Origin of the sequence: Bacteroides sp. 41_26 (assembly GCF_949740115.1) — a bacterium.
GTDB lineage: Bacteria > Bacteroidota > Bacteroidia > Bacteroidales > Bacteroidaceae > Bacteroides > Bacteroides nordii.
The window spans coordinates 1-57,671 of record NZ_CATJGZ010000084.1 but is presented as its reverse complement, the minus strand read 5'-3'; the positions used below and the strand labels follow the sequence as shown (position 1 = coordinate 57,671).

Sequence of the window (57,671 nt, the reverse complement as noted above, 5' to 3'; positions counted from 1 at the left end):
CAAGAACGTAATTACGACACCAAATATCAATACCGAACCAGAAACCAGCAACATCACTTCAGGAGTTATCACACGAATCAGTTCCGGTTCATAAGATACCAACCAATAGGCAGTTCCCATCAGGATAGCATCGGCCATGATACCTGCCAACACACCACTCCATATATTCCGTCGTAAAAACGGACGACGGATAAAGCCCCAACTGGCTCCCACTAACTTCATGGTATGAATGAGGAAGCGCTTGGAATAGATAGCCAAACGTATGGTATTATTAATCAATGCGAAAGAAATAAGAGCCAGTACCACTGCCAGAGCAAGCAGTACAAGACTGATATTCCGTATATTATCGTTCACCAAATCAATTAATTCGCGCTGATAGAGTACGTCTTGTATATTGGTGTTCTTCTTTATCATTTTCTCTATCTTGGCAATACTATCGGAATTAGCATAATCAGAGTGTAGTTTGATTTCAATAGAAGCAGTAAAAGGGTTATAACCCAGGAACTCTTCCGGATCAGTACCCATGGCTTCACTCTGCTCTTTCAAAGCTTGTTTCTTTGATATGTATTCTGTCTGCTTCACAAAAGGTTCTTTATCCAGCTTCTTCTGCAACTTCAGAATATCAGCCTCTTTCATATCATCACTGATGAGAACTGAAAAATTAATATTTTCGCGGACATAAATAGAAAGATTATGCGCCCCCAGAACAAAAAACACAACGAGTCCTAACAACAACAATACCAACGTAGTACTGATACTGGACGTTATGAATTGCATGTCGAAATAAGACACCGAATTATTTTTGTTTTTATTCTTCATCAGCGTTTTTTTCTAAATACGTAAATCATAGAACTACTTCTCTCTTTCTTCGTTAAGGTACCAAGCCATGCCATTGCTCCTACCCACATACCCTTCATAAAAGGGAAAGAACTACCCCGGTGCTTTTCACTCAACATTGATACATAAAATGCATCAAACGGCATCGGATGGCGTGCTGCCATAATAAACCCATGTTTGGAAGCAAATTGCTGTATTGTAACCGGAGTGAAATGCCATAAGTGGCGGGGTACATCATACGCCGCCCAATATTTGCCATACTTACCGGCATCATACGAAGAGCAGTTGGGTACAGCCACAATAAGAACACCTCTGTCTGATAAAAGCTCCCGGAGACGTTCCCAGGTTTCATCAAGATGCTCCAGATGTTCCATCACATGCCACAAAGTAATCACGTCAAATGAACCCGCTTCGAACTCCTGCAATTCTTCTTCCGCCTTCACATCCAGTCCGAAATGCTCTTTGGCAAACATACGTGCCTGAACATTCTTTTCGATAGCTTCCACTTTCCAGCCACGTTGCTCCATTGTCGAAGCAAAATAGCCTGTTCCTGTACCGATGTCAAGTAAACGCCCCGATTTGCGATGAGACTCTTTGGCCACAAGACGTGCTTTCTTACCCAACATGTACTTACGTACCTGATGGTAAATAGCATTCATCACTCCTTTTTTTGTATCAGAATGGGAAATATAATCGGGAGTTTCATAATAGCGTTCTATTTCTGCTTCTACAGGCACACCCTGTGTGAAAGTAAATCCGCAGTCCTCACAGGAAAGCACATCAAACTGTTCACCCGATGCATAGAAATCCGTACAAGTCATGACACGCTTCAAGTGCGTGCCACCGCATAGCGGACAAGCATTTATAGAGAGTTTATTCATTGATTATTGCCATAAATTAAGTGCGGCATTGAGTCACAAGACCGCACTTCACCCGAATTTGGTGCAAAGAAACAAATAAAAAGTGATGTAAGGTAGTTTCTTTGAGGTCTTTTAACAGATAATGCAATCCAAATGCAATATGCTTATAAAAAGTTTATTCCTCTGATACACTACACACAGGTAAAATCAGTATCAGCATGACGAATATTAGATTTTTTATTTAACTTCGTAGCCATATTCAACCAGAATACCTTAATAAGTTTAGACATGGAAAAGATAAACAAAGAAATAGTTTTATTACTTATCAACGGTAGTCATTCGGCCTTCTCCAAAATATACGTAAAGTGTCACCGGCAATTTTTCCTGCTGGCATTACGCTATCTGAAATCAAAAGAAATGGCAGAAGATGCGGTGCAATACTCATTTATGAGACTGTGGGAAACCCGCACGCAGATCGATGTAGAACAAGGAGTGGAACCTTACCTATACGGTATCCTTAAAAATCACCTGTTAAATACATATAAGTTTCATCAGCTGACTCTTGAAAAAAAAGAGGAAATCATACTGGGAATGCCGCTTTTTGAAGAAGAGAATATTACACAAACCCTGTACAGAAAACAGCGTGACGAAGCTATACAAAAAGCCTTAGCCCAGTTACCACCTCAAAAACGCCGTATTTGCCAAATGAAAATCTTCGAAGGCTTATCCAATGCCGAAATAGCCGAACAACTTAATATTACCGTCAACACCGTAAAAGTATCTTATTATAAAGCTATATTGTCATTGCGTGAAAGCCTGAACGAAAAAGATTTCATCTGTATTTGCATGGTATTGCTTAGTGCCTCCTTTTCCTAAACTATAACCACACCCTGATTTGTTTATAAACGTTAAATATCAAAAATCGGGTAATACTTTTCTTCACTACGATTTTACTCTATATACAAGGCGAAAGTAAAGAGTATTTTCTCATTACAACCTAAAACTAATAAAATGACAACAGAAAACCACTACCCAATCACGGACGAAGATATCCGGCTTTATTTATGTGATGCTTTGTCACCGGAGCGACGGGCTGAAATACGTCGCTGGTTCGGTACTGAAGAAGGACAACTTTATTTATCTGAAGTAATTGATGAAGATGTTGCCCGTATTCTGATGGGCGAGGAACTGCAAAGCTCAGAAACCATAAAAATACAGCCACTTTGTATACCAGACCCGGTAGAAAAAAACAAAAAACATCTTCCAACAACCATCGGAAGATGGTTACGCCATGTCGCAATATGGATCCCTGCTATTTTATTATTAGCCGCCGGAGGATACGTATATTACAATCAAACACAATCACCCCGATTTGCCGAAATATACGTTCCTAAAGGAGATATGCAGACAATTATCTTTCAGGACGGAACTAAAATTATCCTGAATGCCGACTCCCGCCTAAAGTATACCCCCGGTTTCAAATTATTTAGCCGGGAAGTGGAGCTGGAAGGAGAAGCCTACTTTGAAGTAGCCAAAAATAAAATCCGCCCATTTACAGTACACACCTCAGGAATTGACATAAAAGTACTGGGAACAAAATTCAATGTAAAAGCATACACCGATGAATCGGATATTACTACCACTCTAAATCAGGGTCATGTCCGGGTAAGCGATATCCGGGGAAAAAGCCTGGAACTGTTTCCGGGAGAACAAATTATCTATGAAAAGAAAAACGGGACAATGCATAAGCATTCTCTTGAAAATGTGTCGGACTATTCAGGCTGGAAGACAAACAGCCTATACTTCACAGACACTCGCCTTGATGATATATCCAAAGAATTATCCCGCAAATTCAACAAAGAAATTGTGCTGATGGATCAGTCTCTGGAGAATTCAATATACACAATATCATTTAATAACATGCCTCTGGATTCAATTCTGGAAGATTTAACACGCATTTCTCCGATTAGATATGAAAAGATCAACGACAAGATATTAATATACAAGAGAAAATAAAAAAAGGTAGCCAATAAAGGAATAGGGCCCTTCCATTGACTACCAATTTTATTCATATGTAAAATTCAAAACAAAAGTATGAAAATTTTGCCAGTTTTTATCAGAAAACGAATGATAAAGATTCGATTTTTTAATATTCTTAAAAAAGAATCACATTCATTCGTTCTAAAAGTCACAGTAGCGATACTATTCCTCTTCAACACTGGAATACTTTGCGCTCAAAAGGTTTCGGTACGGTACAAAGACGTACCCTTAAAAACCGTACTAAATGATGTTGCCAAACAATCTAAACTCCGCCTGGCATACAGCGGCAGTTTTACGGATTTGTCAGTGAAGGTTTCGGTACAGGCATCTGCAAAAGATGTAAAAGAAGTACTTTCCGAGTTAACTCAAAAAACAAATGTAAATTTTGAAATACGGAACGGAAGTATCTACATTTTTTTGAAAGAACCTCCCCAAAAAGAAAAAAAAGAGAAAGCAAACTTCTCGTTATCCGGAACCGTTTATGACGAAAATAATCTCCCTTTGATAGGTGTCAACGTCCTGATCAAGGGTTCCACCAAAGGAACAAGCTCCAACATGGACGGAGAATTCACCATTACAGCGGAGAAAGGGGATATTCTCGTATTGTCATATCTGGGGTACACTTCGAAAGAGTTAATAGTAAAAGGGAAAGAACCGATACGGGTAGTCATGTCGGAAGATACCAAAGTTCTTTCAGAAGTAGTAGTAATCGGATACGGCGCAGTCCGCAAAACAGATGTGACAGGAGCTATCTCCAGTATTAAAATGGATGAATTAAGTGTCACTACACCAACACTCGAGCAAGCATTGGTAGGGCATGCTGCCGGTGTTGAAATTAAACAGACATCCGGAAGCCCGGGTGAAGGTTTATCACTGCGTGTTCGTGGAGTAGGTTCTATCAATGCCGGTTCAGAACCACTGTATGTAGTTGACGGATTCCCCACATCAAAAGATGTATATATCAACCCGAACGATGTGGCTTCCATCGAAGTTCTGAAAGATGCAGCATCAGCAGCTATCTATGGTTCACGTGCAGCCGGAGGCGTTGTTTTAATAACAACCAAAAGAGGTACAAACAGCGGACGGGCAAAAGTAGAATATGATTTTCAATACGGTTTTCAACAGGTAGATCACAAAATAAAAATGCTGGACGCTTACGGCATGCGCGATTTTTCAATAGAAAGTGCTAATAATGCTTATCGTGACTGGTGTACCAAAAACGGGAAGGAATACAGTCCGCTACATAATAACGAGTACCGTATGTCTGTTGCCGGAGCAACCAGTGGAAAGATTTTCCAGATACCGGATATCTTTTTCAATTTCGAAACAGGACAACCCATTGAACCGGCTTATAATACAGACTGGCAGGATGCCATATTCTCCACAGCTCCCATTATGAAGCACAATCTGAATATTACCGGTGGCAATGACCGGGTAAAGTATATGGCCAGTGCCGGATATCTGGAACAAGACGGTATTATCGCACCATCTTATCATCACCGGTTTACGACGCGCTTCAACATTGACGGTAAACTGACCGACCGTTTGAGTATAGGAGTCAACACCGCAGCCTCCTATACCAAAAACCGAATCGTACAGGCAGAAGGACGTCATTACAATGACGGTATCATTATGAGTGCCCTCGTGATGTTCCCGCAATTCCCGGTATATAACACAGATGGTTCATACGCTGTCGATCAGCAGATGCAATATGCAAAAAAATATTCCATAGCACCGGCTGAAAATCCGGTTGCCCTGGCACATGAGATTGAAGATTTCCAAAAAAGATATATGTCATCCGTCTCGGGATATCTGGACTTGGAAATCGTAAAAGGCCTAAAAGCAAAGATCTATTCCGGAATGCAATATATATCCCAGACAGAAAGTTATTATCGCCCCTCAACAGTAGGAGGTACCATTATGAATACTGACGGCACAACGGCCGGTAGCGGATATGTGGGTGATCAGCGGCTTTCAAGGGCTTCTTACAGTACACAAACCAATCTTGACTGGATATTGGAAGCAACCCTTAATTACAACCGTACCTTCGGAGATCATGGGATAAACATTTTAGGAGGTTACTCTATGCAGGAAAAAGTATATGATAACTCTTCCATTGGTGCCCGCAACTTTGTAGATGATACGATTCGGGAATTAAGTGCCCATGGAACTGCTCCCGGAGACAGTTGGGGAGATACTGATAAATTCGATTGGGCCATGATGTCTGTATTCGGGCGTGTAGTGTACTCATGGAAGGACCGTTATACATTTACCGGCTCTCTGCGTGGTGACGGTTCATCCCGCTTTGGAAAAGACAATCGATGGGGAATGTTCCCATCCGTTGCTTTAGGTTGGAATATATCCAATGAGGATTTCTGGACGAATCACATCGGAGAAAATTTCGGAGCAAAATTAAGAGTAAGCTGGGGTATCAGCGGAAACAATAACATCGGAAATTACGAGCATGTAGGGTATATGAGTGATTTAGGCGGTTACGTATTAGGCGGCCAAATAGTTCCCACACGTTATCCAAGCGCTTTTGTCGACAACTTACTGGGGTGGGAAAAAACAGATCAGTATAATGTAGGAATGGACTTGAGTTTCCTTAGAAACCGCATCACCCTGTCCGCCAACTATTACAACAGTACCTCGAATGACTTATTGTTCAATAAACCGGTATCGGCCATTGCCGGAGCAACTCAATATAAATCAAACCTGTCCAATGCCAAAATACGCAACACCGGCTTCGATATTCAAGTTGACGGACGCATCCTCACCGGGGTTGTAAACTGGAATATAGGAGCCAATCTTTCCCTGAACCGGAATAAAGTACTTTCGTTACCCGACTCTCAATCCATTGTCAGCATTGGAGAAAGAAGTGCTATCAGCCACATAACAATGGTTGGAAAACCCATCGGTTCTTTTTACGGGCTGAACAGTCTCGGAGTAATTTCAGAAGAAGAGTATCAACGGATACTGGTAGATAAACAACACATAGGTGAAGAAGGTTATCAGCTCACCGGCCCGGCCGTATGGAACTACGAAAATGTACAACCAGGCGATGCCAAATGGAAAGATGTCAATAATGATGGTAAAATCACAGATGATGACCGGGAGATATTAGGAGATAATTATCCGGATTTTACTTATGGGTTCAGCACCAATATCAGCTACAAAGGATTAAGCTTAAGCGCTTCCTTTTCGGGAGTACAGGGAGCACAGGTTATCAGTTTCCAGAATTACTACCTGCTGAATATGGAAGGTACCTGCAATCAATTTGCATTGGCAGCCGACCGTTACAATGCCGTCACTAATCCCAATCCGGCTATGTATCGTGCCAATATTGCCACCACTAACAAAAACACCTATGGGGTGTCATCCTATATGGTGAACGATGCATCATACTTTCGTTGTACTAACATCACTTTAAACTATAATCTGCCTCAAAAATGGGTAGAAAAAATAAAATTAAGAGGTATCTCACTTTTTGCCTCCGTTGACAATGCATTTACGATAACCGATTACATAGGCTATAACCCGGATGTAAATTACAAGTCGGGCAATCTGATGCCGGGTTTCGACTGGGGAACTTATCCACTGGCACGAGCCTATAATTTTGGTTGTAAACTATCATTCTAAAAAACAGGATCGCATTATGAAAAAGATAAAATTAATAAAGAACATAATTCTCTTTAGTTGTTTGATTACGGGATTTACCGCCTGTGACTTCTTAGAACGTTCCGACCCTGATAAACTCAATAAGAAAGACTTCTATAAAACTGAGGATGATATGTATCAGGCGTTAAACGCCGCCTATGACGGATTAAAAACAAATTATTACAATAACATGTATTATTGGACTGAAATCAGATCCGACAATACCACATTAGCATCCAAAACAGCCAATTCGGGTATATACAATGATTTTGACGTATACAATCTGACATCGAGCAATGCAGAGGTACAACGGGCCTGGTACGGAATGTTCACTTGTATCTATCGCAGTAACGTAGTGCTCGACTACATCGATGCCGTACCGATGAGTGATGAGAAGAAGAGCCAATACAAAGCAGAAGCCCGTTTTTTGCGTGCTTTATCCTACTATAACCTGTCACAACTGTTTGGTGATGTTCCTATTGTAGACAAACAATTAAACAGTGAAGCGGAAGTCCTCAAATACGGTCGCCGCCCGATAGCAGAAGTTTATGACTTTATTGTAAAAGACCTGGAATTTGTAACTCAAAGCCAACTGCCGGACAATTGGGGATTTGACGGAAACAATCCCAATTTCGGACGTGCTTCAAAAACAGCCGGATATGCTTTATTAGGAAAAGTATACCTTACAATGGCCAAACGGTTAAATGATGGGGCCACTCAAGACTATCTTCAATTGGCTAAAGAAGCCCTCGAAGCCGCTTACAACGTTCGCCCGTTCGGAAAACTGGAAGATATCGCCTATGGCAAAGTATTCGGTGTCGCCAATATTGCCTGCAATGAAATCATATTTCAGGTAATGTACTTACAGGGAACCGACGAAGGCTCTTACTTTGCGAAAAATTTTCAGCCACTCAATGCCACAGGAATCATTTCACAATCACAAGGTTTGGGAGACAATATTCCGGAAAATGACCTGACTAAAGAATACGAAACCGGCGATATGCGCAAAGTGGTTTCGTACAAGACCTATGGAACAACTCCCTATGTCAACAAATATGTAGATTTGGGAGATTCTCAAGGGCGCGGTGGTTCTTGCTGGATAGTGTTGCGCTATGCCGATGTTATTCTGATGCTTGCCGAAGTAAATGAGGCGCTCAACTTAGAACCCGAAGCCATTACTTATATTGATATGATTCGTACCCGTGCCAAATTAAAACCTTACGATCAGGCTTCTGAAACGTACAAAGCAGCCTATCCTACTCTCAAAGAGGTCATTCTGCACGAACGCCGCATCGAATTGGCTTTTGAAAACCACCGTTGGTTTGATCTTCTCCGGTTTTATAAGCCCGGCGACCTGGTAGAGTTCCTGAGCAGTAAATCGGTACAGGGGTGTTCCAAACGCGATTTATTACTTCCTATACCTTGGCGGGAAGTGTCCATAAATCCATCCGGAATGTATCAGAACGACGGATACTAAAATCCGAATACTATTTTATTTAAAAACTTTTCCGCAGGGAGTCAACTCTCTCTGTTGGTCCTTGCTATACCTATAAATTAAAATTATTACAATTATGAAAACAAGACTTTTCCTTTTCACAGCACTGGTAATGAACTGTTTAACCGGTTTTTCTCAGAAATATTTATGGAGTAGCCAATTTGGGATTACCGATGTAGAAACTTCAGCCAAAAGTATGGCTATAGATGCCGACAACAATGTATACCTCACAGGTTGTTTCACCGGAGCAGAAATGACAATCGGTGATAAAGAAATAAAAGGAACCTCCACCGTAATGGATGCATACATAGCCAAGTTTACCCCCAATAAACAATGCGTATTTGCCTCATCCATTAAAAGTACATCGGGCTCGGTAATCATACAAAGTGTCGCCACAGATGCCTCAGGCAACTCTTACGTCGTAGGTAATTTTGAGTCTGACGCTCAAATCTCCGAAACATTTAAAATAGAATCCGACTATAAAGATTTCCTGATCGCTAAATACGATGCGACCGGAAATCCTGTCTGGCTGAAAGGCACCGCCTCCGGTATAGAACCTGTTATTAAAAGTATAGCAGTAAATCAAAATGATGGAAGTTTTGTCATTACCGGAGCTTTCACCGGAAATTTAAATATGGATATAAACGGAGGTAACTCAGAAATTTCATCCGGTGATTCCGAACTCGCTTTCTTTATCGCTAAATACGATAGTAACGCTAATCTGATCTGGACAAAAACAATGTCAGGAAGCGGAACAGGAACGGGAAATCTTATATCTGTAGACGAAGAAGGGGGAATATATGCAGCCGGAACATTCAGCGGAACCATTCAATTCGGAACACAGTCTATGACGGCGGCTTCTGTAGAAAACACAGACAATTTCCTGATTAAATATTCAGCTGACGGAAATCTGATTTGGGCACGCAGTTTAACAGGTAGTAAATTAGACGATATCAATGCCATGGATGTAGCCGGCAATCAGGTAGTCATCGGCGGTGTGATACGAAGCGAAGATCTGGTTGTGGATAATGCACCCGAAGTAACCATGAAGACCCTGGACACTTCCGGAAGTTGGAACAGTATGCTGATTGTCTCTTTCGATACAAACGGAAACTATCAATGGAATTATATAGCAGGCAGTATCAACCAACCGACAGATGTCAAAACAGTTGCCATAGACAAAGATGGCTCGATATGGAACGCCGGTACTTCTTTTGGAACTTATTATTTTAATCCGGATACAGAAGACGAGGCAAGACAGTTCCCTTCTAAAGCTAAAGGAGGACAGGATATGTATCTGATGAAATTATCATCAAGAGGCGAAGTACTGATAGGACACCGCATAGGAGATGCTACCCGGGAAGGTGCGATGGCTATGGTAGTAGGAAATGAAGGATTATTATATGTGGCCGATATGATATCTACCCGTAGCGGCGGTACGGCTTCTCCCGTAAACCTGTTTGGCGACCCGATTACAATACCAACTATCGGCAGCAACTACAGCGTAGCTTTACTATGCTATCAGCAAATCTATGCAACTCCGGCTGTATTACCTGTCATTAAACCCGGTACGGCTTTCAGTCAGGTTATTAATGCAGAAAATGCCAATGGTGATGCCGAATTCACACTCTATTATGGTACTCTTCCCGAAGGGCTCAATCTGAATCCGGCAACCGGCGAACTAAGTGGAACAAGTACTACTACGGGAATTTATCCGATTGTGATCAGCATGAAAGACGCTGATGGAAACATTGGATTTGCCGAATATACACTTACTGTTTCTACCGGTACCGGACTGAAAGACTATCAACAGGAAACTATCAGGGTATGGGGAGACCACGGTGCTATCGAAGTATCAACAAGTACATCGAATTGCAGAGTGATGATATTCGACCTGTCCGGCAGATTAATAATACAAAACCGTTTAAAAGGCAATGACCGTTATACTGTAGACAATGGTATCTATACCGTAGTTGTGGAAGATAGTATCTCGGGAAAGAAATCGGTACATAAAGCAAGCGTCTACTAATATTAATCAATGGAAGAATGCCCGGTACGCCCGAATTCCGGGTATTCTTTCCCTACGATATGTATATCATGAACAAAATTCTAATCATCATTATATTCTCTATTTGTACTGTATCGTATGCCCAACAGCCCGAAACGGTTCATCATTTCGGAAGTATAGCGGCAGTATGCGGACGGCAAATAGTATCGGACGGTGATAACATCTGGTTAACAGGAGAATTTAGCGGAGAGCTCATTTCCAATACGGAAACCGGACTGGTATCCGAACTCCCGGCTATTTTTGCTGCCAGATATTCGGTACAAGGTATCCGCGAATGTTTAATCAGAATCGAAAACGAATCAAAAGTGAAATCCGCAATATCCGATGAGGCGGGAGTACTATGGCTTCTTACCGGAAATGACGGAAACGAAAAATTATATTCGGTATCCCCGAAAGGAGTAGTATCTTCACCCGTTTCGTTTGAAAAAAGTGCAGACTTCATCATTCAGGATTTTATATTATTCAACCAAACAGTATATCTCTGCGGAAGTTCGGAAGAGAGGTGCTTTCTGGCTGCTTATACTCTATCCGGAAAACAACTGTGGTACTCTGCTGAAGAGGGCTATTTATCCGCCTCCGGAAAAAAAATAGAGACCGATGGCACGGATATTATTCTTGCCGGAACATACCAGGGAACGACTGCAAACAACACAGATATATTTGTCAGCCGTTTCAATATATCCGGCGAAAAGAAGTGGACATGCCCGATAATAGGAGCAGGGAATGAAACGATTTCCGACATAGCGTGCCTGAGTGACGGTAAACTCATATTATCCGGTTCTACAACCAGTCAGCAGCTCTCTATCGGTTCTTCCACACAAACCACTACATCCACAGGGATACAGCATGCTTTGTGCATTATACTCAATCCGGACGGTAGCTACTCATCCATCTATACAGCCGGAGGAACATCTACAGGCAAAAATACGGCAATCAATACCTTATACGTCAACGATAACGATGAAATATACGCAGGAGGTTATTGTATGGGGAAAGTAATTTTCAACCCATCCGGAGATAATCGCTATAACCTCCCTGATAAAGGTGCGAAAGATGCCTTTATCGTAAAATTATCTTCAGAGAATCAAGTATTGAATGTGAAACGTTTCGGTAATAAAACAGACGAGGAAATAACCGATCTATTATTTATACCGGATGCAAAAGAATACCGTTTATTTACGCTGACCAATTTCAAAGAAGCCAACGAATACGGTACTATTTACAATACTACCAACCTGACTCTATCCGGAACAACCACATTCCCGTTAGAAGCAATCGGATCGGGCAATAATGTCATTTTAGCTTCTTACGCACATATCCGGATATTCACCAATCATGTGATACCGGCACAGGAAGGAGTTTCTTACCGCAATTGCGTCTATCACCGGGGTGGTTCACGAAAAGTGACCTATCAATTACTTTCCGGTGATTTACCTTCCGGCATGTATTTTTCATCTCAAGGGGATTTGTCGGGTACTCCTTCTGAAAGCGGTTCTTTTCCTTTGGCAATACGAGGTACCGACGAACTTGGAGACAGCTCGGACTCTGCTTGTATATTACAGGTAGAATCCAATGGAGGAGTAGGCTGGGCAGAAACTGAAGAAACCACATTTCAAGTCTATCCGAATCCTGTGGAAGATAAGTTTTTCATTAAAGGCTTAACGGGAAAAATACGACTTCAGATTATATCTACACAAGGACAGTTAATGGTTGACCATGTCCTTCAAGATACTTCCGAAGCAATTCATATATCTCATTTCCCCCAGGGAGTCTATATTATCAAATGTATTTCAGAACAGAGTATCCTGTCAAAGAAAATAATCAAAAAGTAGGAAGATGAATCATACTCAACAAAATCGAACGAATCGGACCAAATGGGCTGTATTTACAGCAGCAACTTTAGGTTATGGCCTTTTCTATGTTTGCCGGCTGAGTCTGAATGTGGTTAAAAAGCCAATAGTAGACACCGGTTATCTTACTGAGACAGAATTAGGCATAATCGGTTCGGCTTTATTTTTCTCCTATGCAATCGGGAAATTTGTCAATGGTTTTTTAGCCGACAGGGTAAATGTGCGTTATCTGATGGCGGGTGGACTTCTCGTAGCGACCTTGGTAAATGCCGCACTCGGATTTGCCGTACCATTCTGGGCATTTGTCATACTTTGGGCGATAAACGGTTGGTTTCAGTCAGTAGGCGGCCCCTGTAGTGTTATTGCATTAAACCGATGGTTTACAGAGAAAGAACGCGGAACAGTATATGGCTTTTGGAGTGCCAGTCACAACATTGGAGAAGCGCTTACCTTTATCTTTACATCATTCATCGTTGGTGCTTTAGGATGGCAGTGGGGATTTATGAGTGCTGCATGCCTGGGAGCTGCAGGAGTTGCTCTAATATTCATTTTCTTAAAACCGGCTCCTCCCGAATGGAAAGCAATCCCATCCGGTTCCGCAGAAAAGCAAACAGCCTCATCCGTTAAAAGTAAGCAGCTTGAAGTCTTAAAAAGCCCGATGATATGGATGCTTGCACTTGCCAGTGCATTCATGTATATCAGTCGGTATGCTGTAAATAGTTGGGGAGTATATTATTTCGAGATAGAAAAAGGATATAATATTGTAACCGCCAGTACCCTCGTATCCGTCAGTTCGGTCTGTGGCATTGTAGGTACTGTATTTTCCGGTCTCCTATCCGACAAGCTATTCCACAGTAACCGAACCATACCGGCTTGCTTGTTCAGCTTGCTCAATCTGCTTGCATTGGTACTATTTCTATTCGGTCCGCAGCACTGTGAGGTTTTGGACATTATTTCTATGATACTGTTTGGCATATCCATTGGTATTCTGTTATGCTTTTTGGGAGGGCTCATGGCCATAGACATAGCTCCCAAAGAAGCAACCGGCGCAGCAGTAGGAGTCATCGGAATAGCCAGTTATATAGCAGCCGGCTTGCAAGACGTAGTCAGTGGTTTTCTAATAGAATCACGTAAAGTTATCATCGATGGAAACCCTATCTATGATTTCTCCGCCATACGTATTTTCTGGCTTTCCGCAGCTTTCATATCCCTATTATTCCTGATAATAATCTGGAGTGCAAAAAGAAAAAATTAACTACTAAACAATACAAATCATGAAAAGAGTATTTCAAATCCTATTTATCTTATCATTTGTCTCAACAGGAATTATTTCTTCCGTTCAGGGAAAGAGTAAAACGACCGATTGTAACATCCGTTTTTGTACTTATAATATCCGGGGGGATCTGCCCAATGATGGTATTAACTCCTGGAAATTCCGAAAAGACTCCTTATGCAAAATAATCAAACATCACAATTTTGATATCGTATGTATGCAGGAAGTATTGGCCAATCAGCTTGAAGATATAGAAAAGGCCACAGGCCATGCTTTTGTAGGAATCCGAGGGCTTTACAACCCTATTTTCTATAAAGCAGAGCGTTTTGAACTATTGCATAATGAAATGTTCTGGTTGTCCGAAACAATGACGCCTTTTTCAAAAGGATGGGACGGAAAGTACGATCGTTATTGTACATGGGCCAAGTTTCGTGACCGTAAAAACGGAAAGGTATTCTATGTTTTCAATACTCACCTCGACCATAAAGGGCGTATAGCACAACAGGAAGGTGCAGCCCTGGTCTGTGCACAAGCCCGGAAATTTGCAGGAAACTCCCCGGTCTTTATATGCGGAGATATGAACAGTTTCGATACAACCGATGCATACAAAGAGTATACTTCTCACTATAAAGATTCCCGGGTTATTGCTCCCCATATCTCAGGACCGGTAGGTACAGCTCACAATTTCGGGCAGGTAGAGCCCGTCCGTATCGACTACATCTTTGTAAATGATAAAATCACAGTGTTAGAATACGAAGCCGACGACGAACATTATCCAAACGGCTTTTTCCCATCTGATCATTATGCTGTATTTATCAACGCCCGTTTATAATTCAATAAAAAGATCTCAAATATGGCTTTCAGAATATATATATTCCTCTTTGCTTGCCTGAGCCTGTCATGGTTGCCGGTACATGGTGAAAATTTCGAAACCGAAATTACAATTTGCAGCTTTAATATTCGTGGTTCAAACATGGACACCGGAGTGAATGCCTGGTCGAACCGGAAAAAAATGGTAATCAAAGAATTCAGCAATTATCAGTATGATATTGTATGCATGCAGGAACCACTCATCGACCAGATACAGGATTTCCTATCCATCGGTATTTACGAGTGGCTTGGAGTATCCGGCCAGGGTACACCGGACAACGATGTATTTACTCCCATCTTCTACAACAAGAAAAAACTGAATGTATTAGATTACGGAACATTTTGGTTATCCGAAACTCCGGATGTTGTCAGCCGGGGATGGGATGGTAAATTCCCCCGCATTTGTACGTGGGCAAAATTCAGGGATATAGAAAATTGCCGCAGCTTTTACGTGTTTAACACTCACCTCGACCACGTCGGAGAGATAGCCAAGTTAGAAGGTGCCCGGTTAATCTGCCGGAAAATAAAAGAAATGGCAACCGAAGAAGCCGTGTTCATTACAGGAGATATGAACAGTACTCCCGAAACTCCCCCCATTCACACTTTTCTCAGTGAATTCAGCAATTCACGGGAAATTGCAACAGAGAAATCAGGGCCGGCAGGAACAGCACACAGCTATGGTAAATTGTATCCGCCTTCACAGATAGATTACATTTTTGTAAATGAATATATATCGGTAATCAAAGCAGTAACCATCACTAAAAATTCAGATCCGGTTTATATGTCGGATCATTATCCTATAGTTATTACTGTTGATTTTTAAGAACTTACTATACAGAAAAACAATGATTGACATATTTCAAAAAGTTAAAGGCCGACTCATCGTTTCGTGTCAGGCCGAGGAAGGCTCACCCTTTAATTCACCCGAAGGAGTAGGAGCATTTGCCCAATGTGCGGCCCAGGGAGGTGCTGCCGGTATCCGCTCCTGTGGTATAGAAAAAACGGACTATCTCATCAGACATAGTCATTTGCCGGTAATCGGTCTGACAAAATCTTATTTCCCGGACGGATTTGTGCGTATTACCGGTTCATTCAGGGAAGTAGAAGCACTGATTGCAATTGGTACGCCACTGATTGCTGTGGATGGAACATTCCGCCTACGGGAAAATGGACTTACCGGACCGGAATATATCCGGAATCTAAAAAAGAAATATACAGGAGTAAAAATAATGTCGGACATATCAACCGTTGACGAAGCCATTGCATGTCGGGAAGCCGGTGCTGACTGTGTATCAACTACCCTATGCGGTTATACTCCGTATACGGCAGAAGAATCCCACAACGGACCTTCTTTGGAAATACTGCGCCAATGTGTCAACGCTCTTCCCCAGTGCCCTGTATTTGCCGAAGGACGCTATAATACCCCTCTCGAAGCTGCAAAAGGTATTGAGAACGGTGCCTGGGCAGTCGTTGTGGGTTCAGCCATTACACGCCCCCACCTTATCACAAAATGGTTTTCGGAAGCCCTGCAACAGGTAAATATTCTCTAACAGTCAGAAACATTAAACAATAAAAAACATGAATATATTTTTTGGAACAGATGGCTGGAGAGCACACATCGATACGGAAATAAATCAAGAGACCGTATCAGTGGTAGCCCAGGCATTTGCAGATTTCATACATAACAATTATAAAGAAGAATTCCCCCGGGTAGCCTTGGCTTATGACACACGCAAGAACTCACAATTGTTTGCTACGATTTTTGCCGAAGTACTATCAGGCAACCATATAGAAGTATTATTATCCGATCGCATCACTCCGACACCGGTATTATCTTATGCCACTTTGCATGCAGGCTGTTGTGCCGGAGTGATGATTACTGCTTCACATAATCCTCCTTCATATAACGGTATCAAATTCAAATCACGTTTAGGAGGTCCGTTCAATTCAGACGACACGCGAAAAGTAGAAAGTTATTTATATGCATCCCCCATAAGGCGTTCTGTATCGAACATACATCCGATGAACTTTATACCAGCTTATACGGAGCATATTGAAAAATTAATTGATTTTGAAATAATAAAAAAAGCAGGGTTACATCTATTGGCAGATAGCATGGGAGGGGCAGGGCTTACGCTCATCCAGGAGATTCTGGATGCCCATAACTGTCCGGCGGATACCATATACTCCGAAGCGTCCGAAACTTTTCACGGACGACTGGCCGAACCGATTGAGAAAAACCTGCTGCCACTAAAGAAAGCATTAAAAGAAGGAGATTTTGCTTTTGGTGTAGCAACAGACGGAGATGCCGACAGGGTAGGGGTATGCCTGGATACAGGTGAATGGTTATCGGCACAAAATACAATATTATTGTTAGTAGACTATCTGAAACGAGTAAAACAAATACCAGGCGGTATTGTAAAAACGTCTTCCGTTTCAGACAAAGTACGCAGCATCTTCGAATCTCCTCAAACACCTATATATGAAGTCCAGGTCGGTTTCAAATACATTGCTGACATCATGACTACCCATTCCATAGCTTTCGGTGGCGAAGAAAGCGGAGGATTCGGCTACGGTATGCATATCCCCGAACGGGATGGCATATTCTCTTCACTATTACTCCTCGAAATGCTTTCTGCATCCCCTTATTGCAAACTTTCCGACTACCTGGAAAAGAAACAAAAAAAGATGGGAGTTATATGTTATGACCGCATTGATATGGTTTATACACAACCAGATAAAAATGAACTGTTACCCTGGCTACATCAAAATCAGCCTCATGAAATAGCAGGCTTCGCAATCCGAAAGATTCTGCCGTTTTTAAGTAGCCGCAATCTTGTAAACGGACTCAAATTCGTTTTTGAAGGAGATTGCCGATGGCTATTAATCCGCAGTTCCGAAACGGAGGATATCATCCGTTTTTATGCAGAAGGACAGACAGGGGAAGAAGTAACTGCTCTGCTTCAATACGGTCAGAATCTGCTTTTTAAAGTATCCGGCAGCATATCCAATCTAACAAAACATTAAATATGAAAAGAATATTGATTCTATCCGTTCTATTTCTTTTTACTATCAGTACACAGGCAGCAAAAGGAAATAAAGACCTGGTAACCATCCAGATTACACCCGACCACTATGATTGGAATTATAAAGTAGGCGAAACGGCACGTTTCACCATTTCCTTATTTCAAGACCAGCAAAAACTGAAAAATGTAAAAATAGAATATAAGATAGGTCCGGAAAAAATGTCTCCGACACAAAAAGGCTCCGTACTTCTAAAAAACGGTTCTGCCACCATAGAAGCAGCAGGACTGCGCTCTCCCGGATTCCTGTCTTGTGAAGTCAGGGCTACAGTAGACGGATTTCCTTATCGGAATTTGATTAACATTGCATATGATTGTGAAAAGATACAACCTACCACTCTGCTTCCAAAGGATTTCCGTTCGTTCTGGGACAGTCAAATATCCCGTATGAGAGAATACCCCATGCAATCGGAAATGACATTTATACCGGAAGAAAGCGATGCCGACGTAAAAGTATACCGTGTGAAAATATCCCATTATTCCCGCGGTAATTACCTGTATGGAGTATTATGTATTCCTAATAAAGAGGGACGTTTCCCTGCTGTTTTGCGTCTGCCGGGAGCCGGTGTGGCAAAGCACACCGGAGATAAAGAACTTGCACGTATGGGAGTTATCACATTCCGGATAGGGATTCATGGTATTCCTTTAGACCTAAAACCGGAAGCATACGCAAACTTACAAGCGGGAGCACTCAAAAACTACATGTATCATCGCATGGATAACCGGGAGGAGTATTATTACAACCGTGTGTTCCTTGGTTGTATACGGGCGAACGATTTCATTGCCTCACTTCCACAATATGATGGTGAGAATCTGGCGGCTTATGGTGGAAGCCAGGGAGGAGCACTGACCTTGGTTACTGCTGCTCTCGATCCCAGGGTAAAATACCTGGCGGCTTTTTATCCGGCTCTTTGTGATATAGCAGGATATGCACATAACCGGGCAGGAGGGTGGTTTGGAGTAGAAAAACTTACCCCAAAAGAAACACTGACATTGGCATATTACGATGTAGTCAATTTCGCACGTTTTATTCATATTCCCGGATTTTATTCCTGGGGGTATAGCGATGAGACTTGCCCGCCTACTTCATTTTACAGTGCATATAATGTTATAAAAGCCCCCAAAGAACTTTATCTGCTAAAGGAAACCGGGCATTGGCGCTATCCGGAACAGAATGTAAAAGTCAATCAATGGTTAATAGACAAACTGACGGGAAAGTAAGAAACCAGACCATCACAAAATGTGTCAAAACTCACCACAGAGTAACACAGAGATGATTTTAAGTCGTTGATTATTAGCAAAAAACTCTGTGTTACTCTGTGGTGAGTTTTGACATACCTTCATTATATTTATATACGCTTTATTAACGGGACATCTTATAAATCTGATTACCGGCCAACAGAAAAGCTCCGACTCCATACACTTCGGTCATATCACGGGTCACTTTCTTAGGATCAGCTCCAATGGGTTGTACATACCCCAGCTTACCATCTGTTTCAACAGCAGAAACCAATGCCTTCCACCCTTTTTCAACAATAGGGAGATAAGTATCTTTATCCAACAAACCTTCATTTACCCCATATGCCAGAGCATATACGATAAATCCGGTAGCACTGGTCTCAGGCGAAGGATAAGAAGCCGGATCAAGCATACTTGCATGCCAGAAGCCATCAGCACTCTGTAACTCGGCCACACGGGCAGAAAGAGTTATAAAAAGGTTTTCATAAAACTTACGGTTCTTATCATTCTTTGGAAAGTCCTGAAGCATTTCCGCCAATCCGCCAAGTACCCAGCCATTACCACGTCCCCAGAACACTTTTGATCCATTCGCCTCTTTTTGAGTGAGATATCTTGAATCACGATAAAACAAACGTTCATCTTTATCAAACAAAAGGTCATAGGTCGCTTTATACTCTTTATTCATGAACTTGATAAACCGTTTATCTCCGGTCAGCATATAGAGCTTCACATATACGGGAGGAGCCATATAGAGTGCATCACACCAAGTCCAGCGTTCCAGTGTCTCGCGCTTTTTATAGTCAAGATCCATCGGTCCATCCGAAGGGTGATTTACCACCCATTCTGCACGTGCCTGGGTAGGATATAACATATTCTTATCTTTATACTTATTATACAGGTCTATAAAAACCTGTCCCACAGCAATATCATCAGCATGATACATTCGTTTATCAGGCTGCCAGCCATAACGACGACCCAATTTCACCAACCAATCATAATAAGAGGCATCCCCCATTTCCGTCTCAGCCAGTTCAGCCCAATCGAGCATTCCCATGTAAAGTGCGGCATTTGTCCAATCCAGTGCTCCGTGTTTCACATCCTTTTGATGAGCGATCTGCCAATCGGCCACTTTTTTCATAACATCCTTTACGTCTGTCTTTTGAAATGGTAACTGCCCCATCATCGACAATGAGAACAAAAGAGAGAATGTCAAAAGAAAAAATCTGTTCATAGTAGTACAATCATTTAGTGTTTATACGGCAAAGATAATGCAAACCGAGAGCAGAATAAAATGAACTCGTTTATTTTTTATGCCAAGGTACAGCTTATCTTCGCTTTAGAGCAAAGATAAAACTTTCTTGAACAAAAAAATAAAGAATCACTCATATTAAAATAGTTTTGAGTGTATTTCACCACAGAGTAACACAGAGTACTATTTATCTGATGAAACGCGGATTAACACAGATTAAAAGACTGTAGTTCTTTATCCTAGATTTGTTTCCCTTTGCGAAAATCTGCGATCATCTGCGTTTCAATAAAGATTTAAACTCTGTGTTACTCTGTGGTGAGTTTCGCTCATTTCCATACTGAAATAAGCGAGATTAAGCTATTACTTCTTCACCTTTCAGTGTTGCCGAACTGGCTTCAGTAATTCTCACCTTTACAAAATCACCGATCTTATGCGTACCCCGGTCAAATACCACTACACGGTTCTGTTCTGTACGACCGAAAAGCTGTTCGCGCGAACGCTTGGATACTCCTTCCACCAAAACCTCATAAGTATTTCCGATACAACGCGCATTAGATTCAGCAGAAAGCCGATTTTGCAAGGCTATAATCTCATTAAGACGACGCACTTTAACATCTTCCGGGACATTATCCTCCAAATGCTTGGAAGCATACGTACCGGGGCGCTCAGAATATTTAAACATAAAAGCAGCATCATAACCACAGGTCTCCATTAGTGAAAGAGATTCCTGGTGGTCTTCTTCCGTCTCTGAGTGGAAACCGGAAAAAATATCAGTAGTCAATCCGCAATCGGGGATGATACGCTTGATGGCAGCTACACGATCCAGATACCACTCACGCGTGTATTTCCGGTTCATCAACTTCAGAATACGTGAACTTCCGCTTTGCACCGGCAAATGAATGTGTTTACATACATTAGGCATTTGTGCTATTACTTCCAGCGTTTCGTCACTCATGTCTTTGGGGTGCGAAGTAGTAAAACGAATTCTCACGCCTGGTGCTGCTTCGGCTACAGTGCGCAGAAGCATCGGGAAAGTAATAACCTCTCCATTTTCTCTTTCAAAACGATAAGAATTTACATTTTGCCCTAACAGCGTGATTTCTTTATACCCTTTTGACACCAGATCGGCCACCTCATTAAGGATACTTTCCACATCCCGGCTACGCTCACGTCCACGGGTATAGGGGACAATACAATACGTACAGAAGTTATTGCATCCACGCATAATAGACACAAACCCGGAAATGTGATTTCCGCAAATACGGGAAGGAATGACCTCGCGGTACGTTTCCGTTGTAGACAGCTCCACATTAATCGCCTTCTCTCCGGCCTCTACCGAAGCTATCAATTCGGGCAAAGTAAGATAAGCATCAGGACCTACTACGAGGTCAACATGATGATGCTCAATCAAATCATCCTTCACACGCTCTGCCATACATCCCAGTACACCTACTATCAGATGTTTCTTCTTTTTTTTCATCGAGTGGAAAAACTCCAGACGATTCAGAATCTTTTGTTCGGCATTGTCACGAATGGAACAAGTATTCATAAACACAGCATCTGCTTCATCCAAAGAGTCGGCCACAGAATACCCGGCCATCTGCATCACAGAGGCAATGACTTCACTGTCGGCCACATTCATCTGGCAGCCGTACGTTTCAATAAACAACTTCTTGTTGTCATCAGCAGTTGCGGATTTAAAGTCCGCTCCCGTTAATTCACTCATAATTTTATCATTATTTAAATTAGATGTTGCAAAGATACGGCTTCAGAGTCAATAAGTGGCAATTTGAAACAAAAATAACGTTTCAAGTTAGTAATCGAAGCCAAGAGTTATAATTAATGTTAAAGAAGCAAACATTTTCCAAGTTACAACTTGGAGGTTTCAACTTTATTTCACACTTTTGTGCAATGAAAGAAACATTAGATTTTTTCATAGTTAAGGTTTAGGTTAAAAAAATTAAGGGGAGCTGTGAAGCTGCCCTTTTTTCATGCTAAAATGTTAGCTCTAATCAGATTAAATAATTACCTTTGGCGAACAAAAATCCAACGAACCTATGGAAGATGTTATGCAATTTCTTTTGGTAGCAGGTATTCTCGCTTTTGGAATTTACAAACAGTTCAACAAAGAAAAGTCCAACAAGCCAGAAAAAAGCATACCTATGCCAACTCCCGAATATGAGTATGAACCAGAATTTAAAGAATCCGTAATCTTTGAAAAACCACAAAAGAAAGTAGCAGCACCACCTAAAGCCCCCCTCCCCAAGGAAGGCATTAGAAGTACTTATGTCCCTACTACAGCCCCCAAAGCTGCCAAAGAAGCCCCAGTGGATAAAGGTGAGTTTTCCATTCAATCGGCAGAAGAGGCAAGGCGTGCCATTATCTGGTCCGAAATATTGCAAAGAAAATATTAATGTAAATTCTAACACGAAAAATATACAGTTTATATGGCATTGAATTTTATCTCGGCAGCGGAAGCTGCCAGCCTTGTAAAACATGGCTACAATATCGGCCTTAGCGGGTTTACTCCTGCCGGAACGGCCAAAGCCGTTACGGCTGAAATTGCAAAAATAGCAGAAGCTGAACACGCTAAAGGAAACCCGTATCAGATTGGCATTTTTACAGGTGCCTCCACAGGCGATTCATGCGATGGTATATTATCACGCGCTAAAGCAATCCGTTACCGTGCTCCGTACACAACTAACTCAGATTTCCGTAAAGCGGTAAACAATGGCGAGATTGCTTATAACGACATCCACTTGTCACAAATGGCACAGGAAGTACGCTATGGATTTATGGGAAAAGTAAACATAGCCATCATCGAAGCCTGTGAAGTAACTCCGGACGGAAAAATCTATCTGACAGCTGCCGGTGGTATTGCTCCGACTGTCTGCCGCCTTGCAGATAAAATTATTGTAGAGCTAAATAGTGCACACAGCAAGAATATGATGGGAATGCACGATGTGTACGAACCACTTGACCCACCTTATCGCCGCGAAATACCAATCTACAAACCAAGTGACCGTATTGGTACACCTTACATACAAGTAGATCCTAATAAGATTGTCGGTGTAGTAGAAACCAACTGGCCTGACGAAGCCCGCAGTTTTGCAGAGGCTGATCCTTTGACTGATAAAATTGGCCAGAATGTAGCCGACTTCCTGGCTGCCGATATGAAACGTGGTATCATTCCTTCTACATTCCTTCCGCTACAATCGGGTGTGGGAAATATTGCCAATGCTGTATTGGGTGCATTGGGTCGCGATAATACAATTCCGGCCTTTGAAATGTATACAGAGGTTATCCAGAATTCTGTAATTGGTCTGATTCGTGAGGGTCGTGTTAAATTTGGTAGTGCCTGCTCTCTGACTGTGACCAACGATTGCCTGCAAAGTATTTATGATGATATGGACTTCTTCCGTGACAAGTTGGTTCTTCGTCCTTCGGAAATATCTAATAGTCCTGAAGTTGTTCGCCGCATGGGTGTCATTTCTATAAATACCGCCATCGAAACAGATCTCTACGGTAATGTAAACTCCACACATATCGGTGGTACGAAAATGATGAATGGTATCGGCGGATCGGGAGACTTTACCCGTAATGCTTACATCTCTATTTTCACTTGTCCTTCTGTAGCCAAAGAAGGTAAGATCAGTGCCATCGTTCCAATGGTGTCTCACCTCGATCATAGCGAACACTCGGTTAATATTATTATAACCGAACAAGGTATAGCCGATCTTCGTGGCAAGAGCCCGAAAGAACGCGCACAGGCTATTATTGAAAACTGTGCTCACCCAGACTACAAACAGTTACTTTGGGATTACCTCAAACTGGCAGGTAGCAAAGCCCAAACACCACACTGCATCCAGGCTGCATTAGGTATGCATGCAGAGCTTGCTAAAAGTGGAGATATGAGAAATGTAAACTGGGCAGAATACGCCAAATAAGAGTCACAACCCCAAAATCTCAAATATAGCGGCATAAATCCAAAATTGGATTTATGCCGCTATTATTATTCCGAATATCCACAAAACACCAATCATATATCATATTTGTAAATATACAAAAAGATAGCAAAACATTTCTAAAGGTAAAAGTCACAAGAAAAAACAAGACATAAAAGTACTCTTTAAAAGATCAGACAAATTACTCATTTTCAACGCATTACATTAAGTACTTTTTTCCTCTACGAGAAATACCCCGAAACTCTACGGAGATCGGTACGATTCTCTACGAGGAACGGGGCGATTCTCTACGAGGAACAAACAGACAATACATAAGATATTACAGAATGAAAAGAAAAAAATAATCATCAATATTAATTGTAAATATAAAATCCAACAATACAATTAACAGAACTTTTAATCGGACTTCTCAAAGGCCAGGGTATACACTTTTACAAACTATATCATTGCCAGTTATTCACTTTCACTCAACTTATAGTTTTTCTTCCCTAATATATTCGGGTCTTTTTATATAATATATCCATTTTATTAGAGTATTTAATAAAATATTTAATTAAATACTTGCAAGATTATAATTTTATTGTTTTATTTGCCGAAAAGATTGAGATATTCTTAGAAAAACAGGTTTCTAATCTCCTATAAATAGAAGATTAGAAAAAGGATGCACAAAGAAAGTGCAACAAACTACTATCCATTAGAATATATACTATTTTTAGAAAACCAATAATCTGTACAATCATAAAAACCAGGAAATATGAAAATCAACAATCGGAGGGAATTTTTAAAGAAATCAGTATTGGCAGGCACCGCCGCTATTACCTTACCGTCATGGCTCTCTTCATGCATTTCAAAGGAGCAAGAAACTACAACTGACGAAATCCGGAACAAACTCATCGTTCCCACAAATAATGCACTAAAAATAACCGGAACTTTTCTGGATGAAATATCTCATGACATCCCTCATCAGAACTGGGGAGAAAAAGAGTGGGATGCCGATTTCCGACACATGAAAGCAATTGGTATAGATACTGTCATTATGATCCGCTCAGGATATCGTAAATTTATTACTTATCCATCTGAATATCTGATCGGTCAGGGTTGCTATAAACCTTCGGTCGATCTTTTGGATATGTATCTGCGACTGGCTGATAAATATGGTATGAAGTTCTATTTTGGCTTGTACGACTCCGGAAGATATTGGGACACAAATGATCTCACCTGGGAAATAGAACACAACAAACATGTAATTGATGAAGTCTGGAAAAATTACGGAGAGAAGTATAAAAGCTTTCAGGGATGGTATATCAGTACGGAAATCAGCCGGAAAACCAAAGGTGCAATCGGCACATTCCACGCATTAGGAAAACAATGCAAAGATATTTCAAACGGACTGCCTACGTTCATATCTCCATGGATTGACGGAAAAAAAGCTGTACAGGCTTCAAGCGCCATGCTCAGCAGGAAAGATTCAATTTCAGTGAAGGAACACGAAGAAGAATGGGATGAAATATTTGCCGGAATCAGTGATGTAGTAGATGCTTGCGCTTTCCAGGACGGACAGATAGATTATCATGAACTGGATGCCTTCTTTGAAGTAAACAAAAGACTGGCCGATAAATATGGATTGAAATGCTGGACAAATGCCGAATCTTTCGACAGAGATATGCCTATTAAGTTTTTCCCTATTAAATTTGATAAATTACGACTTAAACTTGAGGCAGCTCAAAGAGCCGGATACGATAAAGCCATAACATTTGAATTCTCTCATTTTATGAGCCCGCAGTCAGCTTATCTCCAGGCCGGGCATCTGTATGATCGCTATAAAGAATATTTCGATATCAAATAATAAGCAGAAATGAACCAATCAAAAACAAATATAGGATATATCATATTTCTATCGGTAGTGGCCGCTTTAGGAGGTTTCCTATTCGGATATGACACAGCCGTTATTTCAGGAACAATAGCACAGGTATCACAACAATTCGGGCTAAACACCCTTCAGGCCGGATGGTACGTAGGTTGTGCGTTGATAGGCTCTATCGGTGGTGTCGCCTGCGCCGGAATTCTAAGCGACAGAGGTGGCCGGAAAAACACAATGATTCTCTCGGCCATACTATTTTCGGCATCTGCCATAGGTTGTGCGTTAGCATCCTCCTTCAATGAACTGGTGATATACCGTATTATCGGTGGAGTCGGTATCGGTGTCGTTTCTATTATTTCACCATTATATATATCCGAAGTATCCGTTCCCCAATACCGGGGACGACTGGTATCATTATACCAATTAGCCATAACCATCGGTTTCTTAGGGGCTTATCTGGTCAATTACCAATTAGTGCTTGGAGCCGATGCCGCTGCCCAATCGAGTAACCAATGGATTGTTAAAATCTTTTCAGACGAGATATGGAGAGGAATGTTGGGTATGGAAACAGTTCCGGCATTACTCTTTTTCTTAATCATTTTCTTTATTCCCGAAAGCCCCCGTTGGTTGGTTCTTAAAAATAAAGAAATGCGGGCAAGTCGTATTCTGCAACGAATTTATGGCAGTAAAAGCGAATCCGAGGTACAAATAAGTGCCATACGGCAAGTTGCCGGCGGAGAATCCAAGTCCGAATGGTCTCTACTTTTGCGGCCCGGTATACTCAAAGCAGTAATTATCGGGGCATCCATCGCTATCTTAGGGCAATTCATGGGAGTGAATGCCGTACTTTATTATGGCCCGTCTATCTTTCAGGAAAGTGGCCTCTCCAGTGGAGATTCTCTTTTCTACCAGGTGTTGGTGGGAATGGTTAACATGCTCACTACCGTACTGGCATTGGTTATCATCGATAAGGTCGGACGAAAGAAACTCGTTTATTATGGCGTTTCGGGAATGATAATCTCGTTAGTGCTTATTGCATTTTACTTTATCAAAGGAGCCGAATTGCAAATACCAAGCACTGCATTATTGATATTTTTCCTAAGCTACATATTCTGTTGTGCCATATCCATATGTGCTGTTATCTGGGTACTTCTATCCGAAATGTACCCTATCAAAGTCCGGGGACTGGCTATGTCCATTGCCGGATTCTCGCTTTGGATCGGAACATTCCTCATCGGACAACTTACCCCCTGGATGCTACAGAACCTTACTCCGGCGGGTACATTCCTCATCTTCGCAGGCATGTGCGTTCCATACATTCTGATTATATGGAAATTAGTTCCCGAAACCACCGGAAAAAGCCTCGAAGAAATAGAAAAGAACTGGAATGAAAAATAATTTAATAAATGAAATATATGTAAATGAAACCTAACTATTTATTATTCACGCACATATTCAAGTTCCGTGATAATAGGAAGATGATCTGACAATAATGAGTGAACCGCCTGGGTTCGTACTACTCTCCACCCCTTTTGAGGACGGGCGTATAGATAGTCAATTTTTACTTTAGGTTCCCAGGCGGGAAAAGTTAAAGCCGAATCGGTTGCATCCCACCAATGACGAGCCATAATTTTCTTTATGACTTTAGAATTGGGTTCAGCATTAAAATCTCCGCCAATTATCACAGGATAAGAAGAAGTTTTAAAATAATCAGTGATGTATTGTGCTTGTAATTCGCGAGTTTTCTCGTCTGTCACATCCAAATGGGTGGCTGCAAAAAAGATAGTATCTGATTTCCCAACCTCAAACAATCCTTCAAGAAGAGCGCGAGGTTCCGCCCCTTGAGGATTAGGCAACATTAATTTGTTTACACTTATATAAGGATGTTTGGAAAGTATTCCAATACCGTAATAACCACCACTGAAATGAATCGTTTTTCCATAGAGTCCGAACATATTTGTTTTTCCGGCCAATTCAGAGAGCATATCTCTGCCGTTTTGATGAGGCGCAAGTGTCCGGTGGGTATTTACATCCACCTCTTCAAGAGCTACGAAATCAGGTTGAAAAGCTTTGATGTGTTCCGCTAACTGATCAATAGTTGCAAGTTCACCGAATCTCAGATTATAAGTCATCACCCTGAGTTTCAAAGTGTCCTGAGCATTTATATTCAAAGTGGATAAAAGAATGAGAATAAAAAATAATTTTTTCATGGCATACTCGATTTTGGAAACAAATATATTATTAATATTTATTTTTAGTTACTAATATTGCAATTTATTAACGCAAAAGGATGAAAAGGGCAAGTAATTATCAAATAATTGCATTTTGCAATGATAACTTTAAATTTTAAACGAATTTCAAGTTACAAATGAATTAAGAAACCCGATAAAATCAGATTTTTCAATCCAATAAGACTAAAATAAATAATATTTTTAGAGAACCATCGCAATTATCATACAAATCCGTTTTTTATGAAAAAACAAAACGATATAGAATCTTTTATTTCCGGCAATAGAGAGACCTTTGAATCACTCTACAACAGTTATGTAGGAAAGATTTTCAATTATATAAATTCGTTTATATATGACTCAGACCTGGCGAAAGATATTACTCAAAACACGTTTCTCCAATTATGGGATTCACGATCAAATCTCGATGTGAATGGCAATATTGAAGGCTATATATATTCTATTGCCCGAAATTTATTATTCCGTGAAATACGCCGTCTCAATATCTTTAAAAGTTATGCCATCAAGGTACAGGAAACCGCCAAAGAAGAGGAAGAATCGGACATAGAAGAAAATTTATCACGCGACATGATAGAACAACAAATTCTTTCTCTATTGGCCGAACTTCCGGAAGCACGTCGCAGAATATTCCTGATGAGATGGAGCAAAGGACTGTCTAACAAAGAAATAGCACAGGAACTTTCTATTTCAGAAAAAACCGTTTCTACCCAAATACATCGTACGATTAGTTTTCTTAAGTCCAAAATGGGCTCTGCTTTCATGATCTTTATTTCAGTATCTTCGATAAATTTCTAAAATATTTCATTTTCTTGTAATCCTTTTGTGGGAGCTGTGGATATATACTATAAATAACCACAGAAGATGAAGATAGAACGCATAAAACATTTAATCACGAACCTGCTCACAGGCTCTTCTTCAACATCCGAACGTGCTGAACTGGCCAAATGGATGAATTCTGAAGATGCCGAACGCAATAGCAGGGAAGCATGGGAAAGTGCCTCCGAAGATATTGATGAATCGCTCAAAAGTGAAATATGGAATAACATTCAGCTAAAAATCAAAGGAGCCGTTTCTTCCAAACCTGTATCGCCCAAACATAGCATCAAACGTCGTATTTACTCCATTCCAGGAGTTGCTGCCGCTATTGCAATTATAGTATGCTCAACATTTACTGCATACTTACTATACAATAATTTTGCAGAACATCAAGAGAATATGGAGAGTAACATCTATACTTTTGAAGTGGAACCGGGCCAAAAAGGGAGTATGCGCTTAGCAGACGGTACCATAGTACATTTGAATTCTGCATCTAAGATATCATTTTCCGGTAATTACAATTCCGAAGAGCGCATGGTAAGTCTTAATGGGGAAGCTTATTTTGAAGTAGCCAAAAATCCTGATAAAAGATTTGTTGTAACATGTAACGGAGTAGACATTGAAGCTTTAGGTACTGAATTTAACGTAAAAGCATATCCTACTGACAGCCTTATTACTACTACTCTTGCCAAAGGAAAAGTCAAAGTCTACAACAACAAAGAGAGTGTGACTCTTCTTCCTAACGGAGTAGCTACTTATAATCTGAAACGACAGACTATCAAAGCATCAGTAACTGATGATATTTCAATCGCCAATTATTGGAGAACAGGACAGCTTGTTTGTAATGCCGAACCCTTGTCTTCCATTGCGCAAACCATCGAAAGGATGTATAACGTAAAAATCAATATTAACGATGCAAAGCTGAGAAATATGAAATTCACCGGTACCATTCAGAATAACTCATTAACTAATGTCCTATATGTGATGAGCCTGAGTTATCCGCTGACATATACAGTAACCGACTCTGTAATAACAGTCTCTGCCCAAAAGAATATAATAAAAAAACATAGATAAAAATAAACCAGTTAACAAATTAAGCCTATGAAAAATAATAATTTAAAACCGTTTAAGCTGTTATGCCTGTTAGTGTTATTAGTTATAACCTATCCGGTTCACGCACAGCATTCTGTTAGTATTGCCGATAAAACAATTGCACAGGCAATCAAAATAATTGAGGGAGACACCGGTTATAAGTTCTTTTATGCAGAGAACTTACCGGATTTCACTAAAAAGGTCAGTTTCAAAACAGAGAATAAATCCATTGAAACCATACTCAATAGTTTATTCAAAGATACCGAAATTGCGTATATTATTAAAAGTCAGAAACAAATCATCCTGTCAAAAAGGAGTACACAATCAAACCCTCAATCGGTCGGAAAAATTATAATTAAAGGTCAGGTAAAGGGAAGTGACGGTGAAGCTTTGATAGGAGCTTCCATCATATCCGACAACAACGTTGGAACAATCACGGACATTGACGGTAACTATGAGTTACAATTAGAAAAACCGACTACACTAACTTATACGTATATAGGTTATACTCCGCTAAAGATTAAGGTAAACAAATCTGAAATCAAGAACATCATTCTGGATAGTTCCAATGTTCTTCTTGACGATGTAGTAGTCGTAGGATATGGTACCCAAAAGAAAATAAATCTCACGGGATCAGTACAAAGTGTGAACAGCGAAGATATTCTCAGACGAAGTGTTTCTACAGGCTCTGCTGCACTACAGGGTGTAATCCCCGGACTTACTGCCATTCAATCATCTGGTCAACCGGGAGCAGACAATGCCTCTATCAAGATTAGAGGGTTGGGCTCACTGAACTCAGCAACCTCTCCATTGATATTAATCGACGGGGTAGAAGGTGACATGAACCGCATCGATTTGAATTCGGTAGAATCAATTACTGTATTAAAAGATGCAGCTTCTGCCTCCATCTATGGTTCAAGGGCTTCAAATGGGGTAATATTGGTTACCACAAAACGAGGTTCCGAAGGAAAAGTGAAACTAACATTTAATGGCTATATGGGTTATAATAAACCAACCACACTGCCTACGCCTACAAACGCCATCGAGTACATGCAGGCAGTAGATGTGGCACGTGTCAACGCAAGCCAAGAACCATTATACACCCAAACCATCGATATTTATAAAAACGGGGGTGTAGACAACATTAATTATTACGATACGGATTGGCGAAAAGAAGTAATCAAAGACCACGCAACCACCCAAAATTATTCTGTTAGTATCAGTGGCGGTAACAATATAACAAAACTTTTTGCTACAGCAGGATATTATGCACAAAACGGCCTTATCGATAATAACAAATTCACACGAACTTCTTTACGCGTAAACACAGACACCCAAATTAATAAATGGATGAAACTCGGAGTAGATATAGGCATACGCCAGGCTACTGCTAAATCTCCCGTAATGGATACTCCCGCCAATATCATAGGCAAAGCCCTGACCATGACCCCCATCATGTCGGGCATCAACGCCGATGGTACATGGGGGTATGGTATTAACGGAACCAATCCCATTGCTATGGTACAAAGCGGATGTACAACAAATAGTATTGCTCCCGAATATACTGCAAGAACAACTTTGTCTATCGATCCCTTCAAGGGCTTCAATATTTTCGGAGCATATTCATGGAAACGCGCAGATGGCGAAACTAATGCATTTGTAAAACCCTATCAGGTATACGAAAGTGGCGTATCAAAGGGAGAATTTCCGACGACAGGATCATCAAAATCAGAACATAGAACAAAAACAGTTACCAAACAATATAATCTGCAGGGAACTTATGAAAAGAATTTCCATAAGAACTACCTGAAAGCGTTAGTTGGATTTCAAAGCGAAGAATTACATAACACTTATCTGTTAGCCGGTCGTAAAAATTATTATTACGATGGATATGAAGAACTTGTAAATGGTGACGTTAGTACCGCATCGAATTCCAGTTCAAAATACGCATGGTCTATGCTGTCATACTTCTTTAGACTAAATTATGCATACAATGACAGATATCTGCTCGAAGTCAACGGTCGCTACGATGGTACTTCAAGATTCAAGAAAGGACATCGCTGGGGTTTCTTCCCTTCGGTATCCGCCGGATGGAGAATATCCGAAGAGAACTTCTTTGAATCGGCTAAAAGTGTAGTAAGCAATCTGAAACTAAGAGCCTCCTATGGAGAATTAGGTAACCAGGCTATCAGTGGCTATTATCCCTATGCTTCATCTATAGGAAGCACTACCACCTATGGATATTGGTTTGATAAAGAGCTTGCTGCCGGTGTCGCACAGATTCAGTTGGCTAACGAAGCAATAACCTGGGAAAAATCAAAACAAATTAATGCGGGTATCGATATTGGTATGTTTAATAACCGTTTGAATGCAACCTTCGATTATTATATAAAAAATATCACAGACATGCTTCAGCAATTCCCCGTTCCATTGTTCGTAGGAATGACGGCTCCATGGGAAAACGCCGGTTCGATGAGAAACAGCGGCTGGGAACTTTCGCTATCCTGGCAAGACCGTATCGGTAGTGTAAACTACTACGTCAAAGGAAATCTTTCTGATGTAAAAAACAAAGTAATAGACTTATATGGGAAAGAGTACGTAGGCACTACAACAATCACCAAAGAAGGCGAAGAATATAACTCATGGTACGGATACGTTGCCGACGGTTATTTCCAAAGCCGGGAAGAGATCAACAACTCTCCCGTATACGGTGGTAACCCCAACAATATAAAACCGGGATATATTAAATATAAAGATATCAGCGGTCCGGATGGAGTTCCCGATGGAAAAATAGATAATTACGACCGTACGATACTCGGCAACTCTACTCCGCGATATGAATTCGGACTGACATTAGGCGGCGATTGGAAAGGTCTTGATTTCTCCTTGTTCTTTCAGGGAGTGGGTAAAAGAGATGTATATTACTCCGGAGCAGGGGCACGTGCTTTATCCGGCAATTACACGATATATAAATATCAACTGGATTATTGGACTGAGGACAACCCCCATGCAAAATTCCCGATTTTACTTGAAGATCCCAGCGGAACCAATCCAAACAATATGATATCAAGCTTCTGGGTAAAAAGCGGAGCCTATTGCCGCCTGAAAAATATTGTATTAGGATATACGCTGCCGCAAACATGGATACAGAAAGCTGCGCTATCCAAAGTGAGAATTTATGCAAGTGCACAGAATCTGTTTACCATAAAAAACAACTTTTACGAAGGTTTCGACCCTGAAAACAGTATCGGATCAGGCGCAAGCTGCTATCCGTTGAACAAAACATTTATATTCGGACTCAATGTGGAATTTTAATTGATAAAAAAAGATGAAAAAGACAACCTTATATAATTTAATAGCTACGTTTTTTATCACCATGAGTGTTAGCTCATGTGCCGATTTTCTCGACCAGGAAAACCCTGCCTACGATGCCGAAGGATTCTATGCAACCGAAGCAGGATTAAAAGAAGGCGTTACCGGTATTTATCCTCTTTTGTATTTCGATATGAACTGGGCAGTACCTGCATGTATTGTGCTCGACCATTATACGGCATACGGACTCGAACAAGATGAAAATAGTTCGATTGGTGCAGGGGGAACGTTAAATCCCGACAATGGAAAGATTCAGGCGTTCTGGACCGGAGAATATCAAATAGCCGCCCGTGCCAACTCTGTAATTTACGGTGCCAAAGATGCCGTAGCAGGAATGAGCGATGCAGCCAGGCAGTATTATGCCGAAGCACGCGTACTAAGGGCTTATGCTTATTATAATCTTATATCGGCATTTGGCGATGTACCTTTCTTTACTGCTCCTGTAACTATCGATGAGTACAAGGTAGGACGTACTCCCAAAGGAGAGATTATCGATTTTCTGATAAAAGACCTGAACGATGCTGCCGATTATCTCCCGTGGACCGCAACCCAACGGGGACGGGTAGACAAAGCCGTCGCATACGGATTAATAGCACGTATAGGATTATTTGGTGGAAGCTTTAATGTAGAAAATAAAGCCGCCGAGTACTTCAGCATAGCCGCCGATGCAGCAAGTAAGGTGATCGGTAAACGTAAATTGGCACCCAAATTCTCCGACTTGTTCAATCTGACCGGCCAGGCTAAGAGTGAAGTCCGAGACGAACTGTTATGGGAATTAATGTATTCTACAAACGGAACGAAAAAATTGCATACAGTAGGTTATGGACATTCATCGCGTAACTATGCATCATCGGTACGTTTCCCGAGTTCTCTGATTGTAGATACTTACGAATGTATCGATGGAAAACGTATAGACGAATCTCCTCTTTATGACCCGAAACAGCCTACCTTAAACAGAGATCCGCGTTTTAATGCCACATTAGCAGGACATGGTGACACAATAAACTATACCATTACCGACGGCAATAACCCTCAGAAACTTATTCTCAACATTTATGATGATAAGACCCGGTTCTATCCCCGTAGAAACGCCTGGTATACCGCACCGAATGTAGATGTCACCTCCACCAGCCCATCACTCGTGAACAGTGGAGTAGGATATTTATGGCGCAAATATGCCGATGAAAACACCGAATTGCTGATGAGCTCTTCAAGCAATCTTATTCTGATGCGTTACGCCGAGATACTCCTTTCGTATGCCGAAGCCAAAATTGAACTCAATGAGTTGGACGAATCGGTATATTCGGCCATTAACGAAGTACGCAAACGCGCCGGAATGCCGGAGGTTTCGACAGACAGGAAAGGAGATCAAAACAAAATGCGACAGTTAATACGACGCGAACGCAAAGTTGAATTGGCGCTCGAAGGATTACTCTTCGTTGATGTTCGGCGCTGGGGTATAGGTGATATGCTTAACGAGCATCCCTCTTACGGACAACCTAAACCGGACATCAGATATGAAGGATTAGAGCCAACTGATATTCCTGATTTTAAGACAGACGAACGGCACGACCTTAATGATATTCCTTCATATGAGGCTTATAAAGACAAACTCAGGGTGCGCGACAGAAACAGATATTGGGATCCGAAATTCACATGGTGGCCTATCCCACGTTTGGAAACAGACCGCGACCCGAATCTTACTAACCCTGATTATTGATAATCACCATATAATACCCGTAAACTCATAGATTATGACGAAAAGTTGTTTAATATCTATTCTTGTCTCTCTCGTAAGCTTAACTGCATCGTGGGGCCAAGCCAAAGGTACGCAAATTACCGAAACCGACTCGACCGTGACACTCCGGAATAGCAAAGTGAGAGTTGAATTTCCTAAGGGCGAAGCTTTCGATATCTCGAAACTCACCCTTAGCGGAAAAGAATTAATATTGGGCAAAGGATATAATACTGTTCCGTGGACACTCACCTATAAAGGTCCCCAAGGAGAAAATCCGGTGCTTTTCCCTTCTCATGGAGAATATACCGGATGGTCGAAAGGAACAAAAAACGGTAATACTGCCATTGCTTTCAAGTGGAACATGAGACTCACTTACAATGATTTGGTCCCGGTGGTAATGACTGTTTCTGTTCCTGACGATTCAGAACTTATCTATTGGGATATCCAGGCGGGAACTCCCGAAGGTTGGTTGATAAGTAATACCCAGTTTCCACGCGTAACCGTAACGCGTCCTGATGATGCCAAATTAATCACCTCAGCAGGCTGGGGTGCGGAGTACGAGCTGAAGAATCCTCAGGTGTATTCTTCAAGCTATCCTTCGGTAACCGGTTCTATGCAGCTCCTGCTTCTTCACAATTCAGACGGTTCAGTCTATTACGCTACCGAAGATAAAGAAGCTTGCGGCAAAGACTTCAGAGCTGCCGTAGGCGAAAAGAGTGTTACTCTATTAACAGATATTGTAGCTTCCGAAGGTTGGTCGGACGATACAACCGAAACATTCACTGTTCCATGGTCAACAGTTATCGGATATTCAAATATCGGTTGGCAAGATGCCGCAACGAAATGGTACCGCCCTTTCACTTTTACTACCGAATGGGGAAGTAAACCTTTGGCATCCCGTAATATACCACAGTGGCTTTTGGATACCGATATCTGGATTAGAGCAAAAGGAGTAAACGACACCGTAAGAAGTGCCGTAAATAAAGCCATCGACCTGTATGGCAAAAACACCTTTGTTCACTGGTACTTCTGGCACCATTATCCTTATGATACGCATTATCCCGATTACTTCCCGCCAAAAGCCGGCTTTGCCGACATGATAGCCGAAGTAAGGAAAAGAGGGTGTCATACCGTTCCCTACATTAACGGCCGGTTGTGGGATCCTGACAGTGACAGCTATAAAACTCTGAACGGGGCTTCTGCCTCGTGCAGAAAGCCAGACGGTACACTTTATACCGAAATTTACCCAACGTCACAGGTATTGAACACCGTAACCTGTCCCGCATCCGGACTGTGGCAAAACATCATAACCGATCTTGTAATAAAAATCCAAAAAGAGTTGAAAACAAACGGAGTATATATCGACCAGATAGCGGCAGCAGCCCCTCAGCCTTGCTGGGCTACCAACCATGGACATGCCTGTGGCGGAGGTGATTACTGGCATAAATCTTACCGTCATCTGATGGACTCTCTCCGTACTCATCACCTGGAACCGGGAAACATACTTATAAGCGAGGAAAATGCGGAATGCTACATCGACATGTTCGATTTGTTGCTTACGGTCAATTCTCCTCACAACGGTTGCAAGATTGTGCCTTTGTTCCCGATGGTTTATTCCGACAGGCTCATCACTTCGGCCTATACGTATTCTCCTACCGACAGAGTGAATCGTGGTGATTTTCTGTATCAAACCATGCAATGCTTTCTGTATGGCTCCCAGTTAGGATGGGTAGACCCTACTTTGTTAATGAAAGACGAAGCCAAAAGAGAAGCTAATTTTTTAAAGACTCTTTCTACGCTACGCAAAAAACAACACGATGTTTTTGTTGGCGGAAGATATATAAAAGAAATCATACCGGAAGGAGATAATCCGTCAATAGATGTCCCCGGATTCGGAGAGATGAATGTTGTTGCCGGTTCCGAATGGCTCTCTTCTAAAGGTCAGAAAGTTCAATATTACGTGAATATGGACAGTGTCGATCATGAAATAGTATTGCCTGACCATAAAAAGATTACTGTAAAAGCCCTGCAAGGCATAAGAATAAATTTATAGAGTCATGAAAAACAGATATTCTTTACCATTATTTTTATTGAGTTGCCTCACATTCAGCTCTTTTGCTTCCAATACCTGGAAACTGCAAAATGTCGAATATCGTGTGGATACTTTATCGCACATAGTGATAGGTCCCGGAACTACCCAAACAATTTTAGCTCTGGAAGGACCGGTAAAGCTACGTGTGTTTTATACAACCACCGATATGACCAACCCGAATGTAAACCTGAAATTAATAATGGGGAAAGATAATCTGACAAGTAACGTAACCGTACCGAACATGCCGGCATCTCACAACGATCCCGAAAATATATATTTTGCCGGGGTGAATGCCGATTTCATTGGTGGTATGGGCCCTGTAGGTACAACTGTGGCAGATGGCGAACTCTATAAGAGTTATAAGGGAACCGGCTGGTATGCAATAGGTATTGATAAAGATAAGAAATTCTGTTCCGGTGCCCCCTATACGACATTTAAATTAGTCTCGCCAAATGCCGGACAGGCATCTATCAAAGCTGTCAATGCAGTACGTAGCGATAATGAACTGATATTATTCACTTCGCGTAAAGGAAGTACTACAGGTACCAAAGGTGCGGGAGTAGAAGTAGGAGCTGTACCTGTCGATGGCCCATTGAAAGCCGAGGGAACAACTAAAATGCGTGTCACCATTGCACCGGTCAAAGACGTTGGTAATATGTCGATTCCTGAAGGAGGGTTTGTCTTATCCGGTACAGGATTTACAGCAAATACATTAGCCAAAATGCAATTAGGTGAAGAGTTTGAAGTGACTCCAACCCTCTATTTTGACAACGTAGTGAAAACAGATATCATGGAAATGTGCGGCGGATGCCCGATGCTCTTACAGGGAGGCAAAATCCTTGAAACGCAAGGTGCATTGGATCATCTGGCCAACCGAGAACCCCGTACGGCAATAGGCTATAATTCGGACGGGACAAAGGCCATACTGCTGGTTGTCGATGGTCGCCAAACAGGAGTATCGGTCGGTGTACCTTCAAAAGACCTGGCTGCAATCATGCTCAATCTGGGATGTACGGAGGCTCTGAATTTCGATGGTGGCGGTTCCTCTACTTTATATGTCAAAGAATTGGGAGTGGTCAATACACCAAGTGAAGGGAGCCTGAGAGCAGTCAAAAACGGACTGTTTATCACAACTCCCGTCACCGAGGACAAGGTAATAGCAGAAATTCGCTTTGCCGACTACGCTAAAAAAGTGGAACGCAATAGTTATTACTCTCCGGTGATATACGGCTACAATGCACAGGGTGTGTTGATTGATACGAATGTAAAAGGAATCATGCTTTCCTGCAGTGCGAAATTGGGAAAAGTACAAGAAAACGGGAGTACGGTACTGTGTAATGGTACAGGTACTCAACTACTAACAGCCTCTTTAGATGAATTGACATCAACAATACTCGTTACAGTAGAAAGTTCCGGAACAGGGATAACTTCCATAGCTGATGGAGACAAGGATGTAAATATCTACCCCAACCCCATAAGAACAGGAGAGCAAGCCCGTATCAATTTCAACGGAAGCGCAAAAATAAATATTTATAATGCTACCGGACAATTGGTAAACAGTTTTAATTGTGAAAATAGCGAAGACGCCGCGGTAACACTACCGACCGAATCGTTAAGCCCAGGGTTTTATATGATTTCAATATCAGGTGAAACATCCAATAAGATAGCCAAATTACTGATACAGTAATTCAATCAAAAATAGTTCTATTGTTTAACTTAAATTTCAAAGGTGATGAAAAAACAATTACTTACAGCAGCGTTAATGCTAACCGGCATGTTCGCTTTGACTCCTTCTGTTGCAGATGCGAAGTCTACTATGGATTCAAATCTTACTTTGTTATGGATGAACACGGATGTGGCTCCATTGACATTGGACGTACGCCAGGGTTTTGGTAGAGATGGAAAATTCTATCTTCAAAACAAGGCAACCAAGACAATCGAAGTATGGAATGAAACCGGAAGAATCCAAGAGATTCCTTCCGGAGCAGGTACTAACATTACTTTCGATGATGCAGGAAACATCCTCGTACGTATCGGTACATTTCCTGATCCTTTTAACAAGGATATCAATGAATTGAGAATTATTCCTGCCGACGGCTCAGCAGCGATAGATATTGCATTAAGCGGTATCACAGGAGGACGTCTCGACTTCTGGGGACATGTTCAAGGCAACGTACTTGATAAGGAAACCGGCGGTATCATATACATGGGTACCACCTATTACCCCCAGCTGGTTGAAATACCTATCATAGACGGTAAACAAGATGTGGCCAACACATACACTTACACATATGCAAGCCCCTTCGGAATTGCAGGAAACTTTGCCACTACTACGATCATCTCAGCTTGGGAAGGAAAAGAGAATGTGTCTATTTTAAGTCCGTTATTTAATAAGACGAATTGCAATTCCATCCAGAAGCTATCATTGGATGAAGATGGAAACTGGTCGCACGACTCTTATTATATAACACCCCGCCACAGCGGATGTGCAGGATTCTATATCTTCAAACTCGGAGGACAAGATTACATCGTATATCCTTCCGGCTCGAACAACGCTGACGGCTTCACCGTATCAAAACTGGCTACGAAAGCTATCCCTGATGTTGAAGAGAGTGATGAATCGGTAAGAATAGCAACAAAATATTCAGAACAAAAAGATGATGGTAATCCCATGTATATCGGCAACGCTTTCTACGGAAATCATCTTTCGGCTGAAGCTATCAGCGAAACCCAGGCTCATATTTATCAATACTTCCCCAGTGGATACATTGCAAAATATTTATTCACAGTTGAAGGTGGTACCGGTGTTGCAAAAGTAGAAGCTCCCAAAGCAACAATTATCGGTGGTAAGGGTGAAATAACCATCGAAGGTGAACCGACTTTTATCGAGGTTTATACCATTGGCGGTACTCTTATAAGCCGAAACGAACACAATGTTAAGTGCATTCCGGGAACATATATTGTTAAAACAGATAACAATGTAACTAAAGTTATGGTTAAGTAAATGGCATTCGTTCAAATATCATTTTCTTAACATAACCAGTTACACAGGATAACAGAGAGAAGAGGTTGTAGTATTTTCTTTCTACAGCCTCTTTTTATCAATCACATTTACCTAACTATAAGAAACCATCTACACCATGAAGAAAGCCATAATACCTATATTATACGCTCTCGTCTTTTCATTTGGCAACGTACTGGCCGGTAATAAGCCATTACCTAAAGATATAAATTCGATTATAAACCAACTTACTTTAGAACAAAAAGCCCGGCTTCTGGTAGGATGTACGGGTAGTGATAACGGCTTAAGCCACATGGTTGCAGGTTCCGCAGGATATACCTTTCCTATCGATTCTTTAGGCATTCCCTCCATCAACCTGGCAGATGGTCCGGTCGGTGTACGAATCACCCCTGTTCCATCGAATTGGAAATACATCATATATGATTCTTTGGGCATCCCCTCTACGGGCCCGGCAGAAAACCCGGTAAGCGGGAAATCCCCCTATCCAATTAAAAAATACACCTCTTATTGCACCTGTTTCCCCTCCACTACCGCATTAGCCGCCACCTGGAATAAAGACATAGCACGACTGGAAGGCAATGCAATAGGCGATGAAGCCAGGGCATATGGTGTCGATATCGTACTTACACCGGGAATCAATATCATGCGCAATCCTCTTTGCGGACGCAATTTTGAATATTTCTCCGAAGACCCTTACCTCTCAGGCATCATGGGAGCAGCCATGATTAACGGAATTCAGGACAAAGGCATTGGGACCAGCCTAAAGCATTTTATAGCCAATAATCAGCAAACCGGCAAACTCTATAACGACGCACGCATCTCACAACGCGCACTACGCGAAATCTATCTCAAAGGATTCGAAATCTGTATAAAAAACTCCGATCCATGGACCGTAATGGGTTCTTATAACAAAATTGGGGGTAAATATACTCAGGCTAATCCGGAACTACTTCAAACAATTCTTCGCGACGAGTGGAAGTACAACGGACTGATAGTGACCGATTGGTATAAAAAAAGGGATACCGCCGACCAGCTTAACGGTGGAACAGATTTAATGATGCCGGGAGAACAATCTCAAATAGACGAAATAATAGCTGGAGTAGAAAGTGGCCGGATCAGTGAAGCTACTTTAAACAAAAGTGTAAAATATACATTGGAACTCATTTTCAAATCTATTTCTTATAAAAACTGGAAGTATACAGAAGCTCCCAACCTTTCCGAAAATGCAGAATTAGCGCGTAGTATAGCCACCGAAGGAATGGTATTACTGAAAAATGACAACTCTTTTCTTCCCATACCCAAAGGGACTAAAATTGCTCTGTTCGGTGCTACTGCATACAAGTCTATTGCAGGTGGTACAGGTTCATCAAATGTAAATAAAGCTCATATTACTGATATATCTACCGGACTTGAAAATGGCGGCTATCAACTCAACAACAGATTGAAAGGAATCTATACAAAATTCGTAGAATTCCAGAATGATCTTCTTGATAAACACCCCCAAAGTACTGACTGGGAAAAATTATCTTATAACAGGACAGTCATTCCCGAAATGGATCTGACAAAGGCAGAAAATACCATCGAACAGGAAGCTAAAAATTCTGATATCGCACTAATCGTTATCGGTAGAGGCTCCGGAGAAGAATCCGACAGAAGGTTAGAGGGAGATTTCTATCTTACTCCCGAAGAAAAATTCATGATCGATAAAGTATCCTCCCAATTCCATGCCTTAGGGAAAAAAGTAGCCGTAGTAATGAATGTCTGTGGCGTAATGGAAATGAATTCCTGGAAAGAGAAACCGGACGCTATACTACTGGCATGGTTTCCGGGGCAAGAATGTGGAGATGCCATAACAGATATAATTAGTGGGAAAGTAAACCCTTCCGGAAAACTCCCGATGACTTTCCCGACAGATTATTTCGATATTCCTTCTTCTAAAAACTTTCCAATGGTAGGAGAGACCAAGAGTGGCAAAAATTTCGATTATACCAATTATGAAGAAGATATATGGGTGGGTTACCGTTACTTTAATACAGTAAAGCAATCGATTGTTTATCCTTTCGGATATGGACTATCTTATACCAATTTCTCTTTCAGCAAACCTAAAATAGAAAGAAAAAATAATAAATGGATCGCAAATATTGAGGTGACCAATACAGGTAATGTATCCGGCAAGGAAGTGGTACAACTCTATATTTCTGCTCCTGAAACCTTCATTCAAAAACCCGATATAGAATTAAAAGCCTTTGGAAAAACCCGGGAGTTAAAACCCGGAGAAAGTGAAATAATAAAACTTCAGTTTACCGATTATGATATAGCTTCATTCGATGAAAACAATTCGCAATGGCTTACATCAAAAGGGAAATATCTCCTGTCTTTCGGTTCTTCAAGTAATGACCTTAAGGCTACCATTCCATTCAGTATCCGTAAAGATAAAACCTGGAAAGTGAATGATGTACTAAAACCCATTGAGAAAGTAAACGTTATGAAACTCTCCATTAAATAACCGGTTTACAAAAACGATTACTACCATTATTGAAAAAAGTCATAACTGATAAAAAGAAAAGAATGTTTATCACAACACTTAAAAAAAAATATATAACACTTATAGTCATAATAAGTATCCTTACCGGAGTAAATACGACACTGGCAGCTTACCAGACTGATGAAATATCAGATATGGCTCTTATCTATCAGGGAGGTACTCATCGCCCCGAATGGACGGAAGACGAACTACGTCCCTATGTCATACATACTTTTGCCGATGGACGTATGGACTGGTTTTTCGACTCTTTTTTATTTTTTGAGTTTACAGATAACTGGCAGATAGCATTCGGGTATAATTATGGAGCACGAAATGCCAGAAAGAGTGATTGGGAATGGTTACTCAACAGAATCTTTGAAAAAGGTAAATCCCTCGATGCATTGAATTCGTGTATCGAACATTATAAAACGATTATCGGAGAACCTCAGTTTAAACACAAAATAGTATTAGGGGTAGTATCGCCTATTACTGATCAAACCGATTGGGGAAACCTTGATGGAGAAATATTAAACTTTGCACATCGGAATGACCAGATAAAAGCTGCAAAATGGTACATTGACCAACTCACAGAACGATTTAACGAAGGAGCATACGAGAATCTCGAACTAACAGGGTTTTATTGGCTTGAGGAGAGCACTGCTAAATGCGGAGATTTACCAAAAGATGTAAGTGACTATATCCACCAACTGGATAAACGATTTTACTGGATTCCATACTGGAATGCCCAGGGGTATAACTTATGGAGAAAGTTAGGATTTGATACTGCTTTTTTACAACCGAATCATTTCTTTGACAAAGAGATAGCAGATGATCGCCTCCTTCAGGCATGCAATACTGCAAATAAATTCAATATGGGATTGGAAGTAGAGTTCGATAGTCGTGTATTATACGAAAACGAAGATTCATATTACAGCAGACTGGAGAGTTATATCAATGCTTTTGAAAAGAATAATGTCTTTGAAAATTCGGCAATAGCCTATTACTCAGGAACAAAAGGTATACTTGATATGTATCGTTCAAATTCTATCGAAAACACTCTTATTCTTGATAGAATAGCCAATCATATATTAAAAAGGCGTAGCCGGAGCGTAGGTATTGAAACTGCCAATGACCCGAAAACTGATGTTATTGTGGCAGGGGGTATCGGAGAATTACGTATAGAGGGAATCGCCGAATCGATTAAGATATACACTACAAATGGAATACTTGTCAGCCAAAATACCAGAAAGCTACAATGCGCACCAGGTGTTTATATAGTAAAAATTGACGGAGAAACCAGAAAAGTTATTGTACGATAATAAACTAATAGAAACTTATTTATAAAAAGAACAAACATGAAAAAGATTTTATATTTCTTAGTGATACTAATCATTGTAGCTCCTATACATCTGATAGAAGCTCAAAATAGTCAAAAGAACAAGTATAAAACCAGTAAGATCAGAGATCTTGCATTAATATACCAGGGAGGTGTACAGAGAATCGACTGGACTCCTGATCAGTTTGTCCCGTATGTCACCCATCAGTTTGCCAACGGCACGAAAGACTGGTTATTCGATGGCTTTCTGTTCCTCGAGTTTGCCGATGGTAAAGGTCATAATTATGCCTATGGATATGCAAAGAAACAGGCACGAAAAATAGAGTGGGAATGGCTTCTCGACAGGTTGTTTGAAAAAGGGAAAGCGCTGGATGCATTAAACCAATGCATTGAAAATGAGAAAAAAAACATCGGAAAACCATCCTTCAAACATCAAGTCATTTTAGGAATTGCTATACCATTACCTAAACAAAAAGACTGGGGAAGCATCGATGGAAATCCTCTTGATTTTAATCAACAGTCTGACCAGGTTAAAGCAGCCCAATGGTATATAGACCAACTCATGACCCGTTTTAAAAAAGCTAAATACAAAAATCTGGAACTTGCCGGTTTCTACTGGGTAGATGAAGATATAGCAACCTGTAAAGATCTTCCTAAATATGTAAGTCAATACATCCACTCAAAGAAAAAAGAGTTTGTATGGATCCCCTATTGGAAGGCCAAAGGATACGAACAGTGGAAAGACTTGGGATTTGATATCGCATATCAACAGCCGAACCATTTCTTCACAAAGGATATCCCTGACTCCCGACTGGACGAAGCTTGTGAACTCGCTTTGAACAATGGAATGGCTATGGAATTCGAATGTGACAGCAAGGCTCTTTACGATTGTGAGGATTCTTCGTATGACAGGATGTTAGCCTACATCGAGGCATTTGAGAAACACAAAGTATTTGAGACCTCTGCCATTGCATATTACACCGGAAGTAAAGGATTTATTGACATGTATAATTCTACTTCTCCGGAGGATAAGAAGATTATGGATCGCCTGGCACGTCATATTACTGCCCGTAGAAATATGAAAGCATTAACCAAATAGATGGACCGGATTATATTAATTATATGTATGTTTATTTCCCTATCGTCTTATTCTCAAAACAAACTGAGCATAATAACGAAGACAGGGGAAGATGTATATATATCTTCTATGATCGATGACCGTCATGTAATAAACTACTGGTTCAAAAAATGCATGGCCAATGACTTATTTACATTTTACCGTGTTTCCATTACTTCCGATTCCACTAATACTCAAATAGTAAATGAAACCTATAGCGATAATATAGGTCCATTTAACATTCTGGAAGGCGGTTGGTGTGGCGGTAACCATCTGTTCCTGGATGAAAAAACCCAAACAGCCGAAACATTTTCTATCAAATTGTATGCTGATGGGCGTAGTATCACTACTGATACTACGCTCAAAGCACATACAATTAAAATTGAAGTAAAAAATTACATTATTAACCCGCTCAGTGCAAAAGAAAGAGATAATCAGATATACTTCACCGATACGCTGTGCACTGAAAATGTAAACTACACAGTAAACGGTAATAGTATCCAGGTAGATTTATCCCATGATTATACCAATAGAATCCCGGTTATAATAGAAAAATATTATGGGATGCAATCTATGTTTAAAAACGAAAAACAACTTCTTACTCCTTCTGGTGAATATCCGTATTGGACTGACATAAAAAAAGTAAATAGATTCAAGAAAAAAGATTTCCCCCGTTTCAACCGGTATATTGAAAAGGGCGATTCTTACTTTCAGTCCTCCTTTCTCCTCAATCGCAGTTTGGGAACACACAATGAACTTCCTGATGATGATATTATTTTCATAGGTAATTCATGGACCAAATGCTATCATAAACTGATAGGAAACGTACCACGTACTGCCGGTGACTACGATTCATGGAGTGGAGTTTATACCTGGATTACGACACCACTACTCGACAATGAGTCCGCATTCGCCTATGACGGATTTATTGATGGGGAAAAAGCTATCTTCTTCTGCAATAATATAAAAGGGAACTTTACCTTTCCTTTCCCGGAAAGTATAGAATACAAGAAAATAAACTTTATAGAAAACTCCTCTGATTCTAAAATCAAAAGGAAAAACGGTTTTATTTATCTTCCTTGCAACTCACCGGGGAGTGTAATTATCTCATTGAAAAAATAATCCCAAATTTTAGAATATATGAAAAGGAAACTAACATTGATTTACTTAACAGGACTTCTTACAATTGGTATTACAAATACAAATGCCCAGCCAAAGGTCGTCGCCCACCGTGGACACTGGGATACCGAAGGCTCAGCACAAAACTCCATCAGAGCACTAATCAAAGCTGATTCTATTAAATGCGATGCATGTGAATTTGATGTATGGTTAACGGCCGATAAACAGCTTATAGTAAATCATGACGACGTTATAAATGGTTATGAAATAGAAACCACTTCCTCTGATACAATCCTCAGTCAAAAGTTAAAAAACGGAGAATTTTTGCCCTCATTAAGTCAATTTCTCGATGTCGCAAAACTCCTTACAATAGATCTTGTATTAGAAATAAAGCCTCACAAAAATAAAGAGCACGAAGCAGAAGCCGTCAAAATGGTACTCACCATGGTACAAGAAAAAGGTTTGGAAGAGAAAACATCCTACATAACATTCTCCAGAAATGCTTTTGATGAGCTTGTAAAACAAACCCGACGGCCAATTCTTTACCTGAATGGAGTGGCTCCGGATGTACTAAAAAGCATTGGTGGAACGGGAGCCGACTATCACATCAATGTATTCAAGAAAAATCCCGAATGGATAAAACAACTTCATAATTTAGGGCTTGAAGTTAACATCTGGACAGTTAGTGATCCTGAAGGGATTCAATGGTGCATCGACAATGGTGCCGACTATATTACTACCAACAACCCAGAATTAGTACAGAAAATGATTAAACAAAAATGATAAAAGAACACTATAAATAGCGGCGGTATTAAACAGCTATTTTGCATAGAAGATAGAAAAAAAATCATTTATAATGCAAAAATTACTATATTTGTGTTGGAGAGTAAGAACCAATGCATATAAATAAAGAACAGGAAAACTCATTTTCACCCTCAAACAGGCAAGAAAATCATCTTTGGATTGATTTCATAAACGGAGATGATAAAAGTTTTGAACTGATTTACAAGAAGTATGTCGGGGTTCTTTTTCGTTATGGCATTCAATTCACTCAAGACGAAGATATTGTAAAAGATGCTATACATGATGTTTTCGTCCGCATATATAAGAATCGTACACAATTGAAGAAAGAGGTTAATATCAAATTCTATCTTTTCACCGCACTCAAGAATAGCCTGTATAATACGTTTAAACGCGAAATGGTATTCGAGAAACTCGGAGAACAGGAATTATATAATATATTAGACCATTCAGATGAAAACAAAGCGTTGTCAAGTCTGGAACAGGAATCGACAAGAAAAATAATCCTGCAACTAATGAACCAACTGACGGACCGGCAACGCGAAGTCATTTATCATCGCTTCATAGAAGAACTCTCTATGGAAGAGATAGGTGTCCTGATGCAAATGAATACTCAGTCCGTACAAAATCTCATTCAGCGTTCATTAAAAAAAATGCGCGAAAGTCAGTTACCTCTTCCTCTATCTATCTCATTGTTATACAAAGCCATAGAAGCTGTATAACCTATTTCCGTACAACTACTTTTTCACTTTTACTAAAAAAAATCACTTAAGGTGAGTATGTTTTCCTCTACCAATTGTATTCTGTATGTTACCGTAAACACAAGAAAGGATTAAAGCATACATGAATTATAAAGGCTGCACATATAAAGAACTACTACAGGATGATTTTTTCCTGGAATCACAGCTCACTCCAACGGATGAAAGTATCCGTTTCTGGAATACTCTCATAGAGAATGACGAGGCATTAGCTTCTGAAATCAACCGGGCACAGGAAATTATTTGCAGAATACCTTTCCGAAAAAAAGAAATTTCAGCAGATGCGCAAGATGAATTACTAAACAGAATTAATCAAAGCATTGAAGTTACTAAAAAGGAAAAGAGTAAAAAGCATTTATGGATCACTATATCAGCAGCAGCAAGTATCGCATTATTCTGTATATTGGGTTGGACCTACTACAGTGATTTTTACTCAAATGATAATTTAATGGCCATTGAAGAAGTAGCAAAGCCCACCCAGCTTCCCTCAGAAGTACAATTAATACGAAGTGACAACAACGAGATGACTATCCAGGGAGAAGAATCCGTCATTCAATATGATGAAAAGGGTACGCTTTCTATCAATTCCGAAAAAGTGGCTACTAAAGAAAATGACAAACCGGAAAAAAAGCAATCGAAATTCAATCAGTTAATTGTACCACCATGCAAACGCTCATTCTTGGCACTCTCAGATGGGACCAATATATGGGTAAGTGCCAATAGCCGTGTCGTTTATCCGGAAATATTTGAAGACGATAAGCGGGAAATTTTTGTAGAGGGAGAAGTATATCTGGAAGTATCACCAGACAAGAAAAAGCCATTTATAGTAAAAACAAATCAACTGGATATAAATGTATTGGGAACAAGTTTCAATGTATCTGCTTATGAAGGAGACAGTAATACGGCAGTAGTGCTTGTCAGCGGAAAAGTAAACATTCATACCAAAAATAATCTGGAGGCAACGCTCGCACCAAGTGATATGCTTTGCTTTGAATCCGGTAAGATTTCCCAAAGTAAAGTCAATACAGAAAATTACACCTCCTGGCGTTATGGTACTTACATGTTTGATAACGAAGAGTTTTCTGTCATATTAAACAAACTGTCCAAATATTACGGTCGGAAAATAGTATGGACAAAAGGAGTTGGAAAACTTCATGGTTCGGGAACACTCAATTTAAAAGATGATATATTTAAACTGCTAAAAGGTCTGGAAGCTGCAGCACCAATAACCTTTACTCCAAAAAGTGATGAAATATTTGTAGATGTTAAACCCTAAAAAAAAGTAAATTTATGATAACTTAGAAAAGCACAATAACCCTAAAAAAAACCGGACGATACTGCAATATCATCCGGCTGTAGATTTCTAATAACTGGACTGACTGCAACCAGTCCAATTTTATTCAAACAAAAATCATTGTAAATGTATGAAAAACATATGTATAATTGGCAAAAACAGATGCCAATTAAATAAATTTATGAAAATCGGTCTTATAACTTTCTTAGCCACTACATGCATAATCATCGACTCATTTGCAAACAGTAGCTATGCCCAGGCAACACATATTTCTATAGATGTTGAAAACACGACTTTAAAAGAAGTATTCAGAGAAATAGAAAGAAATAGTGAATTTGTAATTTTCTACTTAGAAGAAGACGTAGATTCCAATAGAAAAGTATCCTTAAAAGTCAAGAACCAGACAGTAGACAAAGTTCTTGACAAAGTATTGGCAAAAACCAATAATTCTTATCTGATAGACGACAAGCAAATCTTTATTACCAAAAAGGAGAAAATGGCTTCTCCGGGTATTCCGGCTGTCACTCAACAAAAGGTAACCGTGAAAGGAGTGGTAACAGATATAAACGGCGAAAAGCTCCCCGGTGCTACCGTTGTAGTAGAAGGTACTCCCAGGGGAGCTATTACAGATATTGACGGTACTTACACTATCGACGTAAATAAGAACGAGAAACTTACTTTTTCTTATCTTGGAATGGCGAGCCAGACAATTGCTGTCGGAGATAAAAAGATTATCAATGTAACACTGAAAGAAAAGGAAGATATGCTGGAAGAAGTAACAATCGTTGCTTTTGGAAAGCAAAAAAAGGAGAGTGTAATCTCCTCCATCCAGACAGTACATGTCAAAGACCTGCGAGTTCCCTCCAGTAATCTGACAACAGCCCTTTCAGGACGTATAGCCGGAGTCATTTCTTATCAGACGAGTGGTGAACCGGGACAGGACAATGCGGAATTCTTTATCCGTGGTGTAACCTCTTTTGGTGCAGGGAAGGTAGACCCGCTTATCCTGATTGACAATGTGGAAGTATCTTCCAATGACCTGTCACGGCTACATCCGGACGATATTCAAAGTTTCTCTATTCTGAAAGATGCCACGGCAACTGCTTTGTACGGTGCTCGCGGTGCAAACGGCGTAATCCTCGTTACAACCAAAGAAGGAAAAGAAGGGAAGATAAAAGTCTCCTTCCGTGTGGAAAATTCCTTTTCTTCACCCACCAAGAAAATAGAGATGGCAGACCCCATCACTTATATGCGGCTTGCCAACGAAGCAGTAACCGCCCGGAATCCCCTGGCTCCGGTACCTTACTCAAACAGCAAAATCGATAATACCATCCGCGGAACAAATGAGTATGCTTATCCGGCAGTAGACTGGATGAAGATGCTGACCAAAGATGTAGCCATCAATCAAAGAGCCAATCTGAATATTTCGGGAGGTGGCAAAGTAGCCCGGTATTATATTGCAGGTTCTTTCTCTCAGGACAATGGTATTCTGAAAGTAGACAAGCGCAACAACTTTAATAATAATATCAATCTGAAAAAGTATCTGATCCGTTCTAATATAAACATCAATCTGACCAAAACGACAGAAGCAATCGTTCGTGTACATGGTACTTTCGATGATTATTCGGGACCTATCAGAGGAGGTAGCGAAATGTACAGGAATATTCTGAATGTAAGCCCTGTACGTTTTCCTGCTTATTACGAACCGGATAAAACCTATGCCGGTACTACCCACATCCTGTTTGGTGGTAATGAGGGGGTGCAATATATGAATCCCTATGCCGAAATGGTAAAGGGTTACAAGCAGGAAAGCAAAACAGTAATGATGGCCCAGATGGAATTGAAACAGGATTTTGGAAAATGGGTAAAAGGGTTGACAGGCCGCTTGTTGGGTAATACAATCCGTACTTCCGGTTTTGATGTGACACGAGCATACAGTCCGTTCTACTATGAATCAACCTATGACAGACTCACAGATAGTTATACCCTGACAGAACTAAATCCGGACACTGGTGAAGAATTTATCAGCTATAATCCGGGGAGTAAAACGGTTATCAGTTCATTCTATGGAGAAGCTTCTCTTGCTTACAATCGCGATTTTAAAAAGAATGCAGTAAGTGGTATGCTAGTAGCCATTGCACGTAACTCACTGACGGGTAATGCTTCTACTCTTTCCGAGTCTTTACAGAAAAGAAATCTGGGATTATCAGGACGTTTTACCTATGCATATGACTCCCGTTACATGGCAGAGTTCAACTTTGGATATAATGGTTCGGAGAAGTTTGACAAGGGCCACCGCTGGGGATTTTTTCCTTCATTCGGACTTGGATGGTCTATCTCCAATGAAGACTTCTGGACAGACAATCTGAAAAAAGTTGTATCCAAACTCAAACTACGTGCCACATACGGTCTGGTAGGTAATGACGAAATCGGAAAGGAGAGTCAGCGTTTCTTCTATCTTTCACAAGTAACCATAGGTGGCGGAGATAGCTTCAGCACCGGATATGAATTTAACGGAAGAACCCGTAAAGGCGTAAAAATCAGTAATTATCCTAACTCCGAGATCGGATGGGAGATAGCTTATAAAACGAATCTTGGTGTTGAACTCGGACTGTTTGACGGAAAGGTAGATATCATGGCAGACTTTTTCAAAGAACGCCGTACCAACATTCTCCAGTCCAGAGAAGATATTTCCACTTCAATGGGACTATGGGCTACTCCGGATGTTAATGTGGGAGAAGCGAACGGCAAAGGTATCGATATATCGATAGATTACAACCACTCTTTCCATAAGGATTTGTGGATGGTAGGACGAGCTAACTTTACATATGCCAAATCTACCTATCGTTTCTATGAAGAACCTGACTATAGTGCCATTCCCTGGAAATCAAAAATGGGCATGCCTATTTCGCAGAAATGGGGATATGTGGCCGAAAGACTTTTCATTGATGATGCAGATGTACAGAACTCTCCCCGGCAGGATTTCGGTGAATATCTGGCAGGCGACATCAAATACAAAGACATCAACAATGACGGTGTTATCAATGAAATAGATATGGTACCCATCGGATATCCTACCACACCGGAAATCAACTACGGATTCGGACTTTCCTTCGGATATAAGAACTTCGACCTCTCCGTATTCTTTCAAGGCTCCGCCCGCTCCTCATTCTGGATAGACGCTGATAAAATGTCTCCATTCAACCAATCCACTGCCAACGGAAGAGTGATTGAAACCGGATTGGCCAAATTCATTGCAGACGACCATTGGTCATTGACCTCTCAGAATCCGAAAGCATACTGGCCAAGGTTATCAAACACGCTTATTGCCAACAACAACCAACGCAGTACTCAATTTATGCAGGACGGTAGTTTTCTTCGCTTCAAAAGTGCGGAAATAGGTTATACACTTCCCAAGAGTTTTACGAACAAGATGAGGCTGACTACCTGTCGTTTTTATGCAAGCGGTACCAATCTGTTATTATTCAGTAAGTTCAAACTTTGGGATGTAGAAATGGGTGGTAACGGATTAGGCTATCCTATCCAGCGCGTTATTAACTTAGGACTTAATCTTTCATTCTAAAAACATATACATTATGAAAACATATCTGACGATTTTTAAAACCTTTATCCTGATACTCTGCATTTCACTGGCATCCTGTCAGGAATATTTAAATGTAGTTCCAGACAATATCCCCACAGTAGATCATGCATTCAAAAACCGGCACGAAGCAGAAGGATTCCTTTATGGCTGCTTTTCCTTCCTCCCTTCATTTGCCGATGCCGGTTCCAATCCGGCACTTCTTGGTGGAGACGAAGTATGGTATATTGATCCTGTAACCGGCATGAGCCCTCGCCTTTGGTACATTGCCCGTGGCGACCAGGGTACCAATGCTCCTTTGGCAAACTATTGGGGCAGCAAACAGAATGGCGATGATCTGAAAGGAGGTAAAGCAATATTCACAGCATTGAGCGATTGCAATATCTTTCTTGAAAACATTCACAAACCTTATGATCTGACAGAAGAAGAACGGACCAGATGGGTTGCAGAAGTAAAATTCTTAAAAGCATTCTATCATTTCTGGCTCTTCCGCATGTACGGACCTATCCCATTAATTAAAGAAAACCTGCCTATCAGTTCCACATCCGAAGAAGTACAAAGATACCGGGAGCCGGTAGACGAGGTAGTGAGTTATATCGCATCCTTACTGGACGAAGCTGCCAGTGATCTTCCGTTACAGATAGAAGATCTGATGAATGACCTGGGAAGACCTACCCAACCGATGGCACTGGCTGTAAAAGCACAACTCCTTACGTTAGCTGCCAGCCCGCTCTTCAATGGTAATCCCGACTATGCGGACATTACCGACAACAGAGGTATTCATCTTTTCCCGCAAAATTACAGTGCAGACAAGTGGAAAACAGCCGCAGATGCACTCAAAACCGCTATTGATGTAGCGCATGAAGCCGGTCATGATTTATTTGACTTCAAGCAGACAAACTATGCAAGCAAGCTGAATGAAAAGACAATTCTGGCTATGCAAGTGAGGGGAGCCGCTACAGAAAGATGGAACAAAGAAATCATCTGGGGCGATTCTAATTCAAACACAGATAACCTGCAACGCGCCTGCCATCCCATCTTCATGAGCGGACAAGGTACAGGTGGCCTGCGGAAATGCTATGCTCCTCCTTTAAGAATAGTTGAACAGTTTTATACCGAAAACGGAGTACCGATCGAAGAAGACAAAGACTGGGTAGGAGTAGATCCAATGGGAATAAAGACAGCATCTGCCAGTGACAAGCTGTATATTCAGGAAGGATTCGAGACAATCAATCTTCATTTCAAAAGAGAAGCCCGTTTTTATGGTTCTATCATTTTCGACGGGGGTACATTTTATGGTAACAGCAGGACCACTTCCGATGATAATCTTTGGGTAACCCAATTGAAATTCGGCAATATCGGTGGAGGTACCAATCCTTCGGACAGACATTCCAGCACTGGCTACCTGTGCAAGAAAATGATTCATTATTTATCGTCCGTACCTGATAACAGCGACCAGTTTACCCAACACAGATATGCTTTTCCTATTATACGTCTGGCCGATCTTTACTTAATGTATGCCGAAGCACTGAACGAATGGAAAGCAGCCCCGGATCAGGATGTATATGAATACATCGACAAAGTGAGAGCCAGAACCGGACTGGAAGGTGTGGTAAAAAGTTGGCAGGAACATTCATTAACTCCGGACAAACCGAAAAACAAGGAAGGAATGAGAGAAATTATACGCAGAGAACGTATGAACGAGCTGGCTTTCGAAGGCGTTCGTTTCTGGGACCTGAAACGATGGAAACTGGCAGAAACATACCTCAACAAACCGATACGTGGTCTGAATATTCTGGGTGAAACAGCACAGGATTTCTATCAGGTGAAAACTGTCTATCAATTGAAATATACAAAGAAGGATTACTTGTGGCCAATCAAACAAAGCGTTTTGTTAAGAAACAAAAACCTGGTACAAAACTTAAACTGGTAATTGTAAACAGATTAGTAACAGTTTAACAATAAAACAAAATGAAAAGAAATTATATAGCATACATATTGTTAACAGTTTCCCTGATGTGGAGCTGTTCGGAAGTAAAAGACTGGCAGGATGAAAAAGACAATATTCCTCCTAAAAGTGTAACAGACGTAGTAGTAGAGAATATAAACGGTGGTGCAATAATCACCTATAAACTACCCGATGATCCCGATCTTCTGGCTGTAAAAGCAGTGTACTACTACAAAAAAGGAGAAGACCTGAAGGAAGCATACTCATCTGCATTCAATAATACAATTTCACTGGAAGGCTTTCCTGATGTAAACGAACGTACCGTACAACTATTTGCCATTGATAAAAGTATGAATCACTCTGCCCCTGTAGAAGTACAGATCAAACCTCTCCTTCCTCCGGTAGAAATGATTCGTAAATCACTAAAAGTGAACCCTACATTCGGTGGAGTCTATATGCTATGGGAAAATGCACAGGAAGACGAGATATCTATCACTCTTTATAGAAAAGATGCTAAAGGTGACATGGCATTCTATGATGCCTATTACAGTAAAGCCAAAGAGGGTAAATACACGTTCAGAGGATTGGAAAACGCGGAACAGGAGTTCTATTTCGAGATCAAAGACAAATGGGGAAATTATTCAGCTCCGCTGGATACCGTACTGACTCCTTTGTTTGAAGAAGAGATCGTTGGACGTAACAACAGTGGCGATATCTGGCAAAGATGGGGATGGGACGATAAATCTTGCATTTACAGAGGTGACATCGTAGGGCAAGAAGCCGCTGCCAATCGTCAGTTCCGCCTGATTCATGATGGTAACACCTGGAATAATTCTACCTGGTGGCATACCAAGGGCAACAAGCTATCCGACTTTATCGACTGGCCTAATGCCGAATATACAGTAATGCCCTTGTACTTCACCATTGATATGGGCAGAAAAGCCTCTTATAGCCGGCTCAGGTATTGGATGAGAAGCCGTAGTCCTATCTTCTCAGCACAAACATTTACGAGTTTCGAAGTATGGGGTACCAACAATCCCAAACCTCTCAGCCAGATAGGAGACGGAAGTAAAGAAGATAACCTGAAGTACTGGACGGAATGGCCGGAAGTAAACGGCACGGATGAGTGGAAGAACGATTGGGAAAAACTGGCAGATTTCAAACTGACTTTACCCTCAGGAGCCACGGACCCCAATTTACTGACCAATGAAGATACCGAATTTATAAAAGCCGGATTTGAAGTAGAAATGGACCCGAAATACGCTAATGAACCTTTCCGTTACATTCGTTTTGTGGTTCGTGAATGTAGGGAACCCAGTGCTCAGATTCAGCTAAGTGAACTTAAATTCTGGGGAGCGTATAAAGAATAATTATAGAAAAGTATACCAAAGAGATGATTGACTGAAACGCAGATTAACCTGGATTCCCGCAAAGTAAATAAACGGAAAATAAAAAAGAACCGTCTTTCTAATTTGCACGAATTTGTGTTAATTTGCGTTCTATCGAATTAATTCATTTCTCATAAATGCATCAAAGTAAATGTCGACAAAAGTCCTGTATATCATTATCTTTACTATATTTGCGTCAACCTCTGTGGCGCAAAATAGGATTCTGAAGAAGTTTCCCGAAGGTTACACTCCGGAAGAGGTAGGAATCAAGGTTGCCAACCGCTTCCTATCGAGTAAACATATGCTACATGGTGGTAAATGGATACATTATGCTGAAGTATGTACCTGGTACGGAGCAGTACGCTTTGCCAGCGAAAGCAAGAATAAAGAGTTATCCAGGCAGCTACAAGAACGTTTTGACTTTTTGTGTACAGCAGAAAGAGATTTCCTGCCTATCAAAAATCATGTCGATTTGAACATGTTCGGATGTCTTCCTCTGGAATTCTATCTGATAACAAAAGAGATGCAATATCTGGATTTGGGAATTTCTTATGCCGACACACAATGGGAACTACCTGTAGAAGCCTCAGCCGAAGAAAAAAGGTGGACCGACAAAGGACTTAGCTGGCAAACCCGCTTGTGGATAGACGATATGTATATGATAACCATCTTGCAATCGCAAGCCTACAGAGCAACGGGCAACCGGAAATACATCGACCGGACTGCACGTTCAATGGCCGTCTACCTGGACGAATTGCAACGCCCTAACGGGCTGTTTTATCATGCCCCGGATGTTCCTTTCCTTTGGGGAAGAGGCAATGGATGGATGGCAGCAGGTATGGCTGAACTTTTGAAAGTATTGCCCAAAGACAACCCGGATCGTCCGCGTATCCTACAGGGGTATCTCGATATGATGAAAAGTTTAAAACAATATCAGGCAGAAAACGGTATGTGGAATCAGTTGATAGACGCTCCCGATTGCTGGAACGAGACTTCCGGAACGGCGATGTTTACCTACGCCATGATCACAGGCGTAAAGCAAGGCTGGCTGAAAGCC

At 40.9% G+C, this 57,671-nt stretch carries 39 protein-coding genes (1 of these 39 running past the window's edge); 34 read left to right on the top strand and 5 right to left on the bottom strand.

Annotated features, from left to right (window positions below):
- Together QX565_RS12290 and QX565_RS12285 are read right to left on the bottom strand one after the other, a co-directional pair.
- Positions 1-819, bottom strand: the 5' portion of a protein-coding gene (locus QX565_RS12290) for a cell division protein FtsX (protein ID WP_007483168.1). The gene continues 63 nt to the left of window position 1, outside the view; the window shows 819 of its 882 coding nt (coding positions 1-819); its start codon is at positions 817-819; the stop codon falls past the left edge of the window.
- Entirely contained in the window at positions 819-1,718 is a 900-nt protein-coding gene (locus QX565_RS12285; protein WP_289292891.1) for a methyltransferase domain-containing protein, read from the bottom strand. Before QX565_RS12285 ends, QX565_RS12290 begins: the two co-directional genes overlap by 1 nt.
- A gap of 267 nt (positions 1,719-1,985) precedes the next feature.
- Between QX565_RS12285 and QX565_RS12280 the strand changes: the two genes are divergently transcribed.
- The 12 genes from QX565_RS12280 to QX565_RS12225 all read left to right on the top strand — a co-directional run bounded on the left by QX565_RS12280 (position 1,986) and on the right by QX565_RS12225 (position 19,254).
- Positions 1,986-2,573 carry an RNA polymerase sigma-70 factor gene (locus QX565_RS12280; protein ID WP_221648393.1) on the top strand — a complete coding sequence of 196 codons (588 nt, stop codon included), beginning with the start codon at positions 1,986-1,988 and terminating at the stop codon, positions 2,571-2,573.
- A 135-nt stretch (positions 2,574-2,708) separates the two neighbouring features.
- Positions 2,709-3,713, top strand: coding sequence for a FecR family protein (locus QX565_RS12275; protein WP_221648392.1), 1,005 nt, complete (start codon positions 2,709-2,711; stop codon positions 3,711-3,713).
- Between the two features lie 111 nt (positions 3,714-3,824).
- Complete coding sequence (locus QX565_RS12270) at positions 3,825-7,376, top strand: TonB-dependent receptor (RefSeq protein ID WP_255585222.1); 3,552 nt, start codon at positions 3,825-3,827, stop codon at positions 7,374-7,376.
- A 16-nt stretch (positions 7,377-7,392) separates the two neighbouring features.
- On the top strand, positions 7,393-8,871 hold the full coding sequence (locus tag QX565_RS12265) for a RagB/SusD family nutrient uptake outer membrane protein (RefSeq protein ID WP_289292890.1): 1,479 nt from the start codon (positions 7,393-7,395) through the stop codon (positions 8,869-8,871).
- Positions 8,872-8,965: 94 nt separating this feature from the next.
- Positions 8,966-10,918 carry a putative Ig domain-containing protein gene (locus QX565_RS12260; protein ID WP_289292889.1) on the top strand — a complete coding sequence of 651 codons (1,953 nt, stop codon included), beginning with the start codon at positions 8,966-8,968 and terminating at the stop codon, positions 10,916-10,918.
- A 68-nt stretch (positions 10,919-10,986) separates the two neighbouring features.
- Positions 10,987-12,789, top strand: coding sequence for a T9SS type A sorting domain-containing protein (locus tag QX565_RS12255; RefSeq protein WP_289292888.1), 1,803 nt, complete (start codon positions 10,987-10,989; stop codon positions 12,787-12,789).
- A gap of 4 nt (positions 12,790-12,793) precedes the next feature.
- Entirely contained in the window at positions 12,794-14,062 is a 1,269-nt protein-coding gene (locus QX565_RS12250) for an MFS transporter (RefSeq protein WP_289292887.1), read from the top strand.
- A gap of 19 nt (positions 14,063-14,081) precedes the next feature.
- Positions 14,082-14,912: an endonuclease/exonuclease/phosphatase family protein gene (locus QX565_RS12245; RefSeq protein ID WP_289292886.1), complete on the top strand. Its 831-nt coding sequence runs from the start codon at positions 14,082-14,084 to the stop codon at positions 14,910-14,912.
- 21 nt (positions 14,913-14,933) lie between these two features.
- Entirely contained in the window at positions 14,934-15,773 is an 840-nt protein-coding gene (locus QX565_RS12240; RefSeq protein WP_221648385.1) for an endonuclease/exonuclease/phosphatase family protein, read from the top strand.
- A 22-nt stretch (positions 15,774-15,795) separates the two neighbouring features.
- Positions 15,796-16,500, top strand: coding sequence for an N-acetylmannosamine-6-phosphate 2-epimerase (locus QX565_RS12235; protein ID WP_289292885.1), 705 nt, complete (start codon positions 15,796-15,798; stop codon positions 16,498-16,500).
- 28 nt (positions 16,501-16,528) lie between these two features.
- A complete protein-coding gene (locus QX565_RS12230; protein WP_289292884.1) occupies positions 16,529-17,977 on the top strand; it encodes a phosphohexomutase domain-containing protein in 1,449 nt (482 codons plus the stop codon).
- 2 nt (positions 17,978-17,979) lie between these two features.
- Positions 17,980-19,254: an acetylxylan esterase gene (locus tag QX565_RS12225; RefSeq protein WP_289292883.1), complete on the top strand. Its 1,275-nt coding sequence runs from the start codon at positions 17,980-17,982 to the stop codon at positions 19,252-19,254.
- Between the two features lie 142 nt (positions 19,255-19,396).
- Here the strand turns inward: QX565_RS12225 and QX565_RS12220 are convergent, their stop codons facing one another.
- Together QX565_RS12220 and miaB are read right to left on the bottom strand one after the other, a co-directional pair.
- Entirely contained in the window at positions 19,397-20,503 is a 1,107-nt protein-coding gene (locus QX565_RS12220; RefSeq protein WP_289292882.1) for a glycoside hydrolase family 88/105 protein, read from the bottom strand.
- Positions 20,504-20,873: 370 nt separating this feature from the next.
- A complete protein-coding gene (gene miaB, locus QX565_RS12215) occupies positions 20,874-22,247 on the bottom strand; it encodes a tRNA (N6-isopentenyl adenosine(37)-C2)-methylthiotransferase MiaB (protein ID WP_221648380.1) in 1,374 nt (457 codons plus the stop codon).
- Positions 22,248-22,578: 331 nt separating this feature from the next.
- Here miaB and QX565_RS12210 point away from each other — a divergent pair, with 331 nt between their 5' ends.
- The 4 genes from QX565_RS12210 (at position 22,579) to QX565_RS12195 (ending at position 27,745) form a co-directional block, all read left to right on the top strand.
- Entirely contained in the window at positions 22,579-22,935 is a 357-nt protein-coding gene (locus QX565_RS12210; protein ID WP_289292881.1) for a hypothetical protein, read from the top strand.
- A gap of 33 nt (positions 22,936-22,968) precedes the next feature.
- Entirely contained in the window at positions 22,969-24,468 is a 1,500-nt protein-coding gene (locus tag QX565_RS12205) for a butyryl-CoA:acetate CoA transferase (RefSeq protein ID WP_002558511.1), read from the top strand.
- Between the two features lie 772 nt (positions 24,469-25,240).
- A complete protein-coding gene (locus QX565_RS12200; protein WP_122201220.1) occupies positions 25,241-26,332 on the top strand; it encodes a DUF4434 domain-containing protein in 1,092 nt (363 codons plus the stop codon).
- A 9-nt stretch (positions 26,333-26,341) separates the two neighbouring features.
- On the top strand, positions 26,342-27,745 hold the full coding sequence (locus QX565_RS12195; RefSeq protein WP_002558509.1) for a sugar porter family MFS transporter: 1,404 nt from the start codon (positions 26,342-26,344) through the stop codon (positions 27,743-27,745).
- Positions 27,746-27,786: 41 nt separating this feature from the next.
- On the opposite strand, the gene QX565_RS12190 is transcribed toward QX565_RS12195, so the two are convergent.
- Positions 27,787-28,557, bottom strand: coding sequence for an endonuclease/exonuclease/phosphatase family protein (locus tag QX565_RS12190; protein ID WP_002558508.1), 771 nt, complete (start codon positions 28,555-28,557; stop codon positions 27,787-27,789).
- 261 nt (positions 28,558-28,818) lie between these two features.
- On the opposite strand from QX565_RS12190, the gene QX565_RS12185 reads away from it, so the two are divergent.
- The 18 genes from QX565_RS12185 to QX565_RS12100 all read left to right on the top strand — a co-directional run.
- Entirely contained in the window at positions 28,819-29,391 is a 573-nt protein-coding gene (locus QX565_RS12185; protein WP_002558507.1) for an RNA polymerase sigma factor, read from the top strand.
- Between the two features lie 66 nt (positions 29,392-29,457).
- Complete coding sequence (locus QX565_RS12180; RefSeq protein ID WP_007483144.1) at positions 29,458-30,486, top strand: FecR family protein; 1,029 nt, start codon at positions 29,458-29,460, stop codon at positions 30,484-30,486.
- A 27-nt stretch (positions 30,487-30,513) separates the two neighbouring features.
- On the top strand, positions 30,514-33,819 hold the full coding sequence (locus tag QX565_RS12175) for a SusC/RagA family TonB-linked outer membrane protein (protein ID WP_002558505.1): 3,306 nt from the start codon (positions 30,514-30,516) through the stop codon (positions 33,817-33,819).
- Between the two features lie 13 nt (positions 33,820-33,832).
- The gene (locus QX565_RS12170) at positions 33,833-35,596 is read left to right on the top strand and encodes a RagB/SusD family nutrient uptake outer membrane protein (RefSeq protein ID WP_196039947.1); all 1,764 of its coding nucleotides are present in this window, start codon (positions 33,833-33,835) and stop codon (positions 35,594-35,596) included.
- A 34-nt stretch (positions 35,597-35,630) separates the two neighbouring features.
- On the top strand, positions 35,631-37,667 hold the full coding sequence (locus tag QX565_RS12165; protein WP_263666857.1) for a DUF6259 domain-containing protein: 2,037 nt from the start codon (positions 35,631-35,633) through the stop codon (positions 37,665-37,667).
- Between the two features lie 4 nt (positions 37,668-37,671).
- A complete protein-coding gene (locus tag QX565_RS12160) occupies positions 37,672-39,393 on the top strand; it encodes a phosphodiester glycosidase family protein (protein ID WP_195350937.1) in 1,722 nt (573 codons plus the stop codon).
- Positions 39,394-39,438: 45 nt separating this feature from the next.
- Positions 39,439-40,710, top strand: coding sequence for a hypothetical protein (locus tag QX565_RS12155; protein ID WP_263666862.1), 1,272 nt, complete (start codon positions 39,439-39,441; stop codon positions 40,708-40,710).
- A 136-nt stretch (positions 40,711-40,846) separates the two neighbouring features.
- Complete coding sequence (locus QX565_RS12150) at positions 40,847-43,234, top strand: beta-glucosidase (RefSeq protein WP_289292880.1); 2,388 nt, start codon at positions 40,847-40,849, stop codon at positions 43,232-43,234.
- Positions 43,235-43,296: 62 nt separating this feature from the next.
- Entirely contained in the window at positions 43,297-44,571 is a 1,275-nt protein-coding gene (locus QX565_RS12145) for a DUF4855 domain-containing protein (RefSeq protein ID WP_289292879.1), read from the top strand.
- Between the two features lie 36 nt (positions 44,572-44,607).
- Positions 44,608-45,687, top strand: a complete 1,080-nt coding sequence (locus QX565_RS12140; protein WP_195661071.1) for a DUF4855 domain-containing protein — start codon at positions 44,608-44,610, stop codon at positions 45,685-45,687.
- A gap of 27 nt (positions 45,688-45,714) precedes the next feature.
- A complete protein-coding gene (locus QX565_RS12135; protein ID WP_289292878.1) occupies positions 45,715-46,827 on the top strand; it encodes a hypothetical protein in 1,113 nt (370 codons plus the stop codon).
- An 18-nt stretch (positions 46,828-46,845) separates the two neighbouring features.
- The gene (locus QX565_RS12130; protein WP_221648364.1) at positions 46,846-47,607 is read left to right on the top strand and encodes a glycerophosphodiester phosphodiesterase family protein; all 762 of its coding nucleotides are present in this window, start codon (positions 46,846-46,848) and stop codon (positions 47,605-47,607) included.
- A 113-nt stretch (positions 47,608-47,720) separates the two neighbouring features.
- Entirely contained in the window at positions 47,721-48,347 is a 627-nt protein-coding gene (locus tag QX565_RS12125) for an RNA polymerase sigma factor (RefSeq protein ID WP_289292877.1), read from the top strand.
- Between the two features lie 121 nt (positions 48,348-48,468).
- Positions 48,469-49,659 carry a FecR family protein gene (locus QX565_RS12120; RefSeq protein WP_289292876.1) on the top strand — a complete coding sequence of 397 codons (1,191 nt, stop codon included), beginning with the start codon at positions 48,469-48,471 and terminating at the stop codon, positions 49,657-49,659.
- A gap of 199 nt (positions 49,660-49,858) precedes the next feature.
- A complete protein-coding gene (locus tag QX565_RS12115) occupies positions 49,859-53,260 on the top strand; it encodes a TonB-dependent receptor (RefSeq protein ID WP_255585219.1) in 3,402 nt (1,133 codons plus the stop codon).
- A 13-nt stretch (positions 53,261-53,273) separates the two neighbouring features.
- Positions 53,274-55,211, top strand: a complete 1,938-nt coding sequence (locus QX565_RS12110) for a RagB/SusD family nutrient uptake outer membrane protein (protein ID WP_289292875.1) — start codon at positions 53,274-53,276, stop codon at positions 55,209-55,211.
- A gap of 38 nt (positions 55,212-55,249) precedes the next feature.
- Positions 55,250-56,596, top strand: coding sequence for a DUF5126 domain-containing protein (locus QX565_RS12105; protein WP_289292874.1), 1,347 nt, complete (start codon positions 55,250-55,252; stop codon positions 56,594-56,596).
- A 169-nt stretch (positions 56,597-56,765) separates the two neighbouring features.
- A partial coding sequence (locus QX565_RS12100; RefSeq protein WP_289292873.1) for a glycoside hydrolase family 88/105 protein occupies positions 56,766-57,671 on the top strand: 906 nt, incomplete at its 3' end.

Coding starts and splice junctions, on each gene's coding strand:
- QX565_RS12285 (WP_289292891.1), bottom strand. CDS start 1,718: ATGAATAAACTCTCTATAAATGCTTGTCCGCTATGCGGTGGCACGCAC.
- QX565_RS12280 (WP_221648393.1), top strand. CDS start 1,986: ATGGAAAAGATAAACAAAGAAATAGTTTTATTACTTATCAACGGTAGT.
- QX565_RS12275 (WP_221648392.1), top strand. CDS start 2,709: ATGACAACAGAAAACCACTACCCAATCACGGACGAAGATATCCGGCTT.
- QX565_RS12270 (WP_255585222.1), top strand. CDS start 3,825: ATGATAAAGATTCGATTTTTTAATATTCTTAAAAAAGAATCACATTCA.
- QX565_RS12265 (WP_289292890.1), top strand. CDS start 7,393: ATGAAAAAGATAAAATTAATAAAGAACATAATTCTCTTTAGTTGTTTG.
- QX565_RS12260 (WP_289292889.1), top strand. CDS start 8,966: ATGAAAACAAGACTTTTCCTTTTCACAGCACTGGTAATGAACTGTTTA.
- QX565_RS12255 (WP_289292888.1), top strand. CDS start 10,987: ATGAACAAAATTCTAATCATCATTATATTCTCTATTTGTACTGTATCG.
- QX565_RS12250 (WP_289292887.1), top strand. CDS start 12,794: ATGAATCATACTCAACAAAATCGAACGAATCGGACCAAATGGGCTGTA.
- QX565_RS12245 (WP_289292886.1), top strand. CDS start 14,082: ATGAAAAGAGTATTTCAAATCCTATTTATCTTATCATTTGTCTCAACA.
- QX565_RS12240 (WP_221648385.1), top strand. CDS start 14,934: ATGGCTTTCAGAATATATATATTCCTCTTTGCTTGCCTGAGCCTGTCA.
- QX565_RS12235 (WP_289292885.1), top strand. CDS start 15,796: ATGATTGACATATTTCAAAAAGTTAAAGGCCGACTCATCGTTTCGTGT.
- QX565_RS12230 (WP_289292884.1), top strand. CDS start 16,529: ATGAATATATTTTTTGGAACAGATGGCTGGAGAGCACACATCGATACG.
- QX565_RS12225 (WP_289292883.1), top strand. CDS start 17,980: ATGAAAAGAATATTGATTCTATCCGTTCTATTTCTTTTTACTATCAGT.
- QX565_RS12220 (WP_289292882.1), bottom strand. CDS start 20,503: ATGAACAGATTTTTTCTTTTGACATTCTCTCTTTTGTTCTCATTGTCG.
- miaB (WP_221648380.1), bottom strand. CDS start 22,247: ATGAGTGAATTAACGGGAGCGGACTTTAAATCCGCAACTGCTGATGAC.
- QX565_RS12210 (WP_289292881.1), top strand. CDS start 22,579: ATGGAAGATGTTATGCAATTTCTTTTGGTAGCAGGTATTCTCGCTTTT.
- QX565_RS12205 (WP_002558511.1), top strand. CDS start 22,969: ATGGCATTGAATTTTATCTCGGCAGCGGAAGCTGCCAGCCTTGTAAAA.
- QX565_RS12200 (WP_122201220.1), top strand. CDS start 25,241: ATGAAAATCAACAATCGGAGGGAATTTTTAAAGAAATCAGTATTGGCA.
- QX565_RS12195 (WP_002558509.1), top strand. CDS start 26,342: ATGAACCAATCAAAAACAAATATAGGATATATCATATTTCTATCGGTA.
- QX565_RS12190 (WP_002558508.1), bottom strand. CDS start 28,557: ATGAAAAAATTATTTTTTATTCTCATTCTTTTATCCACTTTGAATATA.
- QX565_RS12185 (WP_002558507.1), top strand. CDS start 28,819: ATGAAAAAACAAAACGATATAGAATCTTTTATTTCCGGCAATAGAGAG.
- QX565_RS12180 (WP_007483144.1), top strand. CDS start 29,458: ATGAAGATAGAACGCATAAAACATTTAATCACGAACCTGCTCACAGGC.
- QX565_RS12175 (WP_002558505.1), top strand. CDS start 30,514: ATGAAAAATAATAATTTAAAACCGTTTAAGCTGTTATGCCTGTTAGTG.
- QX565_RS12170 (WP_196039947.1), top strand. CDS start 33,833: ATGAAAAAGACAACCTTATATAATTTAATAGCTACGTTTTTTATCACC.
- QX565_RS12165 (WP_263666857.1), top strand. CDS start 35,631: ATGACGAAAAGTTGTTTAATATCTATTCTTGTCTCTCTCGTAAGCTTA.
- QX565_RS12160 (WP_195350937.1), top strand. CDS start 37,672: ATGAAAAACAGATATTCTTTACCATTATTTTTATTGAGTTGCCTCACA.
- QX565_RS12155 (WP_263666862.1), top strand. CDS start 39,439: ATGAAAAAACAATTACTTACAGCAGCGTTAATGCTAACCGGCATGTTC.
- QX565_RS12150 (WP_289292880.1), top strand. CDS start 40,847: ATGAAGAAAGCCATAATACCTATATTATACGCTCTCGTCTTTTCATTT.
- QX565_RS12145 (WP_289292879.1), top strand. CDS start 43,297: ATGTTTATCACAACACTTAAAAAAAAATATATAACACTTATAGTCATA.
- QX565_RS12140 (WP_195661071.1), top strand. CDS start 44,608: ATGAAAAAGATTTTATATTTCTTAGTGATACTAATCATTGTAGCTCCT.
- QX565_RS12135 (WP_289292878.1), top strand. CDS start 45,715: ATGTTTATTTCCCTATCGTCTTATTCTCAAAACAAACTGAGCATAATA.
- QX565_RS12130 (WP_221648364.1), top strand. CDS start 46,846: ATGAAAAGGAAACTAACATTGATTTACTTAACAGGACTTCTTACAATT.
- QX565_RS12125 (WP_289292877.1), top strand. CDS start 47,721: ATGCATATAAATAAAGAACAGGAAAACTCATTTTCACCCTCAAACAGG.
- QX565_RS12120 (WP_289292876.1), top strand. CDS start 48,469: ATGAATTATAAAGGCTGCACATATAAAGAACTACTACAGGATGATTTT.
- QX565_RS12115 (WP_255585219.1), top strand. CDS start 49,859: ATGAAAATCGGTCTTATAACTTTCTTAGCCACTACATGCATAATCATC.
- QX565_RS12110 (WP_289292875.1), top strand. CDS start 53,274: ATGAAAACATATCTGACGATTTTTAAAACCTTTATCCTGATACTCTGC.
- QX565_RS12105 (WP_289292874.1), top strand. CDS start 55,250: ATGAAAAGAAATTATATAGCATACATATTGTTAACAGTTTCCCTGATG.